The sequence below is a fragment of the Bacteroidota bacterium genome, assembly GCA_036522515.1.
Taxonomy (GTDB): Bacteria; Bacteroidota; Ignavibacteria; order UBA10030; family SZUA-254; genus VBOC01.
This window is the reverse complement of the sequence record DATDFQ010000015.1, coordinates 1-57,671: the sequence shown is the minus strand read 5'-3', so window position 1 is coordinate 57,671 and position 57,671 is coordinate 1. Positions and strand designations below refer to the sequence as shown.

The window sequence follows — 57,671 nt, the reverse complement described above, 5'->3', positions numbered from 1 at the left end:
GAGACATCATCGTCGGCGTGAACGGGGAACATATCGCGAACGAGGAGAATATCGCGTCGCTCGTGGGCGACGCCAAGGCGGGGGACGTTCTCACCATGAGCATCATCAGGGAGCGGAAGACGCTGACGCTCAGCCTGAAGCTGGAACGGCGGCCCTCGTGATCGACCGGTACACGCGCCCGGCGATGGGCGCCGTCTGGGCGGACGAGAACAAATTCGGCATCTGGCTCGAGATCGAGATCCTCGCGTGCGAAGCCCACGCCCGGCTCGGAGTCGTGCCGAAGGAAGCCGCCAGGCGCATCAGGAACAAGGCGGGCTTCCGCGTGGACCGGATCCTGAAGATCGAGCGGGAGGTGAAGCACGACGTCATCGCATTTCTCACAGACGTTTCGACCCGGCTCGGAGCGGATTCCCGCTTCGTCCACCTCGGAATGACCTCCTCCGACGTCCTCGACACCGCGCTTGCGGTTCAGATGAAACAATCGGCCGAATTGCTGCTCAAGGACCTCGGCGCACTCCGGCGCGTCCTCGCGCGGCGGGCGCGGGAATTCAAATACACCGTCATGATCGGCCGTACGCACGGCGTCCACGCCGAACCGACCACCTTCGGCCTCAAGCTCGCCCAGTGGTATGACGAGACCGGAAGGAACATCGAGCGGCTGGAGCGTGCGCTCGCGACGATCTCCGTGGGGCAGATCTCCGGGGCGGTGGGGACCTACGGGCATCTCGATCCCTCCGTGGAGAAGTTCGTGTGCGGCAAGCTGGGCCTGAGGCCCGCGCGGATTTCGACGCAAATTTTGCAGCGCGACCGTCATGCGGAGTTTCTCACGACGATCGCCCTCATCGGGGGCTCGATCGAGAAATTCGCCACCGAGATCCGCCACCTGCAGAGGACCGAGGTGCTGGAGGTGGAGGAGCATTTCTCGAAGGGACAGAAGGGCTCTTCGGCGATGCCCCACAAGAGGAATCCGATCACCTGCGAGCGGCTGGCGGGGCTCGCCAGGGTCCTGAGGGGAAACGCCCACGCCTCGATGGAGAGCATCGCGCTCTGGCACGAGCGGGACATCACTCATTCGTCCGCCGAACGGATCATCATACCCGACAGCTGCATCCTCCTCGATTACATGATCGCGACGATCACGGGACTGGTGGACACGCTCAACGTCTACCCGGAGAACATGAAGAAGAACCTCGGCCTGACGGGGGGCCTGATTTTTTCGGAATCAGTCCTCCTGGCGCTGACGGGAAAGGGAATGAAGCGCGAGGAGGCCTACGCGATCGTGCAGGGGGATGCGATGAAGGTCTGGAACTCCGGCCGGAACTTCAAGGATCTCCTCCGGGCGGATCAGCGCGTCTCGTCGGTCCTGAACAAGGGGGAGCTGGAGAAACTGTTCGACCTGAAAAGGAGCATCAGGCATGTCGATCACATTTTCACTCGGGTGGGGCTAGCATGAAAGAATACAGGAACTATATCGCGGGCAAATGGGCGGATGCCGCCTCACGCAAGACATTCGAGGACAGGAACCCCGCCCGGTGGTCCGATCTCGTGGGGACGTTTCCGGATTCCTCCGCGGAGGATGTGGACCGGGCGGTCCGGGCTGCGAAGGAGGCGTTAGAATCGTGGCGCCTGATGCCCGCACCCGGGCGCGGTGAGATCGTCCGAAAGGCGGGGGATCTGATGACGGCCCGCAAGGAGGCGATCGCGCGGGAAATGACGCGCGAGATGGGAAAGGTCCTCCAAGAGGCCCGGGGCGACGTCCAGGAAGGAATCGACACGGCCTACTACGCGGCGAGCGAAGGCCGCCGGCTGTTCGGAGTCATCGCCCCCTCGGAGTTATCGAACAAATTCAACATGGCCGTGCGGATGCCGGTCGGGGTCTGCGGCCTGATCACGCCGTGGAATTTCCCCATGGCGATTCCGACCTGGAAAATCTTCCCCGCGCTCGTCTCCGGCAACACGATCGTCTTCAAGCCCGCCGAAGACACCCCCGCGACTGCGACGACTCTCGTCGAACTCCTGACGGAAGCCGGGCTCCCGCCGGGCGTCCTGAACCTTGTGCACGGGCATGGGCCCGGCGCGGGAGCGCCTCTGGTCGAGCATCCCGGTGTCGATCTGATCAGTTTTACGGGATCGACCGAGGTGGGGAGGAAAATCGCCGAGACATGCGGCAGGACCGGGAAGCGGGTCGCGCTTGAAATGGGAGGGAAGAACGCCCAGATCGTGATGGATGACGCCGACCTCGACCTTGCCCTGGAGGGGGTCCTCTGGGGCGCCTTCGGCACGACGGGCCAGAGGTGCACCGCGACCTCCCGCCTGATCGTCCACGAGGCGGTCCATGAGAAATTCCTCGGGATGCTGATCGGAAAAGCCGGGAAGCTCCGGGTCGGGGACGGATCGAACGGAAACGCCGATGTGGGCCCGCTGATCAACGAGCAGCAACTCCGCACGGTCGAGAAGTATGTCGGGATCGGAACATCGGAGGGAGCGGAACTGCGGCTGGGCGGCTCGAGGGAGAGCTCGGGCGGCTGCGAAGAAGGCTGGTTCTTCAAGCCGACCATCCTCTCGGGCGTGATGCCCGCGATGCGCGTGGCGAGGGAAGAGATCTTCGGGCCCGTCCTGTCGATCCTGAAGGTGAAATCGCTCGAAGAAGCGATCCGTCTCTCGAACGACATCGACTACGGCCTCTCGTCGTCCATCTACACGCAGAACATCAACAACGCCTACCGCGCGATCCGCGACCTTCGCGCCGGAATCACCTATGTCAATGCTCCCACGATCGGGGCGGAAGCTCACATGCCGTTTGGCGGCGTCAAGGGGACGGGAAACGGACACCGCGAGGGGGGATGGACCGCGTTCGACATCTTTACGGAGTGGAAGGCGGTGTACGTCGACTATAGCGGCAAGCTCCAGCGCGCCCAGATCGACGATGTATGAACGCGGCCTGAAGGTCGCGGCTACCGAGGCCCCGACACCATCGCTATCTCGCTCCCACGGTCTCCGTGGGAGCGTCGTATTTGGGACGCTCCGCGTCCCAGCCTGGATGCGGCGCAGAGCGCCGCAATATGCGTTCCCACGCAGAGCGTGGGAACGAGAATGCCATGTAAACCGCCGCCAAAAACCCGAATTCTGTTATTTCCTGAGCAGTTTGACCGCTCTGTGCCCCAGGGCATTGACCTAAATCGAAAAATTCGGTATATTGCGGCATGAAGAACTTCCGGAGCGACATATTCCCCAGGGCGACGCATTTCTGCTCACCCATCCCCGGAAGACCCTACATCCTATCCCTCTACGAGCACCAGGAATTCTTCTGAGAGCCGGAGAGCCGTAGTTTTCTTACGCTCTTTTTTCTCAGAACTTTAACCTGAAAGGTGCTCTATGATCCAGAAAACCTCCACCAGAAGCGTTACGCCGGCGGCGAGCGCTGGTTTTGCTCCGGCGCGCAGCCTCGAAGCGCAGTTCGTCCATGTCGATCCCTTGGACGTCCGGGAGACCATCGCCCGGCACATGCTCGTCGACGCGCTCGACCTCGTGGTCGACATCGAACAGAGCCAGGGCGCGTACATTTATGATTCCACCCGCCGGGGGCGGTACCTCGATTTTTTTACCTTCGTCGCGTCCGTGCCGATCGGCCTCAACCACCCGAAGATGCAAACCCCGGAATTCCGGGAGAAGCTCGCCGCCGTCGCGTTGAACAAACCGACCTGTTCCGACGTCATGACGGTCGAAATGGCGGAGTTCGTTGAGACGTTCTCGCGCATCGCCATGCCGGAGGGATTGCCCCACCTCTTCCTCATCGAAGGAGGGGCGCTCGCGGTCGAGAACGCGCTGAAGGCCGCCTTCGACTGGAAGATCCGGAAGAATTTCCTGAAGGGCTACAAGGAAGAGCGGGGCACCCAGGTGCTCCACTTCCAGAGGGCGTTCCACGGCCGGTCGGGTTACACGCTCTCCCTCACGAACACCGATCCCGTGAAGACCGATTACTTTCCGAAATTCAAGTGGCCGCGCGTGCTGAACCCCGCCGTCCGGTTCCCCCTCAACGAGGAAAACCTGAAGGCGGTCATGGCGGCGGAAGCGCAGGCCCTCGGTCAGATCAAGGACGCCATACTCAATCATAAAGACGATATCGCGGCGATCATCATCGAGCCGATCCAGGGCGAAGGAGGCGACAATCATTTCCGGAAGGAGTTTCTCGCCGGGCTCCGGGCCGTCGCCGATGAAAACGACATCATGCTCATCTTCGACGAAGTCCAGACAGGGGTCGGCTTAACGGGAAGGATGTGGGCTTCGGAGCACTTCGTCCAGCCGGACATGATCGTGTTCGGGAAGAAGGTCCAGGTCTGCGGCTTCATGTGCGGCAACAGGATCGACGAAGTCCCGGAAAACGTCTTCGCGGTTGCGAGCCGCCTGAACTCCACCTGGGGCGGAAACCTGACCGACATGGTCCGCTCGCAGAGGTATCTCGAGATCATCCAGGAGGATCGTCTGGTAGAGCACGCCGATGTCGCCGGGTCATACCTCCAGGACCGGCTCCGGGAGCTTCAGTCGGAGTTTCCGTCGCTCCTGAGCAACGCGAGGGGACGAGGGCTCTTCTGCGCGATCGACGTCCGGACCGCCGGGGATCGCGCGGCGCTCAGGAACAAGGCGTTCGAAAAAGGGTTGATCATACTCGGAAGCGGGGAGAGGTCGATGCGTTTCCGCCCGCCCCTTACGATTCAATTCCACGAGCTCGACGAGGGGATTGAAATCCTCAGGAAGTCGTTGCACGAGATGAAATGATGCAGAGGAAACGGTATCCGCGACCTTTCGGTCGCGGACCGCAGCCTGAAGGCTGCGGCTACCAAAGCGGCTACCAAAGCGATGACGGCAGAGGCCTCGGTAGCCGCGACCTTTAGGTCGCGGGTTGTTGCTTGCGACGCGGCAGTTCGGAGGATCAATTAAGAGAAAGCCGGCCCGTCATTGTATGGCGGATCGGCTTTGTATTTTTTGGTAGGCGCGACCTTTAGGTCGCGTTACGGTGAACGCAGCCTGAAGGCTGCGGCTACCGACGCCGAGGCGGCGGTGGTTATCGGATCAGCAACATTTTCTTCACCGCCACAAATCCCCCCGCCCGCAAACGGTAGGTATAGACTCCGCTCGGGAACGCGGAGGCGTCCCAATCGACCCGGTAGGAACCCCTCTCCCGGACCTCGTCGACGAGCGTCTGGATTTCTCTCCCGAGCAGGTCGTAGATTTTGAGCGTGACCGGTGAAGATTGGCCGACGTCGAATGAAACCGTCGTCACCGGATTGAACGGATTCGGATAATTCTGGCCGAGTGAAAAGCGTACGGGCAGCTCCGCCTTCGCGGCCGCGCCGAGCCGGAGCCCCACTCTTGAAGGAGGATCCCCGATGCCGATCGATCCGGACCCCCTCATGGGGATCTCCCGTTGATCGACGACCAGGGTCGCGCCAACCGGCTGGTTGTTCAGGTCCCAATCGATCCGGAGGGGATAGGATGCGGAAGAAATCAATATGACAAACTCCCTCGCATAACCGCTCCCGCAACTCGCGAGCTGGCTCCCCGTGGCATAGCGGACGTCGTAGGCGCCATCCGGCGGCACCGGCGGGAGATCGAAGAACCTCGCCTCCGGATCTGACGGCTCTCCGCAATCGACATAGAGGATGCCGGCCCGGCCCTTCGCATCCGTGAACGTGACAATCCCCTTCCGCGGGATGGATGCGGAGGCGGTGTGAATCCCCGTGGCGTCCCGGGAGGCAACCCCGGCCGCGGGTCCTGCGGCAAGGATGAGCTGGCCGCTGGCCTTCGTCCTCACCCAGTACCCGTGGTGCGGAACGAGAGAGTCTGCGATCTGATATCCGAGGCCGCCGTACGAAAAGTAATTCGACGTGACGATCCCGGGAGGATTTTGCCCGATCCCGCTCACCGGCACGGAGTTCGTAAGCGCTCCGACGATATTCCAGCCCGATGCCAGGCCGATCGTGTCTGCCGTTACGGGGGCGCCGTCGATGAAGATATTCTGAATCGTCGGGAATTTCAGCCAGTAACCGGGCCCGGTCGCAAGCGTATCGATCCTCTGGTAGGCCCCCGCATAGGCGAAGGCGTTGGAGATCGCGGAAGGATAGACGGAACGCTTCAGGCGATCCGCGGCCTGACGGGGAAGCGAGAGGAGGTTCCAGCCGTCGAGGACGCCGTAAATCTTGTCGGCGGAAAAATGGTTCCCGAACAGGAAACCCGAGGTATCGAGCCCGCTCCTCAGGGCAACGGCATAGGGAGCGTTCGCCAGGGGGAGAGTCTGAGCCCATCCCACCTCGACCGTCTCGCTCACCGAGTAGGTCCCCGGGGGGAGGCCGGTGAACGTATAATTGCCTGCGCTGTCCGTGGACGCGCTGCGGGAGACCGGACCTGAAAGGTGCATCACCCAGGCCTGAATCCCCGCCTCGCCGCTGTCCTTCACGGCGTTAATATTCAGGTCGTTGAACTTCAATCCGCCGATACTCCCGAACCTGTAATTTCCGAAGTCCTTTCCCGTAAGATTGGATCCCCCGGAAAGCGAGACCGTGTACGAACCGGCGGCAGGTTGTGTCCGGTGCCACCCGGCCTGAAGCGCTTCGCTCACCGTGTAGGAGCCGGGGGCGAGGTTGGAAAACGAGTAGTTTCCTGCAGAGTCTGTAAGAACCGAATCGTTGGCTCCTCCTGAGATTTTCACCCTCCAGTTCGGAAGTCCCTGTTCGGCGCCCCCCTTCGCGCTGTCGCCGTTGAGATCCTCGTACACCGTCCCCGAGACGGAGGCGGGCTGCAGGAAGTTTCCGAAGTCGAACCCCGAAGTGTCGCTCCCCGGATTGAGATTAATCGTGTAGAGGTTGGGGGAAACGGGAAAGGTCTGAGTCCATCCGGCTTGGGCGACTTCCGTCACCGTATAAATGCCCGGGTCAAGGCCCTGAAATGTGTAGATTCCCGCGGGGTCGGTCGTGGTGGTGACCGTGTTCGGGGGAGAAGCGAATGTTATGCTGATCGTCCATCCGGCGAGGCCGGTGTCCGGGAGCTCTTTCACTCCGTTGCCGTTGATGTCCTGAAATTTCATCCCCGAGATCGATCCGACGACCTGGAGGGCGAGAGGCGTTTCCCAGAGTCCGCGCCCGTATGTCGCGGCGCGCAGTTTTTGGGCCGATTGCTGTATCTCGAGTTCATTCACGATCACGTCGGGAAGGCCCGAAGAGAAGGGGTTCCAGGATGAGCCGCCGTTCTCGGAATAGTAGACGCCGGCATCCGTCCCCGCGTAGAGCTGGGAGGGGACCGCTGAGTTGATCGTGATGCAGTTGACCGGAATTGCGGGGAGGCCCGTCGAGCGATTCGTCCAGCTCGATCCGGAATTGGTCGTTCTGTAAACCTTCTGGTTTCCGTATCCGGAGAACGTCGCATAGGCGATCGCAGCGTTTGAGGGATCGGCGGCGAGGTAGGTCACCGCCGCGCTCGCCGTGGGCAGGCCGGAGGTGATCTCGCTCCAGACCGTCCCGCCGTTGCCGGAGACCCACACATGCGATCCCGTCGCGGCATAGAGAGTATTCGTGTCCGACACGCCGATCGTGAGCGACACCAGCGGCGTGCCGCCGAGGGAGCTCTTCAGCGTGGTCCAGGAGGAGCCGCGGTTGGTCGTCTTGTAGACCCCGTCTTCGGCCACATAGAGCGACTTCGGATTCAGGGGATTGATGACGAAGGGCGTCACCCAGCCGCCGGTGTCGGGAATTCCGCCGGCGATCGATGTGAACGAGCTGCCTCCGTTCATCGACTTATAGATGTCCCCGTAATAATATTCGCCATAACCGATATTCTCGTTCGAGTAATCGACGATCGCCTCCATTCCGTCCCCGCCCAGCACCTGCGTCCATGCACCGGTGAGATAGCGGTCGGTTCCGTTATCCTGCGCGCCGGCCAGTATGCGGTTGGGGTTCGTCGCGGACCCGCCCAGCCGGTAGAACTGCGTCGCGGCGATCCCCGCGCTGCGGTCCGTCCAGCTCGCCCCCGAATTCGTGGAGAGAAAGATTCCCCCGTCGTTTCCCGCGAAGAGGGTCGATGGGACGCCTGGAAGAAACGCGAAGGCGTGCTGGTCGGCATGGATGTACGGGCGCGGGGTTCCGGTGTACCAGTTCGTCAGCCAGGTCCAGCTTGTTCCGCCCGAAGTCGATCTCCAGAGGTTGATGCCGCCGACGTACACCGTCGAGGGGTTGTCGGGCGCGACCTGTAGAACAAGGTCGTAAAACCCCTGGCCGTCGTTGGGACCGGATGTATCCCATGACAGAATCTGGGGGGAGTTGGATTGCAGCGACCAGTTCGCGCCCGAATTCGTCGATGCGTAAAGCCCGTAGAATCCGGAATTCGCATTGACGTAGAGGGCATAGAGGGTCGAGCTCTGGGAAGGCGCGAGCGCGACTGCAACGCGGTAGAAGCCGCTTGTCGGCAAACCGCTGGTCAATTGCGTGAAGGAGGCGCCGGTGTTGGTGGACTTGTAGATGCCGTATGAGTATCTCGCCGCGTACCAGACGGCCGGATCGGAAGGGTCTACCTCAAGGTCCTTGAAATTGCCCGAGGCCACGATCGACCAGTTGCTCCCCGCGTCCGAGGTGCGAAAAATTCCCTGACGGCCCGCAGCAAGGAGGATGTTCGGATCGGCGGGATCGGCGATGATGGAATAGATGCTGTATCCCATCGATGTCGTCCAGCTCAGACCGGTCGCGTTCCAGGATGCGCCGCCGTCCGTCGATTTCAGGACTCCCATGCTGTAGGTGTCGAGCCCGTCCGCGTCCCCCGTGGCGACGTACATGGTGCCGGAGTTGGTCGGATCGAAGGCGATCGAAGAAATGCCGAGCGTCCCGAACTGGTCGGTGCCCGTGGACCAGGAAGAGCCGGAGTTCGTCGACTTCCATAACCCTCCCGATGCCGTTCCGGCCCAGATTGTGGCCGGGTTCGAGGGGTCGAACGCGATGACGTTCACCCTTCCCTCGCCCCCGCCGTTCGAAGGAATCACGGCAGGCCCGAGCTGAGTCCAGTTGCCCGCCTGCGGGGCCTGAACGGAGAGGCCCGCCCGGTATCGCTTCATCGTCTTTTGAAGGATGCCCGGAGAGGGCAATTCTCCCGTCGGATAGACCCGGGGTTCCATGAACCACTCCCAGCGCTTGAACGGGATCCATGGTTTTCGTTCCTCGGGTCCGCGGATGTCGAAGTGACCCGCCGACCAGTACTTGTTGAACGCCTCGCGTATCTTGTAAAAATTAGTTTCGTTCTCCGCGATATTCGCTCTCCACGGCTGGGCGGCGGGGGGGGAAAGGAGGAGGAGATGGAGTCCGGCCATGAACCGGAAAAACCGGTAGAGGTCCCTCATCTCATCAGGACGGTTTTCTTCGTGGAGGTGAAGAGCTGTTTACCGCCGGAGCTCACCGTCAACTTGACGAGGTAGATGCCGCCCGCCAGATCGACTCCCTCCGTTGACCGTCCATCCCATTCCGCCGTGTAGGTTCCCGCCCGCTCGGCCCGGTCGAGGAGGAGGCGCACCCGTTGACCGATCAGATTGAAAATCTCGAGCGTCACATTTCCGTCGGCCGGAAGCTGGTACGCGATGAAGGTTGTCGGGTTGAACGGGTTTGGGTAATTCTGGCTCAGTCCGTATTCCTTCGGAAGGGCGCGCGAATTTCCCCCACCCGAGCTTGTGAGCCGGAGAACCTTTGCCTCGGAATTGCTCACCGTGAGGTGTCCGCCGGGCAAAAGATCCACCCTCCGGCGGGATCCACCCTCCGACAGCCCATACCCGCCTTCACCGGCGGCGAGGTGCCACGAGATCTCGAGCGGATACGCGTTGCTCCTGATCTCGATCAGCGTCCCGGCCTGTGGGTCATTCGCGCGCGGTATCCACGCCAGGGTCCCGTCGGAAAATCTCGCGTCGAACGCTTCCTCCGGAGGGATGGGGGGGAGCTCGAACGATCCGCGGTGATCGCTCAGGACCCGGGCAAATCCAAAATAAAGCGCCTGGATGCGTCCCCTGGAATCTTTCAACGTGATGCTGCTCGCTTCCTCCCCGAGGTCGTGCTTCAGCGAGCCGATGTCATGCGCGCCGGCCGCGCCGGCAAATGCAACGGGGGCGGAGTTGAGATAGATTTTGCCCGTCCCGTTCGCCTTCACGAAATATCCTTCGTGCGGACGGAGCGTATCGTCGAGAAAGTAACTCCCCCGATAGGAAAAGAAGGGGGAGGTAAGAAGACCTCCTGGAGCCTCCAGAACCGACGCGGCCGCGATGGGATCCGAGAGTGAGCCGATCAGATTCCACCCGGGGCTGATGGCGACCGAGTCCGAGGTTCTCGCATGCCCCGGAATCGGAACATAACCGGGCCCCGAAAACTTCAGCCAGTAGCCGATGCCGTTCGGAATCGGGTCTGCCACCCAATACCCGTCCGTCGGCGAGTAGGCAAAAGCCCTCGAAATCGCCGTCGGGTAGATCGCCATCTTGGAATGATCGGATACGTCGGTCGGAAGCGAGAGGAGGTTCCAACTGCCGTCCACGGGGTAGCCGTTGGGCGGAGCATAATAGTTTCCAAAATCGAGCATGGAAGTGTCGAGCCCGCTTCGCGTCGTGACGCTGTACGAGCCGTTTCCCCCGGGAAGCGTCTGGAACCAGTCCGTCTTCAGGCTCTCCTGAACCGCGAAGGTCCCCGGCCCCAGTCCCGTGAGAATGTAATTCCCGGAGGAGTCGGTGGTCGCCCGGTGCGGCTCGGGGCCGCTCGCCTTGATCACCCACCCCGCAAGGACGGCCTCTCCGCTGTCGCGCGATCCGTTCTTGTTGACGTCGTTGAATTTTGTCCCGCGGACGATTCCTCCGTGAAAGAGTCCGAAATCTCTCCCGGTGATGGAGTTGTTGACGCTGTCGAGCGTGACGTTGTAGACTCCGGAGGGTGGAAGCATCCCGATCCAGCCCGCCGGCCTCGGTTCGGTGACGGTATAGGGGCCGGAGGGAAGGTCTTCGAAGATATACGCACCGGTGCCGTCGGTGAGAGTGGACTCGACCACCGTGCAGGTCAGCTTGACCTTGAACCCGGCGAGCCCCGGCTCACCGGCATCCCTGAACCCGCTCCCGTTCAAATCTTCGAACACGGATCCGGCGATGCTCCCCTGGTTGAGCCCGCTTGTGAAATTGATCGCCGCGGCCGCGTCGAGCGTACCCCAGCCCACGAGGTTGTTGGGGGAACAGACGTTGCTGGCTGTCTGGCGCATCGCATCGCGGACTTCCATCGGCGTCAGGAGGGGATCGGCGCAGAGGATCAGCGCTGCCACTCCGGCGGTAAGCGGGCAGGCGAACGAGGTTCCGCTCACACTCACATAACCGACGGTATCGGTCGCGCTTGCCGCCTTGACGCCGGAGCCCATCGCCATGACGTCTGGCTTAATCCGGGGGGGGATGTCGGTGGTCGGGCCGACGGAGCTGAAGGAGGCCCTTGCTCCCGTGGAAGTGAGAGCGCCCGCGGCGATCACGCTATCCCCGTCCGCGGGGGTGACCAGCGTGTTTTGCGTCGCATTGAAGCCTGAATTTCCTGCAGAATTCACGACGACGATCCCAAGGCCGACCGCCCGGTCCGCCGCATTGGTGATCAAGGCCGTATGGCCGTTCATATCCTGCCAGGTGAGGTTCGTGTAGGGAGCGTCGAACGTCGTGTAGCCGAGCGAGGTGCTCGTGACGTCCACCCCGATACTGTCGGCCCACTGGATCGCGGCAGCCCAGTTATCCTCCTCGATCGGCGTTTCGCTCGAATCATTTTCGGTTCTCGCCAGAATGAAATCCGCCTTGAATGCCGGACCGATCAGGTTGCCCGGCCTGAACCCGCCGATCGTCGAAAGGGTCCAGACTCCGTGCGATCCGAAGCTGGTGGCCGGGTTATTGGGCACGACGGAGACCTTGTGGTCGACAAAATCGTATGTCGCGATGATATGGATCGAATCGAAGGCCTGGTGCGCCAGGTTGCGGAAGCCGTTATCGAAGACGCCGATGACGACACCCTGCCCGAAGAATCCCATATCATGGGCGGCGGGGATGTTGCTCAGGTTGACTTGAGTGAACGAAGTGCCGTAATCGAACGTGGTTGTTCCCGCGGGGGCGCGTGTCGAGGGGGAGTCCTTGAGGGGTTCCGGCTGCTCATCCCCCGGCCGGGTGCGCCATCTGCCGAGGAGCTCGACTTCCGCGACAAACGGAAGTTTCCGCACTTCGTCGATCTGCGCTTTCGTGGCCATGGCGCTCACGCCGTTAAACCACTTGAGCTGATGGCGGATCGCTGCGACTCTCGCGGTGACCGCGCGGACGTATTGCTGCTCGAGCGGAAGATCCTGCACGTCCACGACATGGGCGGCGTCGCGCACCTTGAGCCTTCTTCTGATCGAGCGCTCCGAAAGAAGCGACTGCGGACCCCGGAAATTCTCCAGCTTCATGTTCCCCTTGTCCCTGAACGTGATCAGGACGAGAGTCTGCTCGGAGCCGGGCAAGGAGGGATATCGTTTGGCGAGGAGGTTCCCGAGTGGAGCCTGTGCTGCGGCGGCCGAAACACCGAACAGAATGCAGAACAGTAGAGATTTCATTGATGCCCCGAATAATGAGAGATGCCTGATCGCGACGTCCCTCCCATAAAAACTTACCAATCTTTACTCCTAAAGTCAAGGGTTTACCGCTCCCCGGGGGGAGGATAATTTGAATTGGTCGCCTGTTTTCACTATCTTTTCAAATGGACACATCGGGTATCGGCGCTCCGGATTTGAAGCTTCCTCCCCGAATCGTGCGGGAAATGCTGGTTCAGTTCATCCGCGACGAGGTCCGGAATGCGGGGTTTTCAAGGGGAATTGTGGGCCTCTCGGGAGGGGTCGATTCGGCTCTTGTCACGCTCCTTGCGGCGGAGGCGCTGGGGAAAGATAACGTGACGGCGCTTCTCCTTCCCTACAGGACAAGCAGTCCGGCGAGCGCGGCGGACGCCGCAAGGGTGGCCCTGCAGGCGGGCGTCCGGACTGAAACCGTCGATATCACCCCCATGGTCGAGCCCTTCTTTCACTCGGGCAACGGGATGGACAACGTGCGAAAAGGAAACGTAATGGCGCGCCAACGGATGATCGTCCTCTACGACCGCTCCGCCCGGGAATCCGCTCTCGTCATCGGAACCAGCAACAAGTCCGAAATCCTGCTCGGCTACGGCACCCAGTTCGGTGACACCGCCTGCGCGCTGAATCCGATCGGCGATCTGTACAAGACCCAGGTATGGCAGCTCGCCGAAGAGGCGGGGGTTCCGGCGGATATCATCGGGAAGAAGCCCACCGCCGACCTCTGGGAAGGCCAGACCGACGAAACCGAGCTCGGGTTTTCGTACAAGCTGGCCGACCGCCTCCTCTACTGCATGGTGGACGAACGGCGGACCGACCCCGAATTGATCGAGCTCGGGTTCGAGAAGAACTTCATTCTAAAGGTCCGGGAGCTCGTCCGCAGGAACCAGTTCAAGCGGAGGCCCCCGGTCATCGCAAAAATCTCCCACCGCACCGTCAACGTCGATTTCCGCTATTCCCGCGATTGGGGGACCTGAACATCCCCCGGACATGAACCCGCCGGTTCAGAAGGGCACCCTCTACATCGTCAGCACCCCGATCGGGAACCTCGAGGATATCTCGATCCGTGCGGTGCGCACCCTCTCGGAAGTGGACCTGATCGCTGCGGAAGACACGCGCACCACGAGAATCCTCCTCGACCATTACGGAATCCGAAAACCTCTCATCAGTTACTACAGTTATAACGAAGCCCGCCGCGCTCCGGAGCTTCTTTCCAAACTCCGGTCCGGGTCGTCGATCGCGCTCGTCTCCGATGCGGGCACGCCCGGGATCTCCGATCCCGCCTTCAGAGTAGTCTCCTCCGCGCTCGAGGCCGGGATCCCGGTGAAAACCGTGCCGGGGGCGTCTGCCCTGCTGCCCGCTCTCATCGTCAGCGGGCTTCCGTCTCCGCGGTTCGCCTTCGAGGGTTTTCTTCCGGTGAAAAAAGGGAGAAAGACCAGGCTCGGACTCCTCCGCGAAGAGGAGGGCACGATCATCCTCTACGAATCCCCCCACCGGCTTTTGAAAACGCTCCGGGAACTCCGGGAGACGCTGGGGGAGCGCGAAATCTCGGTCGCCCGCGAGCTGACCAAGAAATTCGAGGAGGTCGTCCGGGGCAGCGCCGGCGAGGTCCTGGAACACTTCCTCCATCATACGGTCCGCGGCGAGTTCGTGATCGTCGTTGCCGGAGCCCCAGCGAAACCCGGTCCCGGGAGGAATCCCGCCCCCTGACCGGGTTCCGGTTCCACCCTTCGGAACGGGCCAGGCACGCCTTTCCCCCTGCCCGGCGGGAACCCGAAAACTTGATTTCTTTGTTAGAAATGTGTATATTTACCCCGCTACGTCGGTGGAGTGCCATTCTGTTGTTGCGAGGTCTCTCACATCAATGTAAATCCATAAACACCTGATACCTTATTTTAAGGAGATAGAGCAATGAACATCAAGCCATTAGGAGATCGCGTCGTTGTCAAACCCGCCCCTGCGGAAGAGAAGACAAAGGGCGGCATCATTCTTCCCGATACGGCAAAGGAAAAGCCTGTCGTGGGCGAAATCATCGCGATCGGGCCGGGCAGGCGGGCGGATGACGGAAAAGTCGTTCCTGTCGACCTGAAAGTCGGAGACAAGGTTCTGTACGGCAAGTATTCCGGCACCGAAGTCACCCTCAACGACAAGGAATACCTGATCATGAGGGAAGCCGACATTTTCGGCATCGTGTAATCACACCCATCAGAAAACAATAATTCTAAAAAACTAAAGAAAGAAGGGAAGCGCTATGAGTGCGAAGATCATTACATACAGTTCCGATGCCCGGGCTGCGTTAAAACGGGGTGTCGATAAGCTCGCCGATGCGGTGAAGGCGACGCTCGGCCCGAAGGGCCGCAATGTCGTTATCGACAAGAAATTCGGAGCCCCGACGATTACGAAGGACGGCGTCACGGTCGCGAAGGAAATCGAGCTCGAGGATGCGATCGAAAACATGGGCGCCCAGATGGTCAGAGAAGTCGCAAGCAAGACCTCCGACGTCGCGGGAGACGGGACCACCACCGCGACGGTGCTGGCCCAGGCGATTGTCCGCGAGGGAATGAAGAACGTCACGGCCGGCGCGAATCCGATGGACCTGAAGCGCGGAATCGATCTGGCGGTCCAGAAGGTCGTCGAAGAGCTGAAGAAGATCAGCAAGACGGTGGGCGATGACAAGGAGAAGATCGCGCAGGTCGGCGCCATCTCCGCGAACAACGACCGTACGATCGGCGAACTCATCGCAAACGCGATGGAGAAGGTCGGCAAGGACGGCGTGATCACCGTTGAAGAGGCCAAGGGCACCGAAACGAACGTCGAGTGGGTCGAGGGAATGCAGTTCGACCGCGGTTATCTTTCGCCCTACTTCGTCACGGACGCCGACACGATGGAGGCGTCGCTCGAAGACCCCTACATCCTGATCCACGACAAGAAGATCAGCGCCATGAAGGACCTGCTGCCGATTCTTGAAAAGATCGCCCAGGCGGGCCGCTCGATCCTGATCATCGCCGAGGACATCGAGGGCGAGGCGCTTGCGACGATCGTCGTCAACAAGCTCCGCGGAACCCTCCGGGTCGTGGCTGTGAAAGCGCCGGGATTCGGCGACCGCCGGAAAGCGATGCTGGAAGATATCGCGATCCTCACGGGCGGCACGGTGATCTCGGAAGAAAAGGGATTCAAGCTCGAAAACACGCAGCTCTCTTCCATGGGCACCTCAAAGAAGATCACGGTCGATAAGGACAACACGACCATCGTCGAGGGCGCCGGGAAGAAAGACGACATCAAGAAGCGCATCAACGAGATCAAGGCGCAAGTCGACAAGACGACCTCCGACTACGACAAGGAAAAACTGCAGGAGCGGCTCGCGAAGCTCTCCGGCGGCGTGGCGGTCCTGAAGGTGGGCGCCTCGACCGAAGTGGAGATGAAGGAGAAGAAGGCGCGCGTTGAAGACGCGCTCCATGCGACCCGCGCAGCCGTCGAGGAAGGAATCGTTCCGGGCGGCGGTGTCGCGTACCTCCGGATTCAGGACAAGCTGCTCACGCTGAAGGGCGACAACGAGGACCAGAAGATCGGTATCGAGATCATCCGGAAAGCCCTCGAGGAGCCGATCCGGATCATCGTGACGAACGCCGGCCTCGAAGGGGCGGTCATCATGAACAAGGTCAAGGAGGGCAAGGACGACTACGGATTCAATGCCCAGACCGAGAAGTACGAAAACCTGATCGCGACCGGTGTGATCGATCCGACGAAGGTCTCCCGCATCGCGCTCGAGAATGCCGCGAGCGTCGCGGCGCTGCTTCTGACCACCGAAGCGACGATCGTCGAGAAGCCCGAGAAGGAAAAGGCTCCGATGATGCCTCCTCACGGCGGCGGCGGAATGGGAGACATGTACTAAGCTCCTCGAAGAGCCCGCTCTTCGAACAGTACCGAAACCCCCGGCCTCAACCGATGCCGGGGGTTTTTTATTGATTTTACGCCGGGCCGTGCGTATATTGACCGGACCCGACAACCACGATCAACCCGCATGACACCGATGCCTGCTCCGCAAGAAAGCGTCACACCTGCCGCGGCAGAAAAGATCCGCGCCATCCAATCAGCTCTCCGCGAGCAGAAGATCGACGGCTGGCTGTTTTATGATTTCTGGAAACGGAACGAGTTCGCCCAGCGGATTCTCGGGATTCCGGCGCACATCCTGACGACCCGGAGGTTCTTCTACCTGATTCCGGCAAACGGCGAACCGAAGAAGCTCGTCCACAGCATCGAGCGCTGGAACCTGGACCACCTGCCGGGGGAGAAGGTGATTTTCCTGAGCTGGCAATCCCTGGAGGAAGGCCTGAAGAAGATTCTTTCGGGCCTGAAAACGGTGGCGATGGAGTACTCTCCCGGAAACGCGATTCCCTACATCTCGAAAGTCGACGCCGGCACCGTCGAAATGGTCAGGAAAACGGGTGTGGAAGTGGTGTCATCGATGAATCTCACCCAGTACTTCGAATCGAGGTGGTCTGAAGAGGCCTATTACGACACGCTCGACACGGCGGCGTCGATGCACTCGATCGCGTTGAAAGCGTTCATGTTCATCGCGGATACGGTCAAGAGGGGGGAACGCCTGACGGAGTACGACGTCCAGCAGTTCATGCTCGGACGGTTCCGCGAGAGCGGCCTCGTCAGCACGGAGGCCCCGAACTGTTCCGTGAACGCGAACAGCGGAAATCCCCATTACGAGCCGACCCGCGAACTCCACTCCGAGATCCGCGAGGGGGATTTCGTCCTCCTCGACCTGTGGGCCAAGAAGAACAAGCCGGGCGCCACCTACAACGACATCTGCTGGGTCGGATACCTTGGGCGTACCGTGCCCGAGAAGTATGCTTCGATTTTCAAGATCGTGAAGGAGGCCCGGGACGCGGCGGTGGACTTTTTGAAGCGGTCGTTCGCCGAGGGGAAGCAGGTGAGGGGGTGCGACGTCGACGACGTGGCGCGGGGGGTCATCGTCCGGGCCGGACACGGCGACCGGTTCATTCACCGGACCGGACACTCGATCACGGAGGACCTGCACGGGAGCGGAGCGAACCTGGACAACCTTGAAACGAGGGACGAGAGGGTCATTATTCCCGGAACCGCCTTCTCCGTCGAGCCCGGAATCTATTTCCTGGACGAGTTCGGCATCCGGAGCGAGATCAATGTCTATATTTCAAACGGGCGCGAAGTGATCGTGCCGGGGGAGCCGCGCCAGCAGGAGGTCCTGGCCCTCCTCAAGTAGGCCTCCCGTCAGGCGTGCATCAGCTCGCCCTGCTTTTCCAGAAGCGTCCGGGAAAGATCGTCGAACGATTTCTCGAACGCCGCGACGCCCTCATCTTCGAGCCTCTGCATCACCCATCCGAGGTCGATTCCCGCCGCGGAGAGACCCCGCAACGAAGCCGCCGCGTCGTCGAGCCCCTGCTCGATCGTCAGGGCGGGTTTCAAATGGTCGAGGATCGCTTCGTAGGTCTTCGGGGGAACGGTGTTGACGGTATCCGGACCGACGAGATCCTCCACGTACTTCAGGTCCCCGTAGGCCGGGTTCTTCGTCCCGGTGCTTCCCCAGAGGGGCCGTTGAACGCGGGCGCCGTTGCGCCTGAGCGTCTCGAAAGCCCCGCCCCGGAATATCTCCTTGAACGCCTGATAGACAAACTTCGAGTTGGCGACGGCGGTCTTGCCGAGCAGAGCGCGCAACCCGGCGACATCGTTCGCGTTCCCCGGCGCCGCGATCTTCTTCGCGAGCAGGTCGTCCACGAGCGTGTCGACGCGGCTGACGAACACGCTGGCGACGGAGACGACGTTCGCGATGCTCCCGCCCCCTGCGACCCGCCGCTCCAGGCCCTTGAGATAGGCCTCCGCCACTTCACGGTACCGCCCCTCCGAGAAAATCAGCGTGACGTTGATGTTGATCCCCTCGGAAGTCGCCTGCTCGATCGCCGGCAGCCCTTCCTTCGTCGCGGGGATTTTCACCATCAGGTTGGCGCGCGCGATCCTGGTCCAGAAGAAGCGGACCTCCTCGATGGTCGCACCCGTGGAGTGCGCGGAGTGGGGGTTGACCTCCACGCTGACGTAACCGTCCCGGCCCCCGGTCCGCGCGAAGACGGGCTTCAGCACGTCCGCCGCCATCTGGATATCCCTGATCATCAATTCCTGCTCGATTTCCACCGGCCCGATTCCCGGATTTTTTTCGACGAGCTCACGGATTTGATCGTCGTAGTCGTGCCCGCCGGAGATCGCCTTGTCGAAGATCGTGGGATTCGAGGTGACTCCCTGCAGCCCCTCCCCGACAAGTTTCGAGAGCGTTCCTCCGGTGATGATGCTGCGGCTGATGTTGTCGAACCAGATGCTCTGCCCGAGCCGGTCGAGCTGCTGAAGTGCGTTCATGTCGTTTGCTCCGGTGAGATTCTCTTTTGAAATACGTTTTCCCCTGATGAAACATACGGATATTATCAGACATTTTCACTTATTTTTTGTTAAATTCACCTCGTGCGGGGCTCGACGGTCCGGGGAAAATCCTGTCATCCTGAGCGAAGCGAAGGATCTTGCTAGTCGATGTGGAAGATCCTTCGTTCGCTGCGCTCTCTCAGGATGACAGACGAGGTGTGAATCTGCCGTCGATGTTAGGATGGTAAGCACCGAAAATCTCTGGCAATGCTCACTTTCTGAGGTGTTCATGAAACAGATGATCCCCATCCTTTTCTCACTCGTCCTGGCAGGTTGTTCCGGGAACGGCGGCACGGAGATCTCCTCCTCCGGGACGATCGAGGGGACCGACGTCAACATCGGAACGGAGGTCGCCGGGAGGGTCAGAGAGGTGCGGGTCGAAGAAGGCTCGCGCGTGTCCGCCGGCGATACGCTTGTCGTCCTCGACGATACCGAATACCGGATCCAGCTCCGCCAGGCCGCTGCAAACCTGGCCTCCTTCGAGGCAGCCTACCGGCTTGCCGAAGCAGGTTCGCGGAAGGAGGATATCGTTCAGTCGGAGGAGGCGTTTAAAGTCGCCGAGGCGGACTTTAAACGGATGAAGACGCTTCTCGACTCCCAGTCGGTCACCCGGAAGCAGTACGACGAGTCCTACGCGCGCTACACCGCGGCCCAGCAGACGTACGAGAAGCTCCGGCACGGGTCACGCCCCGAGGAGATCGAAGGGGCGCGCGAGAAACGCGATCTGGCCGCGGCGCAGGCGGACCTCTGGAAGAAACGGATCCGGGATTGCTCCGTCGTGGCCCCGGCGGGGGGGACCGTCTCGCTCCGGTCCGTCGAGCCGGGAGAGCTCGTGACCGTCGGCATGAATGTCCTTCGCATCACCTATCTCGACAAGGTGAAGCTCACCATCTACGTCAACGAGCAGGACCTTGGCAGGGTCCGGCTCGGACAGAAAGCCGCCGTGAAGACCGACTCCGACCCCCGGAAATCGTTCGAGGGGAGCGTGGTCTTCATTTCGCCCACCGCCGAGTTTACGCCGAAAAACGTCCAGACGAAAGAGGAGCGCACCAAGCTCGTCTTCGGCGTGAAGATCGAGATCCCCAACCCGGACGGCGAGCTCAAGCCGGGCTTGCCGGCCGATGCGACCCTCCGGGAAACCGGGGCGAAGTAGGGGGCGGCATGGAGCTTGCGGTCGAAACAGCCGGCCTGTCGAAGTCCTTCGGCGAGTACAAAGCGGTCGACCGTCTCACCCTGGAGGTCCGGGCCGGCGAGATGTTTGGTCTTGTCGGGCCCGACGGTTCCGGAAAGACCACCACGATCCGCATGCTCTGCGGCATCCTCGCGCCGGGTTCCGGGACCGCCACGGTTCTCGGCCATGACATCGTGCGCGAGGCCGACCTCCTGAAGAGGGAGATCGGCTACCTCTCCCAGCGCTTTTCGCTCTACGGCGATCTTACCGTGGATGAAAACATACAGTTCTTCGCGGAGATCAACGGCGTTTACGATTTCCGGAGGCAGCGCGAGGAACTGCTCGAGTTCACGCGCCTCGAGCCGTTCCGGAAGCGGCTCGCGGATAAACTCTCCGGCGGCATGAAGCAAAAGCTCGCGCTCGCCTGCACGCTCGTCCATACCCCGAAACTCCTCCTCCTGGACGAGCCCACCACCGGAGTCGACCCCGTCTCCCGGCGGGATTTCTGGAGAATCCTGCAGAGCCTGCTCTCGAGCGGCATCACGATTCTCATGAGCACCCCGTACCTCGACGAGGCGGAGCGTTGTTCGCGCGTCGCACTGATGAACGGCGGGACGATTTTGAAAAGCGACACCCCTGCCGCGATCAAGGAATCGATGCAGGGCTTCGTGGTGGAGATCGTCTGCGACCGGGTGAGGGAGGCGTTCGCCCTGCTGAAACGGCGCTCCGGCGTCAGGGAGGTCCAGGCGTTCGGAGACCGGTTGAACGTGATCGTCGACCTGGCGGAGCGCGATATCCCTCCGGTCGAATCGCTCCTCCGCGCCGGAGGAATCCGGATCGCGAGTTCGAGGGTGATCACGCCCTCCCTCGAGAACGTCTTCATCTCTCTCATGACGCACACGCCCGCGTCCGGGGCGCCCCCATGAAGCGACCACCGGAGACCCCGAACCGGTCCGGGGGAGCAGACGCGATCGGGCCGGCAATCGAAGTAGAGCATCTCACCAAGAAATTCGGCGACTTCGCCGCCGTCGATGACGTGAGTTTCACCGTGAAGCGCGGTGAAATTTTCGGCTTCCTCGGGGCGAACGGGGCGGGGAAGTCGACCACGATCAGGATGCTTTGCGGGCTTCTTCAACCGAGCTCCGGAACGGCGCGCGTGGGGGGCTATGACATCAACACGCAGACCGAGCTGGTGAAGCTTTCCATCGGCTACATGTCCCAGAGGTTTTCCCTGTACGACGACCTGACCGTCGAACAGAACATCAGGTTCTACGGGGGCGTCTACGGGCTGCGCAACGACCGCCTCAACGACCGGATGGAGTGGGTGCTCAGGATGGCGGAACTTCGCGGCCGGGAAAAAAGCCTCACCAGGACCCTTTCCGGCGGGTGGAAGCAGCGGCTCGCGCTCGGGTGCGCGATCCTGCACGAGCCCGAGATCGTCTTCCTGGACGAACCGACCGGGGGAGTCGACCCGGTGTCGCGCAGAAATTTCTGGGAATTGATCAACGAGCTCTCCTCGCACGGGACCACGGTGCTTGTGACGACGCATTTTCTCGACGAGGCGGAATACTGCAACGACATCCTGCTCATCAACGCGGGAAAGCTCATTGCCGGCGGAAGCCCGGTCGAATTGAAGACGGAACGCATCACCCGGCCCATCCTCGAGGTGTCTCCGGCGGGGAATACGGTCGATGCCCTGGAAACCATCAGGGAGAAGCCCTGGGCGATCGAGACCTCGGTCTTCGGCACCTCTCTTCACGTGATGGTGGACGACGAGATAGAGGGGGCCCGGCTGATCGAGCAGGCGCTCTCCGGCAAGGGAATCGGCATTCAACATATCGAGCGTATCGTTCCTTCCCTGGAGGACGTCTTTTTGTTCCTGCTGGATCAGGACGTGGCTACTCGCCGCGACCCGGGATAGTCGATTCATGTCATCCTGAGCGAAGCGAAGGATCTCGTCTTGCAAGGAACGAGATCCTTCGGTCGCTCCGCTCCCTCAGGATGACAATCAAAAGTGGGAGCCGGAAGTCAAGGAGAAAGCCTAACGCGTATGTTCAAAGCTCTTAAACCGATCATCGTCAAGGAGTTTCGCCAGGTCAGGCGCGATCCGACTTCTCTCGGGATGCTGCTCGTCCTCCCGGCGGCGCTCATCATCCTCGTCGGCTACGCCCTCAACTTCGACGTGAAGCACATTCCGCTTGCGATCTACGATCAGGACAAGAGCTCCGGGAGCCGGGCGTATCTCGAGATGTTCAAGCATACCGAGTACTTCGACGATCTCTACGACGTTTCGGGATATCCCGAGATCGAGGAGCACTTCCTGCACGGAAGGGCGAAGATCGCGATCGTGGTGCCGCCCCGGTTCTCAAGCGACCTCCTCGCCGGCCGGGACGCCAGGGTCCAGATCCTTGTCGACGGCGCCGACGCGAATACCTCGGGCCAGGCGGTCGCGAACGCGACGAGGATGACGCTCGATTACTCCACCCGCCTCGTCGCCGCCGCCTTCAGCCGGACCGGGAAGCAGCAGTACCTCCCGATCGATTTTCAGCCCCGGATCTGGTACAACCCTGACCTCCGGACGACGGAGTTTCTCCTCCCGGGACTGATCGGCTTCATTCTCGTGCTGACCGCCGTCGTTTCCACCTCGATGACGGTCGTGCGGGAAAAGGAGCGGGGCACGATGGAGCAGATCATGGTCTCGCCGCTCACGCCGATGCAGGTCATTCTCGGGAAGACCGTTCCCTACCTTCTGATGAGTATGGCGGGAGCCGCGGCGATCCTCGTCTTCGGTTATGTGCTGTTCGGCGTCCAGGTGAAGGGGGATCTGCTTCTCCTCTTCGCGGCGATCTTCACGATCGTCCTGGGGGCGCTCGGCCAGGGGCTCCTGATTTCGACGATCACGGATTCGCAACAGGTCGCGTTCATGCTCTCCGTCTTCAGCTCGCTGCTCCCCTCGTTCCTCCTCTCGGGGTTCGTGTTTCCGGTCTCCAACATGCCCGTCGTCCTCCAGGTGCTCTCCAACCTTGCGGTGAACAAGTTCTTCCTGGTCGCCGTTCGCGGCATCATGCTGAAGGGCGCGGGCTTCGGGTCGCTCTGGGAGCAGTTCGCGTGCATGGGGGCGTTTGCGGCGGTGATGATCGGGCTCGCGGTCACGAGAATGCACAAGAGGGTCTCATGAGCGGCGCGGGGATGCGGGCGAGCCTCCGGGTGATCCTCGAGATCGTCAGGAAGGAATTTTACCAGGTCCGGCAGGATAAGAGGATGCTGAGCGTCTCGACGATCGCGCCGATCCTGCAGGTGCTCCTCCTGGGATACGCGGCCACGACCGACATCAAGTATAGCAACCTCGCGGTGTGCGATATGGACAGGACGGCCGGGAGCCGCGCCCTGATCCAGGAGTTCACGAACACGCCATACTTCATCGAGCGGCGGGCGGTCGATACGCCCGGCGGCCTCGACCGCCTCATCGAAGACGGGGAGGCGTCGATCGGGCTGGTCATTCCTTCGGGGTTTGGGTCGAAGCTCTCGGGCCGCGAGACGGCGCAGGTGCAGGTGGTCCTCGACGGCGCCGATGCCAACACGGCGAGCGTCCTTCTGGAGTACGCGAACCAGATCGTCCAGTCGTACTCGCAGGCCATCTTTCTGAGCCAGGCGAGGACCCCGGCCGGGGCCCGTATCGGAAGGGTGCTGCCGGAGCCGCGCATCTGGTTCAATCCCGACCTGCGGAGCACTAACTATATGGTGCCCGGAGTGATGGGAACGGTGTTGATGATCATTACGATGACGCTGACGTCACTCGGCATCGTCAAGGAAAAAGAGATCGGCACGCTGGAACAGCTCCTCGTCACGCCGATTAAGCCGTACGAGCTGATCCTCGGAAAACTGATTCCGTTCATCCTGATCGGCTTCCTGGACGTGATCGTCGTGCTGGCGATCGCGCACTTCTGGTTCGGCGTGCCGCTGGTGGGGAGCCTGGCGCTGCTCTTCGGCCTGAGTGTGCTTTTCATCCTCACGACGCTGGGCCTGGGGTTGTTCATTTCGACGATCGCAAAGTCGCAGCATCAGGCGATGCTGATCGCGCAGTTTTTCTTCTTCATGCCGTCCACCTTTCTCTCCGGCTTCACCTTCCCGATCGCGAACATGCCGGCGGTCATCCGGTGGATCACCTACCTGATCCCGCTCCGCTACTTCCTCGAGATCGTGCGCGGGATCTTCCTGAAGGGCGCGTCGCTCGCAGAGCTCTGGCCCCAGGCGCTTGCGCTCGTCGTCTTCGGCGTCGCCATCCTGACCCTGAGCGTTCTCAGGTTCCGGAAGAGGCTCGGCTAGGACCCCGGCGGGCGCCGCGTCAGCGGATCACCAGCTCCTTCATGATGTTCTGCGCGTTCGAGAACTTGTCCAGGACAAAGAGAATGTACCGGGCGTCGACGCTGATCGTGCGGTTGAGGTCGTCCTGGAAGAGGTAGTCTCCCACCACCGCTTCCCAGTTTCCGTCGAACGCGATCCCGATCAGGTCCCCCGTGCCGTTAATCACCGGGCTCCCCGAGTTTCCGCCCGTGATGTCGAGGTCCGCGATGAACGCGACGGGGATGTCGTGCGTGCGGGCATCGGCATACGGCCCGAAATCCTTCTTTTCCCAGAGCTCCCGAAGGCGGGGCGGGACGACGAACGGATCCTCTCCGGTTTCCTTTTCCATGACGCCGTGCAGGGTGGTGACGAAATCATAATGGACGGCGTCGCGCGGGACGTACGGCTTCACCTGCCCGTAGGTAAAGCGGAGCGTGCGGTTCGCGTCCGGGTAGAGATCGGGGCCTTTCCATGCCATCCACGCCTCCAGGAGCTTCGCCCGCTGAGCGCCGATTTTGGCGTTGTAGGAGGCGGTCGACGCCTGGAGAGGCATGTTGTCCTTGTCGAGCTCCATCGCGAATTTTACCAGCTCGTCCTCGCGCAGTTCGCCGGCCGGTTTATCGGCCAGCTTCATGCATCCTTCCAGCGTCGTCAATTTGGAATGTTCGAAGAGGTCTTTGACGTATTCCCTGACCGCTTTCTCGCGGTCCGCGCCGGTCCGCGATCCCGCGACGTGGGAAACGATCTGGAGGCGCTGGGAGGAGGGGAGCTCCGCGTTCATCAGGAGCAGCCCGGTCAGGAGTTCCCTGTCGACGTTCACATTGATGTCCTTGAGCGCCCGGGGGAGAAAATCCTTGAGCGATTGAAGCTCGCTTTCCGGCGGTCTGTTCGTTCCGGCCGAGTCCTTCGCGAAATGATTCGCAAGCGTGTTGAACCGGAGGGCGATCGCAAGCAGGTCGGAGCCGCCGGCAAGGTTGTTGTACCCGATCTGTTTCTGATTGAAGATCTTCAACTCTTCCTGCGTCTTGGCGATCCCGGGAAGGACGTCCCCGTACCGGGCTTCCAGGTCGGGTTTCGAGCGCAAAAATTCGAGAAACTTCCGTTCTTCCTCATGCCGCTCCCCGAGGACGCCGGAGCGGCGCATTCCCTCGAGCGTGCCCTCGTAGTTTTTAAACGTGTTCGCAAGGCCCCGCCATTTTGAAGCGTACTGGATGGCCACGCCGCGGTCGGTCTTTCCGGCCCCCTCGATGATATCCATCCGCTTCTTGAAAAACTGCATCGTGAGGGGGAGCGTCTCCTCTTTTGCGAGCTGGATCTCGGCGGCGGTCCGGTACCGGAACGTCCTGCCCGGAAATCCCATGATCATCGCGAAGGAATTCTCATCGTACCCTTTTGCGGAAATCGGAAGGAACGCCTTCGGCTTGAACGGGACGTTTTCTTTGGCGTATTTCGCGGGCTTGCCGTCCGGGGCCGCGTAAGCGCGCATCAGTGAGAAATCGCCGGTGTGCCGCGGCCAGTACCAGTTATCGACTTCCCCTCCGTAGTTTCCGATCGCCTCGGGGGGCGCGTAGACCAGCCGCACATCGCGGAGCACCTGGTAGGCGAACATGAAATATTTCACGCCGTTATAGAATTCCGACGCGCGGCAATCGTACCCGGTTTTCCGCGAGGCGGCCTGCGAGATCCGAAGCAACCGCACCCGGACCGAGTCGGCCCGCTGTGGGGGAGGCATGTCGCTCCCGATTCCGTCGAGAACCTGGGAGGTGATGTCCTCCTGGCTCATGACGATTTGCGCCTGGTAGGTGGGGATCGAAAGCTCTTCTTCCCGGGTCTTTGCGTAAAACCCGTTCTTCAGAAAATCGTCCTGCGTCGAGCTGACCGACTGGATCGCGCCGAAGGCGACGTGGTGGTTGGTCAGGATCAGCCCCTCGGCCGAGATGAACGAGCTGGTCCCGCCGCCGAGCAGGACGATCGCGTCCTTCAGGCTCGTTCCGTCCGGGTTGTAGATTTGAGCGGGGGTGAGGTGGAGCCCGTGCTTCTGCATCTCGGGCCACGGCAGCTTGTCGAGCTGGTTCATCATCCACATCCCTTCATCCGGCGCGGTCCATGCCGCGAAGAGGAGAAGGCTGGCGCAAGTCAAAAGGACAGTGAGTACCGTTTTCTTCATGGAAGACTCCTATTGGGTTTGGGGACGTGGTTGGGGCGCATGAACATACTCAACTCGGCGCTCAAAATCAAATTGCAACTCAACCCCATTCGGCGTATATTCGGTCACCCCTGTCAGGAAGTCACGCATGACCCGAAGGAACCCGTTCATGGCCAAGCAATCGACCCCCCGGCGCGGAAGCAATAATTCCCCTTCCGTCGCCCCGCCGGATGTCGCCACGACCGACGCGCTCATCCGGGCGATGTACGAGTCGGTTTCGTTCCCGCCCGGCAGCCAGCCCGATTTCGACCGGCTCCGCGCGCTCTTCCACCCGGATGGGAGGATCATTCCTCCCCGGGCGGAACGCGGGGCGGAGCTGGAGGTGCTCGACGTGGAGGAGTTTATTTCCCGCTCCCGCGTGGACGTCGTCTCGACCGGATTGGAACGGCGGGGTTTTCAGGAACAGGAGATCGCCCGCCGCTCGGCGGTTTTCGGATCGATGGTCCACATCCTGAGCACCTATGAATCCCGCTACACCCTCGCCGATCCGGCGCCGTTCCAGCGCGGGATCAACAGCATCCAGCTCGTGCAGGACTCTTACCGGTTCTGGATCCTCTCCATCCTGTGGGAGGCGGAGCGGCCCGGCAACCCCATCCCCAAAGCGTTCCTCTCCTGACCGGCCGGCGCCTCGCCGGAATCTTTTCCCGGAATCTTTTGAGGGTGCGGACTGTTCACAATGACAGCCCCGCCGCCCGCAGTTGACAACGAAATGTGCATTTTGTATACTTGGGCCATTAGAGTCACATAGTCGATTATCCCCTCCACCGCGTGCGGAAGGCGATGGTTCGCCGCCCGCTCTCATTCATTCAAGATCCCGGTCAGTGCGCATGAAGAAAAAGCAGTGGCTTCTCCTCTCCGCCGGTGTGGCGGCCGCCGCCGTTGCGGTCGTGGTGATCGTGAAGGTCGCCGGAGGAAGTTCGGCGGATCCGTCCCGCCGGTCCGCCGCCCCGCTCGTGCGGGCGGAAACCCCCCGGCGGGAGAGCGTGACCTACCAGCTCAAGTTCACGGGAGACGTGGTTTCGGTGAGCCAGGCCACGATTATTTCCAAAGTCGGCGGAAGCATCGAGCGGGTCTATGTCGATATCGGTACGCCGGTGAGGGAGAACCAGCCGCTCGCTCTGATCGATACGGCGGAGCTCGCGCAGCAACATATGCAGATGAAGGCGGCGTATGAGAATGCCGAAATCAATTACAAGCGGACGAAGGAGCTCGCCGAGCAAAACCTCCTCGCGAAACAGGATCTGGATAACGCCGGAACAGCTTTGAAAATCGCCTCGGCGAACTACGAGACGGCGAGGACCCGGCTCGCCTACGCCCACATCACGGCGCCCTTCGCGGGCTACATCACCAAGAAGTACCTCGACCCCGGAGCAGTGGTCACCGCCAGCAGCACCCCCCTGTTTTCTCTCATGGGACTCGAAGCGATGAAAATCTCGATCAACGTCCTGGAAAAGGACATCCCGCTGATCGCAATCGGAAAGAAAGCGGTCATCACCGTCGATGCGTTCCCGGGGAAGGAGTTTCAGGGCTCGATCGCCCGGTACAGCCAGGCGGTGGACCTCTCGACGCGGACCATGGCGGTCGAGATCGATATCCCGAACCCGGAGCACCTGTTGAAACCGGGAATGTTCGCCAATGTCACGCTGGTTGTGAACGTCCACCAGAATGCGGTGACAGTCCCGACACAGGCTCTTCTGAAGGACGACCGGGGATCGTTCGTGTTTCTCTTCAACGGCGATGCGGCGCACCGTAAGGATGTCAAGCCCGGCATCGAGCAGGACACGCGGACGGAGATCCTCTCCGGGCTGGACGGTTCCGAGCGCGTCATTACGACCGGACAGCAATTTGTGAAGGACGGCTCTCCCGTGATTCTACAACATTGAGAGAGTGATCCCATGTGGCTGACGCGGCTCGCCCTCCGGTACCCGATTTCGACATTTCTCTTCGCGATGACGATCCTCATCCTGGGATTCGTCTCGTTCCAGCAGCTTCCGGTTGACCTCCTTCCGAATATCACCGTTCCCGTTGTCAGCACGGTGACGTTTTATTCCGGTGCGGGCCCGCTGGACATGGAACAATCGGTCACCGTCTTCATCGAACGCGGCGTCAGCTCGGTCAACGACGTCAGTTATGTGCAGTCCTCCACGAGGGAGGGGGTCTCCCAGGTCCGCATCAATTTCAACTGGGATGCGAATCTCGACGTCGGGCTCGTGGACGTCGTCCAGCGGGTCAACCGGATCCTGAGCCAGCTTCCCACCGGCGTTTCGCAGCCGATCGTGCTGCGGTTCGACCTGACGAACATCCCCGTCTGCAGGGTTGCGGTATCGAGCAACATGGACGAGCGCGACCTTTACGACCTGGGCCTGAATGTCATCGAGCCCCAGATCGAGCATTTGCCGGGCGTGGCTTCCGCGCAGGTCCTCGGCGGCCGGATCCGCGAGATCCATGTGACCATCGACCGGAACCGCGTTTCCGCGCTCCAGATCCCCGTCCAATCCGTCCTGAACGCCGTCGCCAACTCGAACCTGATCCTCCCCTCCGGCGACCTGAGGACCGGGCGTTTCGACTACTCGCTCAAGACCGAGAGCCGCTTCAATGTCGTGAAACCGATGGAAGACGTCATTGTGAAGGTGGTGAACAGCGTCCCGATCCGGTTGAAGGACATCGGGTCGGTGGACGACAGCTATCAGGAACAGACAGAATTGATCCGGATCGACGGGAAACCGGGCCTGATCCTCAGCGTGCAGAAGCTCGCCAGCGCGAACACGGTGGAGGTCGTGGATAATGTTCTTCGTTCCCTTCCCAAGCTGACCGGGATCCCGGAGAACGTGAAGATGTCGCTCTCATTCGACCAGTCGATGTACATCCGGCAGACCATCTCCGGCCTCCAGCGGGAGGCGTTCCTCGGGGCGGTCCTCGCGATGCTCATCATCCTCTTCTTTCTGCGGAATCTGCGGGGAACCCTCATCATTATTGTCGCGATCCCCCTCTCGATTCTGCTCGCCTTCATTTTTTTCCGTTTCGGAAATGTCACGCTCAATATCATGACCTTCGGCGGGCTCGCACTTGCGGTCGGGAGGCTCGTCGACGACTCGATTGTCGAGCTGGAGGCGATCTCGCGCCACTACAACGAGCGGAAGGAAGGGCAGTCGAAGATGGCGGCGACGCTGGAGGCGGCGAAGGAAGTCGCTTCCCCGATCTTCGTATCGACGCTCACCACCGTGATCGTCTTTCTTCCGATCGTCTTTCTCGCGGGGATCGCAAAGATGCTCTTCATACCGCTCACGGTGACCATCACCGTTGCGCTCTTCGGATCCTTCTTCGTCTCGCGGACGGTCACGCCGCTGATGTGCCTGAAGTCGCTTCCCCCGGAAAAACTCCTCGACCGGACATCGCAAAAGCTCTCCGACCGGTTCCGGGTCGCGTCGTACGATTTCATCGAAGGGCTCGACCGGTGGTATGAAAAGAGGCTGAAGTGGACGCTGTCCCACCGGCGGACGGTCATCTGGACGATTGTCGGCCTCGCGGTCGCCTCGGTGGGGCTGGTGAAATTCGTCGGAACCGAATTCTTCCCCGATCAGGATGAAGGCCAGTTCCAGATCACCGTCAAGCTCCCCGTGGGGAGCCGGTCCGACGTCACCGATCAGTTCGTGCGGCAGGTCGAAGACACGCTCAGGAGAAATGTTCCCGAGATCCAGGCGATGATCACCGACATCGGCGTCCCGGCGGCGAGGAGCGGAAACTTTTTCGGAAGGAACTCCGGAAGCCACGCGGCGAACATCCAGGTCGCTCTCGTCGAGCCGGGCCTGCGCAACCGGTCGGTGTTCGAGATCATCAAGGCCGTCCGTCCCAAGCTCGCGAAGATCCCCGGTGCCACCCTGTTCATCTCACCCGGCGGAATTCTCCGGTTCCTTCTCAACTTCGGTTCGAATGCACCCATCGACGTGGAGATCCGCGGGTTTGATATCGACGCGGGAGCCGCGCTCGCGAAACAGGTCACCGCGATTGTCCAGTCGACACCCGGCACCACGGATGTCCAATCGAGCCGGGAGGACAACCTCCCGGAGCTGCGCGTGAGGATCGACCGCGACAAGGCGGGCATCCTCGGGATCAACGCCGCGGACGTATCGAACACGATCAACACCTGCATCAACGGGACGGTCGCCTCGCTCTATACCGACCCGGTGAACGGGAACCAGTACAACATCCTCGTCCGGTTGAGCGAGAGCTACCGCTCGAACATCGACGATCTCAAGAACATCGTTCTGACCACGGGGAGCGGGCAGCAGGTGGAGCTCGGGAATGTCGCCGTCATCGAGCGGGCGAACTCGCCGGTCCAGATCGACCGCAAGTACCAGCAGCGTCTCATCGACGTCACCGCCAACGTCTCGGGCCGCGACCTCGGAAGCGTCGCCGCCGACATCCAGGCGAAAGTCGACGCCCTCGAGCTTCCGCCCGGGTTCGAGGTCCGGCTCACCGGAAACGTCGAGCAGCAGCAAAAGACGTTCCGGGATCTGGCTCTTGCCTTCGCGCTTGCGATCCTGCTCGTCTACGTGGTTATGGCGTCTCAATTTCAATCGCTGATCGATCCCTTCATCATCATGTTCACGGTTCCCCTCGGAATCATCGGAGTCTTCTGGATGCTGTTTCTCACGGGCACGACGCTCTCGGTGACCTCGTTTCAGGGGGTGATCGTCATGGTCGGGATCGTGGTGAGCAACGGCATCCTCCTCGTCGATTACACGAACCACCTTCGACAGAGGGGAGTCGAGCTGGCCGACGCCGTCCTCAGGGCGGGCATCACGCGCCTGAAGCCCATTTTGATGACCTCCCTGGCCACCGTGCTCGGTCTGATCCCGATGGCGATCGGCCTGGGGGGTGAATCGACGCAGGCTCCGCTCGCGATCGCCGTGATCGGCGGGTTGACGGTCTCGACGACCCTCACGCTCTTCTTCGTCCCGGTCCTTTATACGATTTTTGAAGAACGGTTCAAGCGGGAGATGAAAGCGGCGGAGGAGCAATCGGAATGACCCGATCGGCTGCCTCGCGCCTCGCGCTCTCCTCGCTGCTGGCGCTCATGGGCGTTTCCATGCTGAGGGGCCAGTCGAGTCAGGCTGGCATCGATTCCCTCACGATGGACCAGGCGGTGAAACTTGCGCTTGAACATCACCCGTCGCTGCTGGCCGCCGCCGCCGGAGTCGAGATCGCCGGCGCGGGATTGACGCAAGCCCGGGCGGCGTATTATCCGTCGTTGACGGGGTCTGCGAGCCTCGTCCGGACCGACGGCGCGTTCGTCCTCAACCCCACGTTTCCGCCGCGCAACCAATCGTACAACACCTACTCCGCCGGGCTCCAGGTCCAGCAGACCATTTTCGACTTCGGGAGGACCATCGGGAGAGTTTCGGCGGGGGGCGGGTTCGTCGATGCGGCCAACTCGGACCGGGAAGGCACCCTGCAGAGTGTCGTGATGAACGTCGAGCTCGCCTATTTTGACCTCATGCAGGCGACGGAGGTCGTCGGCGTCGATCAGGAGGCGGTCTCGCAGGCGAACGAGCACCTGAGGCAGGCGAAGGCCTTTTATTCGGTCGGCCGGCGGCCGCAATCGGACGTAACCAAGGCCGAGGTCGATGTGGCGAACGCCGAGGTCAACCTGATCCGGGCCCGCAACCAGATGCGTCTTGCAAAGGTCGCCCTCGAGAATTCCATGGGGGTCCACCCCGCAGGCGTCTATAAAATTCGGGAGGCGTTCGAAGTCCCGCCGTTCAACTTGACGCTCGATTCGGCCCAAACGTATGCCGCGCTCTCGAGGCCCGAGCTTCTCGCCTCGCAGGCGCGCGTGGGCGCGGACCGGTCGCTCGCCACGGCGGCGTGGGACCAGCATCTTCCCGTGATTTCGGCCTCCGGCAACTGGACCTGGAGCAATTTCGATTTCCCGCTCTTCAGCCGCTGGACCGCGGGGGTGACCCTCTCGGTGCCGATCTTTCAGGGATTCGCCATCACCGGGCAGGTCGAGCAGGCCCGCGCGACCGCGGACGCCGAGGAGGCGAATTTCGCGCTCCTCAGGGAATCGGTGAGGGAGGAGGTCGAGCTGAACTACCTGAGTCTCAGAGAGGCGGAGGAACGGATCGCCGCCGCGACGAAACTGGTGGATCTGGCGGAGGAAAACTTCCGGCTCGCCGACCGCCAGTATGCCGCGGGCGTGGGCACCGCGATCGACGCGGCCGACGCGCAGCTCTCCCTTTCCAATGCAAGGATCACGAAGATCCAGGCGCTCTCCGATTACAACGGGTTTCTCATCCGGCTCCGGCGCTCGATCGGCACGGTTGGGCATTGATTTCCTCGCTCCCGCGGTCCCCGCGGGAGCGAGACGCAACCTGAAGGTTGCGCCTACCGAGGCCTCTGGCTCCTCGTTGCGGCGCAGAGCGTGGGAACGAGACGGGGAGGCCCTCCTTTCCGTTGCAATTCACTCCCATTCGGCGTATATTGAAGGAACGAACTGGGGCTCCGAACGATTGGATCAGAATTTTCGCCGCATTTTGATCGTCCGCACCGATAGAATCGGGGACGTGATTCTCACGCTCCCGATGGCGCGAGTCCTCAAGAAAAACTCCCCCTCCGTTCGAATCGCATTCCTGATTCAGCGTTATACATCCGAGATCGTCGAGAGCGATCCGGGCGTCGACCAGGTGATGTATTACGACGACGGCCGGCACTCTCTTCCCTTTTTCCGGCTGGTCGCGGCCATCCGCCGCGAGGAATTCGACGTCGTGTTCCACACCCATCCGATGTTCCGGCTGGCCCTGATCACGAGGCTGGCCCGGATCCCCGTTCGCGTCGGCACCGGCTACCGTTGGTATTCGTTTCTGTTCAACAGGAAGGTGTTCGAGCACCGCAAAGACGCCCGGAAGCACGAACTGGAGTATAATCTCAACCTTCTCGAGGCCGTCGACTGCCCCGTAGGGTCTGACGACATCGTCCCGACCCTTCGGGTTGCGCCGGAATCCCTGAAAAAGGCCGGAGAAGTTCTTGCAGGGCTCGGGATAGAGAGGGGACGGCGGTTCGTTCTGATCCATCCCGGGAGCGGAGGATCGGCGAGGGATTGGAGCGCGGACAATTTCGGCCTGCTCGCAAGGCGGCTGGCGGAGCTTCAGGATGTCAGGGTGGTGATTGCGGGGAGCGAAGCGGAAGAGCGGCTCGTCCGGCGGGTCTGGGAACTCTCCGCGAAACGGGCTCTTGTGCTTGCGGAACGGCTGAACCTGAGGGAATATGCCGCGCTCGCGAAGCTCGCATCTCTTTTTATCGCGAATTCGACCGGACCGCTTCATATTGCCGCGGCGGTCGGCACCCCGGTGATCGGATTGTACCCGCAGGTGACTCCTCTTAACGCAACGAGATGGGGCCCCTACACGCAGAAGAAAACCATCTTCTCGCCTGCGGGCAAACCCTCGGACTGCTCGAAGTGTGTCGGATCAGGAGACGGGCGCTGTGAATGCATGGATTCAATCGGGGTGGAAGAAGTCTTTCGGGCGGCTCTCGCATTCCTGCCGAATGACTGAGGGCCGACGGCTCCCGGCCGGACTTCTTATTCTGGCGGGCCTGGCATGCTTCATCGGCGCCGCGGGTCCGGGCGTGCCGCAGCCGGTGAACGTAGAGCCGGATCCCGCAGCCGACACGCTGCGCCGCATCCATAACCGGGCCTTCGCGGCCGGCGAGGAGCTGCACTTCGACGTGAACTATCTCGGCGTGACGGCGGGGGAGGCATCCCTTACGGTCTCCGACACGGTCTATCAGGGAAAGAAGTGCTACAGCGTGGTGTTCAGGCTCAAGTCAAAACCGTTCTTCGACATGTTTTACCAGGTGGAGGACAGGTACAATTCGGTCATCGACGCGGAAGGGCTCTTTCCCTGGCGGTTCGAACAACATCTCCGCGAGGGGGGGTACCGGAAGGATTTCAAGGCCGAGTTCGATCAGGTTCGCCACGTCGCAAAGACGACCGAAGGAACGCGTGCGATCCCTCCGTACGTCCAGGACATGATGTCGGCCTTATACTTTTCGCGCTCCGTCGATTACAGCCGCTTCAAAGCGGGGGAGAAGATCCACCTGCAGAATTTCTACAAGGATTCCACCTACGAGCTCGACGTCAGGTTCCGGGGCCGGCAGGAAATCGAGGTGGAAGCGGGAAAGTTCAAGTGCATCGTGATCGAGCCGATGGCCCACGAAGGGGGATTGTTCCGGAGCGAAGGGAGGCTCTATGTATGGCTTACGGACGACGAGCGGAAAATGCCAGTGAGGGTGAGCACCAAGATCGCAATCGGCTCCGTCGATTCGGAGCTTCTCAGGTACAGGGGGATCAACGGTCGGATCGATTCAAAAATTGAGGACGATTAGGGATGGCCGCCTATAAACAGATCGACCTGCGCCGGGTCAGGACAATCCCACTCCGGAAGAGAAAGAGCAAAGTACGCCTCGAGGACCTCGCCGGGCTCTACCGTCCCGGCAGCCAACCCTTTTCATCGTTCGTCCGGTCGCTCCCCCGCGTGCTTGCGGCGGAGGATCTTCGCCTCTTTGTCGGCGACATCGCCGCGTCGCACCGCCGGCGGAAGCCCGTGATCGCGCTGATCGGAGCTCACGTCATCAAGGTCGGCCTTTCTCCGCTCCTGATCGACCTCCTCAAACGCGGCATCGTGACGTGCCTCTCGATGAACAGCGCCGCCGCGATCCACGACGTCGAACTCGCACTCTGGGGTAAGACCTCCGAGGACGTGGAATCGAACCTCCTCAACGGCACGTTCGGCATGGTCCGGGAGACGGGTGAATTTATTAACAGCGCGCTCGCGCGCGGTTTCCGTTCGGGAGAAGCCGGATACGGAGAGGTCCTGGGAACCGCGCTCCGGAAAGCTCCCAACAGGGGTTTGAGCCTTCTCGCGACCTGCTCGAGGCTGCGGATACCCGTGACCGTCCATGCGGCGATCGGGACGGATATCGTCCATCAGCAGCCCTCGATGGACGGCGCGGCCGCGGGCGAGCTCTCCTTCAGGGATTTCAAAGTGCTCTGCAATGTGGTGAAGGACCTTCAGGGCGGCGGGGTCGTCATGAATATCGGATCCGCGGTCCTTCTCCCCGAAGTGTTCCTGAAGGCGCTCACCGTGGCGCGAAATCTCCGCTACCCCGCAAAGGGCTTCACGACAGCCAACTTCGACATGATTCAGCACTACAGGCCGCGGATGAACGTCGTCCAGCGGCCCACGAAGGGCGCCGGGAGAGGATTTATGTTTACCGGGCATCACGAGATCATGATCCCTCTCCTCTGCGCCATGATCAACGAGCGGATTCGCGTCCGCTGATGGAGTTCCCCCCGACGCAGCCCGGTTCACCAGAGTCGCGGCCGGAGTCTCAATCCGAGCCTCAGGCCGAGCCTCAGGCCGAGTCTCAGGCCGAGCCTCAGGCCGAGTCTCAGGGCGAGGTTCAGGCAGAGGTTCAGAGAGCCGCTCCTCCTCTCCGGATTCCCTTCACCGAGAGGCACGGCATCTCTCCGATCGTGTTCGCCGTCGTCTCGCTGGGGATCATTTTTTTCACCTACCAAATCATCGGCGGGGCGCTCACGCTCCTGATCTTCGGCGCCGAACCGGGCGCCGGAAATATCGCGGGTTACAGGCTGGCCACTGCGCTCGGAGAACTCCTGCTGGTGCTCGGCCCGACGCTCCTCCTGGTCCGGTTTGCGACACTTTCGCCCCGGTGGTTCCTCCGTCTCAACGTGCCGGACGTGCGCACGATCCTGGTGCCCATCATCGGCATCTTCTCCCTCCAGGAGATGCTCCAGATCTATCTCGTCGTGCAGGAGAAGATCCCGCTCCCCGAAGAGCTTCAGAAGATCGTCCGGGAATTGTCCCAGCTGATGGAGAAGCTCCTGAACCTGCTCGTCGGCTCGAATTCGGTGCCGGAACTCCTCTGGGTGGTCGTCGTCCTCGCGCTTGTGCCCGCGCTGGTCGAAGAGCTTCTCTTCCGGGGCCTGATCCAGCGATCGTTCGAACGTCATATGGGGCCCGTTCGGGCAATCGTCCTCACGGGCATTCTCTTCGGCGCGTTTCACCTGAACCCGTTCAATTTCGTTCCCCTTGCGGCCCTCGGCATGTACCTGGGCTTCGTCGCCTACCGGGCGAACAGCATCTGGTCCTCCGTCTCGGCCCATTTTTTCAACAACGCGATCGCGTGCGTTGCGAGTTATCTCCACATGGACCAGGATTCCGTTGTGGTGGGAGACCCCGAACGGCTCTCCCCCGGGATCCTTCTTGCGACCTTCTGGTTTTTTGGCGTGATCTTTCTCCTGACCACCTTTTACCTGATCCGCATCACCGCCCCCCGCGCGGGCGATCACCTTGAAGAAGAAAGGGAACCGGCAGAGTGACCAACCTGAAACTTCGCGTGCTGACGGCGATCGTGGCCATTCCCGTCATCGTCCTCCTCTGCATGGCGGGAGGGCTCTGGTTCTTCCTGTTTGTCGCGCTCATTTCCACGCTCGCGCTTTCCGAATTCTATGCGATCGCCGCGGCGAAGGGGGCGAAGCCGATCGCCGCGACCGGCATCGTCCTGGGGTTTCTCATCAATCTCTCGTTCTATCATGCGAAGCTCCGGACCGGCCTCGCAGGGCTCGCCGAGTCGGCGGGGTTCTCGTTCCCGTTCCCGTCGCAGGCCCAGTTGCTCCTCATTATCCTGCTGCTCGCAGTTGCCGGGCTGAGCCTCATCGAGCTCTTCCGGAACCAGGGGTCTCCGGTGCTCAACCTTTCGGTGACGCTCTTCGGGCTCCTCTATATTTCCCTCTTTTTCGGCACATTGATCGGCATCCGGGAGGTCTTCGTGCCGCTCGATTTCCCGATGCTCCGGTTTTTTGCGAGCGAATCGAGCTTCACCGATCCGGAGACGATCGAGAGGGTCTACCGCTGGGGAGGCTCCACCGTGCTCTCGGTGCTGGCGACCATCTGGATCTGCGACAGCGCGGCGTTCCACGTCGGCTCCGCGTTCGGGCGCCACAAGCTCTATCCCCGCGTCAGCCCGAACAAGAGCTGGGAGGGGGCGGCAGCCGGTTTCGTTGCGGCCGTCGGGGCCTCGCTCGCCGCGAAGTATCTCGTCCTCGGCTATCTGACGGCGGGCAGCGCGGTCGTCATCGGAGCTCTCGTGGGCGTCTTCGGGCAGCTCGGCGACCTGATCGAATCCCTCTTTAAACGGGACGCGGGGGTCAAGGATTCCTCGGCACTCATCCCCGGGCACGGCGGCGTGTTCGACCGGTTCGACAGTTTGCTTTTGGTAGCCCCCCTTGTGTATCTTTATCTGGACTTCATCCTTTTTAGTTGATCATGGACGGAAAGAAGCGGAAAATCAATATCGTCACCCTCGGGTGCTCCAAGAACGTCGTCGACTCCGAAGAGCTGATGAGCCAGCTCAGGCACAACGGGCTGGAGTTGACCTCGGAGACCGGGGAGACCGACACCGCCATCATCAACACCTGCGGGTTCATCGAGGCGGCCAAACAGGAATCGATCGACTCGATCCTCGAGGCCGTCGAACTCAAGAAGTCCGGAGTCATCCGGAAGGTGGTCGTCATGGGCTGCCTCTCGGAGCGGTACGCGGACGAACTCCGGAGGGAAATCCCGGAGGTGGACGTCTTTGTCGGCGCGAACAAGATCGACCAGGCCGTCCGGGCGGCCGGGGGGGACTACAAGCACGAGCTGCTCGGGGAACGGATGCTCACGACTCCGAGGCATTTTGCCTACCTGAAAATCTCCGAGGGATGCGACCGGCCCTGTTCTTTTTGCGCGATCCCGCTGATGCGGGGGGCCCACAAGAGCAAGCCCCGGGAGCGCGTCCTGCTCGAAGCTCAGCGCCTCGCCGCTCTCGGCGTGAAGGAAATCGTCCTCATCGCCCAGGACAGCACGTACTATGGGCTCGATCTCTACGGCAAACGAACTCTTGCCGGCCTCCTCGACAGCATCGCGGGGGTAAAAGGGATAGAATGGATCCGGCTTCTCTATGCGTTCCCGGCAGGTTTCCCGGCCGACGTGCTCGAGTGCTTCAACGCGCATCCGAACATTTGCCGCTCTCTCGACATCCCCATCCAGCACATCTCCGATCCGGTCCTCAGTTCCATGAGGCGGGGGATCTCCACCCTGAAGCTGCGGGAACTGCTCGCCGGGATCCGCTCCGCGGTCCCCGGCATCGCGCTCCGCACCACCCTCATCGTCGGGTATCCGGCGGAAGGGGAGAGGGAGTTTGAAGAGCTTCTGGAGTTTGTGCGCGAAGGGCATTTCGACAGGATGGGAGTTTTCACCTATTCACAGGAGGAAGGGACCACCGCCCACCCGCTGGGCGATCCGGTTCCGCAGAGCGTGAAGGAAGCGCGGCGCGATGCGGTCATGGAAGCCCAGCGCGAAATATCCCGCGAGCGAAACGAACGTCTCGTCGGACGGACATTGAAAGTGCTCATCGACTCGGCAGAGGGAGGCACGGCGGCCGGACGGACCGAGTGGGACGCGCCGGAGGTCGACAATGAGGTGATCGTGGAGGATGCGGCCGGGTTCTCCGCGGGAGAATTCTACGACGTCACGATTGTCGGCTCGGAGGCCTATGACCTGTTTGCTGTGCCCGGCGGCAAGGCGTGAAGCGTAGGAACGCTCAGCTCGGCGCCGCGCTCCGGCTGGCGCTCCGCGTCGCGCTTCCGTCGGCTGCGCTCCTGCTGGGGCGGTGCCCGGTCCGGGCGCAGGACGATGCGGCCGCCTTTCAGCTTCCCGATCTCCCCCTGCTCTATTTCGATCTCCTCTGCTTCGCCGGGGACCAGACGAAACAGAGCCGTCTCGACGCCTACGTGGAAGTGCCGTACGAGGACCTTCACTTCTCGCGCGACAACGACGTCTTTTACAGCTCGTACGACGTGACGGTCGACGTGACCGACTCGCTCAACAAGCTGGTCACCGAAAAGATCTGGACCGAAAAGGTCGAGACAAAAGAATATGAAGAGACGATCTCCCCCCATGCGGGCAACCTGAGCCAGAAGTCGTTCCTCCTCCCGCCCGGGACGTACAACGTGACGATCCAGGTGAGCGATAACGACACGAAGAAGACTACGCGGGGGCAGCGAAAGGTGACGGTCCGGGATTTCGCGAATCCGCCATTCTGCATGAGCGACATCATGCTGGTCAACCGGCTCGGCACGGACAAGGACAAAAAAGTCGTCTATCCCAATATCTCCGGGAACGTCGCCAACCTGAGCGACGGGTTCTACCTCTTCTTTGAACTGTATGACCGCGTCGGGGCGGACTCCGCGCGGATCGTCGTCAACATCGGAAACGCCCGGGGCGATACCGTCCAGCGGGACACGTCGGCCCAGCACGTCGGGGGAGAGCGGAAACCGCTGTTCGTGAAGGTCGACGGTTCCCGGTTGGGCGCGGGTGAGTACACGGTCGAATCCGTGGTCACGCCTCTCGGTGGAACGGGGGGCGGACGAACGCCTCTTCCCCGCGCCGCCGCCCTTCGCGCCTTCACGATCCACTGGAGGGGAGTCCCCGTTTCGATCACCGACCTCGATCTGGCGATCGACGAGCTCCAGTACATCACCGACAAGGACAAGATCGACGAGATGAAGAAATCGACCCCCGCGGAGAAGAGGGAGATGTTCCGCGAGTTTTGGAAGAAAAAGGATCCGACTCCGGGGACCGAGCGGAACGAACTGATGGAAGAGTATTACAACCGGGTCGCGTATGCCAACAAGCACTTCAGCCATTACGTCGACGGCTGGAAGACGGACATGGGGATGGTGTACATCATCTTCGGCCCGGCGAGCAACATCGAGAGGCATCCGTTCGACATCGACGCGAAGCCGTACGAGGTCTGGACCTACTACGAACTGAATCGTGAGTTCATATTCATCGACGCAACAGGGTTCGGCGACTACCGGCTCCAGACGCCGATCTGGGATGTGTGGCGGACGCGGCCGCGCTAAGACGGGAATCTCCCTCCCCAGAGGCTCCATGCGCTGGCTTCTCGCTCTCGGCTGTCTGCTGATCCACCCCCCGGCCCGTGCCGGCAATCCCGCCGGGGATTCGGCCAGGGATTCCGCCAGGGAGTCCGGTAGCGAACAGATCCGGATTGCGAGCCTGAGCTGCTCGGGCAATGCCCTGATTTCCACCCCCCAGATACTGAAGGGATTCTCCACGCACGCAGGCGGCATCCTCGATCCTGGACTCCTCGAGCGCGATATCGACGCCCTTCTTTCCATGTATGACCGGAACGGCCGCCCCTTCGCAAAAGTCGAAATCGGGGAGATCTCCCTCGCGTCCGACAGCGCTAACGGCGGGATGGACGTAAGCCTCCTCATCGACGAAGGACCCCCGGTGACGATCGATGAGATTACCGTGACCGGCAACCGCGAAACGAAGGACCGGGTCATCGTCCGGGAGACCGGCGTCCGGTTGCATGAGCCGTACGATGAAGAAAAAGTGAACCGGATCCGGACGCGCCTGAACCGCCTCGGAATTTTTTCGAGCGTCAGCAGCCCCGAGCTCTATGTGCTTCAGGCACCGGGGCACGCCCCCGGAGGCTCCACCGCCCCATCCCCGGCCGGGGCCGGACTTCTGATCAAGGTGGAAGAGGGAAACGCCAATACGTTCGACGGGATTCTCGGGTATGCGCCGGGCGCGAAGCAGGGGGAGGCAGGAGCTTTCTCAGGGCTTGTCACCGTCTCCATGCACAACCTCTTCGGCACGGCCCGGAAGCTCGACGTCCACTGGCAGAGGGATAACTCGGAGAGCCAGGAGATCGCGCTCCAGTATGTCGAGCCCTGGATTCTCGATCAGCCCGTCAGCCTCGCCGCGGGGTTCAGACAGCGGCAGCAGGATAGCTCCTACGTCGCGCGGGGCGTGGAGTTCAAAGCCGATTTGCTGCTGACAGGGTCGCTCTCGGTCGGGGGCGTGTTCAGTCATTCCGCCGTCATCCCGTCGAGCACCGCGGCGCTCCAGAGCGTTTCGGACAGCCGCACCGTCACCGCGGGCCTCGACGTCCGGTTCGATTCGCGTGACGATCCGGCAAGCCCGTCCTCCGGCGCCCTCTATCGCACCGGTTACCGGATCGGGAACAAGAGAGTGTTCAGCCTGCCCGCGCTGTCGGCGCCCCCTCCCAGGGGCGGCACCGTGCAGACGGTGAGCGTGGACGCCGACCTCTACGCGGAGACGGCTTCGAGGCAGGTAGCGGCGATCGGACTGCACGGCCGCCAGATCACGGCCGACCGGGTGGAGCTGAGCGATCTCTACCGGTTCGGCGGAACGAACACCCTGCGCGGATACCGTGAGAATGAGTTTCTGGGATCGCGGATCGCCTGGATGAACGCGGAGTACCGGTTCATTCTCGCCCGGAGGACGTTTGTCTACGGCTTTCTGGATGCGGGGTACTATTACCTCCCCGCCGACGTCTCCGCTCCCGGCCCCGCGATTACCCCCGAAGAACGCCCCGCGTCTCAAAAACTCAAGTACGGTTACGGCGTCGGAGTACGCCTTGCCACGGCGCTCGGATCGATCGGGGTGAGCATCGCGTTCGGCGAGGGAGATTCGTTCGGCGAAGGGAAGCTCCATTTCGGATTGGCAAACGAATTCTGACATGGCCGGGCTCGATTTCAAGACGGAACGCATTTATTGGGACCGGGGAGCCCGTTTCCTGGCGGGAGTCGACGAGGCGGGGCGCGGCCCGCTCGCGGGACCTGTCGTCGCCGCCGCCGTCATCGCAAATCCCGGCGCCTGGATCGAGGGCATCGACGATTCGAAGAAGCTGTCGCCGTCGCGCCGCGAGGAGCTCTTTGAACTGATCACCCACGGAGCGATCAGCGTGGGCGTCGGGGTCGTCCCCCACACGGAGATCGATCGTGTGAATATTCTAAAGGCGACGATGCAAGCGATGGCGGGAGCGGTTTCACAGCTCGACCCGGCTCCGGACCACCTCCTGGTCGACGGCCCCAGGTATGACGGAGGCCGGGTGCCCTTCACGCCGCTCATCGGAGGCGATGCGATGTGCTATTCCATCGCCGCAGCCTCGATCGTCGCCAAGGTGACGCGCGACAGGATCATGACGGAGTGCGACCGCGCCTACCCCGGCTATGGATTCGCGAAACACAAAGGATACGGGACGCCGGAGCACCTCGACGCGATCCGGACGCTCGGCCCGTGCGAGATCCACCGCCGGAGTTTCCGGATGCCCGCGTTCGGCGCCCCCGGTGAATGGAGGGAGAGGTGATCGGCTCGAAGGCGAGGGGAACAGAAGGAGAGGACCTGGCGGCGGTCTACCTCGAGCGTCAAGGCTACAGGATCCGCAACCGGAATTACAGATTCGGCAGGGGAGAAATCGATATTGTCGCCGAGGATGGCGAAACGCTCGTCTTCGTCGAGGTGAAGGCCCGCCGGTCGGACTCGTACGGCGCTCCGGAGGAGGCGGTGACGGTTCATAAGCGCCGCCAGATCAGGAAGATCGCCGGGGGGTACCTCTTCGAGAAGAGAATCAGCGACCGTGAGTGCAGGTTCGACGTCATCGCCGTCGAGTATGTGGGCGGCAAGCCCGTTCTCCGTCACATTCAGCACGCATTCTGATGAACGCGCTTCCGTTGATTCTCGCTGCGCTCTGCATCATGGCGATCGCCTACAGGTATTACAGCGCCTTCATCGCGGCGAGGATCCTCTCGCTCGACGACAAGCGCGTTACTCCCGCCCACACGCTCAACGACGGACAGAACTATCATCCCACGAACAGGTGGGTCCTGTTCGGCCACCATTTCGCCGCCATCTCCGGGGCCGGCCCTCTCATCGGCCCCGTGCTTGCCGCGCAGTTCGGCTACCTGCCCGGATTCCTCTGGCTCGTGATCGGAGTCTGCCTCGGGGGCGCCGTCCACGATTTCGTAATCCTTGCGGCCTCCATCCGGCGGAGGGGGAGATCGCTCGCCGACATCGCCCGCCATGAGATCAGCCCGCTCGCCGGGACGATCGGTTCGATCGCGATCCTGATCATTGTGGTGATCGCCCTGGCGGGCCTCGGGCTCGCGGTCGTCAATGCGCTGATGGAAAGCTCCTGGGGGACCTTCACGATTTCGCTGACGATTCCGGTCGCGCTCCTCACAGGCCTCTGGATGTACCGCATCCGGCCGGGGAAAATCGCGGAGGCGAGCGTCGCCGGCGCGATCGGCATGATCGCCGCGGTCCTCCTCGGGAGCCTGATTCCGGGCTCGGCTCTCGCGCCCTACTTCACGCTCTCCCGCGGGGGCATCATCGCGGCGATCGCCGCCTACGGTTTTGTCGCGTCGATCCTCCCGGTCTGGCTGCTCCTCTGCCCGCGCGACTACCTCAGTTCGTACATGAAAGTCGGCACGATCGCGGCGCTCGTCATCGGGGTCGTCATCGTGCATCCGGATCTCAAGATGCCCGCGATATCGGAGTTCGCTCACGGAGGCGGCCCGATCATTCCGGGAAAGCTCTTTCCCTTCGTCTTCATCACGATCGCCTGCGGCGCGATTTCGGGGTTCCATGCGCTCGTCTCCTCGGGAACGACGCCCAAGATGCTCGACAAGGAAACCGACAGCAGGATGATCGGGTACGGGGCGATGCTCACCGAGGGGCTGGTGGGGGTGGTGGCGCTGATCGCGGCAAGCTCCCTCTACCCGGGCGACTATTTTGCGATCAATCTTTCGCCGGCGAAATTCTCCGCTCTCGGAATTCCGGCGCAAAACCTCGCGGAACTATCCGCGCAGGTCGGGGAGACGATCGCCGGGAGGCCGGGCGGCGCCGTCTCGCTTGCGGTGGGGTTCGCCCAGATCTTCACCGGGATTCCCGGGATGCGCGGGCTGATGTCGTACTGGTATCACTTCGCGATCATGTTCGAGGCCCTCTTTATCCTCACGACGATCGACACCGGCACGCGGGTCGCGAGGTTCCTCGTTCAGGAGTTTGCCGGACGCATCTGGAAGCCTCTCGAGAAGTCGGATTGGATGCCCGGGACGATTCTCTCTTCGGGCCTCGTGGTGGCGGGCTGGGCGTACTTTATACAGACCGGGAGCATCAGCACGATCTGGCCGATGTTTGGAATCGCCAACCAGCTCCTCGCAGGGGTCGCCCTCGCCGTCGCCTCGAGCGCCATTATCAACGCGGGAAAGGTCCGGTACGTCTGGGTGACGCTCGTGCCGATGCTCTTTGTCACGACGACGACGCTGGTGGCGGGCTGGGAGAGCATCACCGACAATTTCCTGCCGATGGTTTCCGTCGGGTCTACCGCCGCGCAGGGGGAGGTCGACCTGGTCCTCACAGCGGTGATGATGGCTTGCGCGTGCGTGATTCTCGTGGAGGCGTTCCGGCGCTGGTACCGGGTCCTGGCCAAAGGAGAGTACATCGTGGAGGGGATGCCGGTGAGGGCGGGAGATCCGGCCCATCCGCCGCCGGACTACGGTTGCTGCTGACCCGTTGTCATCCTAAGGGCTCGGTTGTCATCCTGAGCGCAGCGAAGGATCTGAAACGTCGTTCTAACCTGAAGGGGGGGATTCTTCGTCGCTTCGCGACTCAGAATGACAATTAAGAGGTTCCTTCCACGACGACCGCTATACCCTGGCCCACGCCGATGCACATCGTGGCGATGCCGTAGCGGGCCTTCCGTCTCTTCATCTCGTGCAGTAGCGTGGTCAGGATCCTCGCGCCGCTGCATCCGAGCGGGTGCCCCAGGGCGATCGCTCCCCCGTTGACGTTCAGCTTTTCGGGATCGATATGAAGTTCACGGGCGACTGCGATCGATTGCGACGCGAACGCTTCGTTGAGTTCTATCAGGTCGATCTGGCTTATCGTGAGCCCCGCTTTCCCGAGCGCGGCTTCGACCGCGGGCACGGGGCCCATCCCCATGAAGCGGGGATCGACTCCGGCGACGCCGGTTGAAACGACGCGTGCCAGAGGTTTCCATCCCATCTTCTTAGCGATAGCTGCTGAGGCGACGAGGAGGGCTGCGGCTCCGTCGTTCAGGGAGGAAGAATTTCCCGCCGTCACCGTTCCGTTTTTCCGGAACGCCGGCACCAGCGCGGCGAGTTTCTCGAGCGACGTGTCGGGCCGGGGGCCCTCGTCTTCGCGGACAGTCTTTGGACCGCTCTTCGAAGGAATATCGACCGGGATCAACTCATCCTTGAACGTTCCCTCCTTCTGCGCGCGCAGAGCCTTGCGATGGCTTTCGAGGGCGAACGCATCCTGCTCCTGCCTCGGGATCGCATATTTCTCCGCGACATTCTCCGCGGTTTCGCCCATCGACTCGAGGGGAAAGAGGGCGGCCAACCGGGGATTGGGATAACGCCATCCGAGCGCCGTATCGTAAGCGGTCGTGTTGCCGAAACTGCCCGATTGATTTTTCGGCAGGGAGTAGGGGGCGCGGCTCATGCTCTCCACACCGCCGGCGACGAGCATCTCCGCGTCTCCGGACCAGATGGCGCGCGTTGCGTGGATGACGGCGTCAAGACTCGATCCGCAGAGGCGGTTGACGGTGGTGCCCGGGACAGAAGAGGGGAAGCCTGCGAGGAGGGCGCTCATCCGGGCGACATTCCGGTTGTCTTCGCCCGCCTGGTTGGCGCAACCCCAGAGGACGTCCTGCACGAGGGCAGGTTCAAGGCGCATGCGGTCCGCCAACGCCCGGAGGACGAGAGCGCCGAGGTCGTCGGGCCTCACATCGCGCAAGGCACCGCCGTACCTGCCGATGGGCGTACGGACAGCGTCAACGAGGAGCGCTTCTTCGCGGGCCATGCCGTGGGGAGCGCAGGTTAGTTTTCGTTCGGGACGCGGGGGTGAGTCCCCTTTGCGCCCACGAGAGCGAAGAAACGGACGGTGATGACGGGGATTTTCTCGCGGTCCGTCTTGATCGTGATCGTGCCGTTGAGGACTCCCTGATCCGAGGGGGCGAGCGTGCACTTGAGGACCGAGCCGTCGCCCGGATCGATTCTGTCCGACGTCAATTTGAGGGTGAGCCGGTCGGAGGAGGAGGTCGCGGAGAGTATCCTCACCCGGGAAGCGCCCGAATTCACGATGGAGAGATCCTGGGTGACGGAGGAATCGACGCTCGTGTGAAACACGAGGTACTCCGGATCGAGCGAGAGGGACTTGATGACATTCGCGGTGAAGGTGATCCGGACGTGCCCGTGGGACGTGTCGTTGGTGTTGAGTGTGACGACCTTCGACACCTTCCCGGCGTATTTCGCGGAGTTAAAGCTGATGGAGAGCGTGCCGTTTCCGTTCGGCGGGACGTGATCGCTCGACATGAGCGTCCCGGTGCAACCGCACGAGGTGCTGACGTCGGAAATGACCATCGTGTCGGTGCCGGAGTTTTTCAGGGTGAGGTCGCGGTGGACCGTCGTCCCCGCGTAGACGTCGCCGAAATCAAATGTCGTCCCCCCGACGAGATCGAGCCTGGGTTGACTCAGTGTAATCGCGGGACCAAGGCAGAGGAGGAGCCAGGGGAGAACGGGACTCTTGAGTCTTCCCATCATTCCGAAATTACTTCTTATTGACCCACGCGTAATAGGTGAGGAACATCAGGGGCTGAACGTTAAAATCGGTCTTGAGCTCGATCGAACCCTGGAACGTCCCCGTCTTCGTCGGATGGAAGACGGCCTGGAGCTGCGTCTTTTCGCCCGGCATGAGCTCGTTTTTCATGAGGTTCACCTTGAGATTCTCGAGTTTCGAATCCACGGAGATGATTTTGAGCCGGTTCTTCGGGGAGGGGTTTGTGATCGTGACCGTTCTGGTGTACGACGTATCGAGCTTCATGTTGTCGAACGAAAGGATCTTCGGGTCCATCTCCATGACGTTCACGACGTTTGCGCTGAAGGTGACGGTGACCTTCGGGGATCCCGTGTCGTTGGACGAGATGTAGACCTGTTTCGAGACCTTGCTCCCGCCGTAGTTATGCGTGTCGAACGAGATCGACACCTTTCCGACGGACTCCGGAGCCAGGTTCTTGTCGTGCTCGGACATCATCGTGGCGGTGCATCCGCACTGGGCCCTCACCTCGGAGATGCGCAGGGTATCGGTCCCCGTGTTCTTGACGGTGATCACTTTCTCGATTTTTTGTCCGGTAAAGGCGTCCCCAAAATCGAGCGTGGTTCCCCCCACGATGCTGATTTTCGGTTGAGCAAGAAGGCCGGAAAAGGCGAACAGTGTAGAGAGAAAAATCGGGAAAATCACGCGTTTCATAGCATCTCCAGGTTTTAATGATATATCTAACATACAAAAGTGAGCGTTGAAATTCAAGTAGGTTTGAGCCGGGCGGCGGACATCATCTGTAACAACGGAGCGATGCGGTAGCGTTCCTCGCCCAGATCTGAATGCAGGGCCCGGAGCACGCTCACGACCTGTCCGATTCCGATCTTCCCGGCCCATTCGACGGGCCCGCGGGGATAACTCGTGCCGAGCTTCATGGCGAGATCCATGTCGGCGGGAGACGCGATTTCTTCCATCAGCGCGAACGCCGCCTCGTTCACGAGCATGCAGAGAATCCGGGGCATCACCATGCCGGCGCGGTCCTGAACGACCGCAACCTCCTTTCCCAGTTCCGCGAAGAACTCGCCCGCTCTCGAGATCGCCGCGCGGGCCGTCTGGAGGCCCGGCGCGAGTTCGACGAGCCGGTTGGAGAGGAGCGTCGGGAGGGCGCCGATGCCCACCATCCGTTCCGGGTGCCGGATCCAGCCCGCCTGTTCTCCCGCGGCGACGGTGACCGAAGAGGTGAGCAGGGTGGCCGAGCGGTCGAGCTTCCGGTCGAGCGCAATCAGGTTTCTTTTCTTCAGTACGGGATCGGTATTCGTGAGCTCCGCCGCGAACGATACTCCCCGGGGGATGGCGGCTGATTTGCGGAATCCCGCTCTTGACGGGATCGCCTCTTCGCCGGAGTTTGTCTGGAATGCGACCCGGAACCCGGAGGCGACGCACGCCTCGCCAAGTTCGCGGACCAACGCCGTCTCGCCCGTCAGATAGACCACTCTCGCCCGGGATCTGGCGCGACCGCGGCGGGGCGCCGGACTAGTCGTAAAATCCCCCCTTCGTCTTGCGGCCAAGCCGTCCGGCGTCGACCATCCGTTGTTGGATGACGTGCGGACGATAGCGCGGCTCGCCGAACGTCTGCTCGTACATCGATTTGGTGACGGCGAGATTCACGTCGATTCCGATCAGGTCCATCAACTCGAACGGCCCCATCCTGAATCCGCCCGAAAGCCGGACGATCCTGTCGATTTCTCCGACCGAAGCGATCCCTTCTCCCAGGATCCGGAGCGCCTCGCCGTAGAACGGGCGGGCGAGCCGGTTCACGATGAACCCGGGCGTGTCCTTCGCGACGATGGCGCGCTTCCCGAGACGCTCGACGAGCCGAAGGCCCGACTGGACGGTCTCCTTCGAGGTGCGGCTCCCGGGGACCACTTCCACGAGCGGGATCAGATGCGGTGGATTGAAAAAATGGAGGCCGATCACACGCTCCGGCGACGGGATGGCCGCCGCGATCGCGGTGACGGAGAGGGAAGAGGTGTTCGTGGCGAGCAACACGCCGGCTCCGGTGAGGGGCGCCAGGTCGCCGAAGATCTTCTTTTTCGCGCCGAGATCCTCGATCGCCGCCTCGATGACGGCTTCGCAGGTCGAAAAGACGCTGAGAGTGGTGGAGAGGATGATGCGGCGGGCGGCGCCTTCCGCGAGCTCGGCCGTCAGCTTTCCTTTTTCGACCCCCTTCTGCAAATCCGCGGAGATCAGGCGTGAGGATTCTTTGAGGATTTCCCCGGAGACGTCGTAGAGCAGCGTGTTAAATCCGGCGAGCGCGGCGACGTGGGCGATGCCGCGGCCCATCGTCCCGGCTCCGACGATTCCGATTGTCGCCATTACTGCGGGCTGGACCGGGGGGGGATCATCCGGGAATGACGGAGTCTTCCGGCACCTTTTGCCAATCGGGTATCCACTCGGGCACCTTCAAACCCCACGCGTCCGCGTTTTCCTGCACCTCCTGGGCGAAGGTCCCGCGCACCTCGTGGTTGTCCCGTTTTTTCAGCCCGAGCTCCCTGTAACTCTTGTTCTTTCGGGATCCCGGCCTGCCGAAAATCGACATCACCCGCGGCCACCAGCGGTCGAGCGCCTCCTGAATCTCGCCTTTCGTGCCCGCATCCAGAGCAAGGCGTTTCACCCAGTAGTCTCCGTGCGCGATGTGCGTTTTCTCCTCCTTGAAGATCCGGTCGATCTCGCGCCGCCACGGGCCGTAGCTGCAGACCTTGACGTCTTCGAGCTGATGGCCCGCTCCGCGGTCCATCAGGAAGTTGAACATCACGAAATCCGCCCACGAATCGATCGGGTAGTAGAAGATATTGACGCGCTTGTCGCTTGATGCCCGCTTGTCGCCGAGGACCTGGCTGTCGTCGACGCGAAAGGTGAAGTCCATTTTGTCGACCCAGTCGTCCACTCCGAAGCGCGCGTCTTCGAGGAGACGGTACATCGCCCGGGCATGGCGCACTTCGTCCCGGACGATGTTCGAGACGACGAGCATCTCTTCGGTCGTCGGGGCCTTCATGATCCAGGGGACGTATCCGAAACCGCCCGCCAGCTCCGAATCGGCTTGCTGGAGCATCAGGTTCATGAGGTGATCGTAATACTCGTCGCTCATGTCGTCGAGGGTCTCGATCGGTTCGTTCTTCGAGAGCTTCAGCATCATTTTCTCCGAGCGTTCGGAGTTCGGGATCTTCGAGGGATTGCCTGCCATAGTCTATCTCTCCATGTTGGATCGGTTTGAATTCGCCAGTAACTTAGTCAAAAACGCTTCAAAAATCAACCTGTTTGCGGAGGAGCGAGGCATGCGTTTCCACACCCTCGTTCCCACGCTCCGCGTGGGAACGGGATCCGCGGCGCTCTGCGCCGCAACCAGGTTGGGACGCTGAGCGTCCCGGTATGCGTTCCGCCGCAGAGCGACGGAACGGGAATCAGCGCCCCCGGAACACCGGCGGGCGCTTCTCGAGGAACGCGCGGAGGCCCTCCCGGTGGTCTTCCGTCTCCGATGCGATCTGCTGAATCAGCGCTTCGTATTCCAGGATCGTCTCGAGATCTCCGGAGAGGCTCTTGTTCAGGGTTCGTTTGATCAATCCGATCGCCTTCGTCGGCGCCTGTGCGAGCGTGCGGGCGAGGGATGCGGTCTCCGCCTCGAGTTCCTCCGGCGGAAGGACCCGGTTCACGAGGCCGACCCGCTCCGCCTCCTCGGCCGGGATGTCGCGTCCCGTGGCGGCATACTCGAATGCCCGGGCCATTCCGACCAGCCGGCTGAGGAACCAGTGGGAACCGGAATCGGGGACCAGGCCGATCCGGATGAAGACTTCGATCAGCTTCGCCGAGCTCGACATCAGGCGCATATCGCACGCCAGCGCCAGGCTGCAGCCCGCGCCGGCCGCGACGCCGTTAATCATGCCGATGACCGGCTTTTCCATGTTCCGGATTCTCCGGATCATCGGGTTGTAACTCTTGTCGAGCGACTCCTTCAGCGACCGCTTCGCGCCAGAATGTTCCTTCAGATCCTGACCCGAACAGAACGCCTTGGTCCCACTCCCCCGGATCACCAGGGCGCGGACGGCGGCGTCCCGTTCCGCCTCTTTCAGCGCTTCGTTCAACTCCTTTTTCATCTGCTCGTTAAAGGCGTTATAGACGTCGGGCCGGTTGAGCGTAATCGTGCAGACCCCGTCGGTGTCGCCGTAGAGTATTGTCTGGTAGTCAGCCATGCTTTGTCTCAGGTGATGAGGAGGATCGACCGCTTCATCGTCAGCGCACCAACGCCATCGAGCGGGTTTGATGAAACGCCCCTGCATTCAGGGTATAATAATAGATTCCCGTGGGCATCGCGCCCGCATCCCAGCGCACGGCGTATTCTCCGGGGGCCTTTCGCTCGTCGACCAGTGTGGCGACTGCTCTGCCGAGGAGGTCGTATACCCGGAGGACGACGCGACCATCGACCGGAACCCGGTAACGGATCTCCGTCGAAGGGTTGAAAGGGTTTGGATAATTCTGAAGGAGTGCGAAGCTCTCCGGCAAGGCGAGGGGTGGGACCGATTGCATTTCGAGCGTGAGGTGCGCCGTGGGATGTCCGATTGTCACCGATTGCCCGTCAGAAAGAGCCTGCCCGCCGCCATCGAAGAGTATCGAGGCGGACCCCTCGCGCAAGTGAGAGCGAATGCTAAGGGGATAGACTGCCCCACCGAGGGATACTCCGATGGAGGTTCGGGTCCCTGGGCTGGAGAGAGCGATCATCGATTGCGAGGCGAACCGGGCGTCGAGGCCGCCGGGAGGGGAAGGCGGCATGACATATTTGCCCGCGTCGATCCTGCCGTCTCGGCTTCCGAAATAAAGCGTCTGTTCAGATCCCGCGGCGTCGTTGATCGTGATCCGGTTGAGACGCTCGAGTTCGGCATGGGCTGATTCCCCGAACGATCCTTTCGCGAGCTGGGGCCCGAGGAAGAGGCTTCCGGCGCCGGAGGTCTTGATCCAATGCCCCTGTCCGGGGTGGATCGTATCGGCGACCTGGTAACCGGACGAATACCAGAAGGTGTGGGAGATGACCAGACCCGGCGGGCTGGATGTGATGGCAGAGACTCGGAGTGGAACCGAGATGGAACCGATGAGATTCCACCCGGGATCGACGGCAATCGTATCGGCGAGGATCGAGTCGCCCGTGACGGGCACCTGATGGGCCGAGGGGTACCGGAGCCAGTATCCCGGGCCGTTCGCCAGTGTGTCTTTGATCTGATAGGCCCCGACGTAAGCAAAGGCCGGAGAGGATGCGGCCGGGAAGAGGATTCCCGTACGCGCGTCGGAGGATTTAACCGGCAGCGAAACCATGTTCCAGCCGGTTCCAAGGGAGACGACCGAACCCTGGAACGTGATCGCAAAGGCGGCGTCGCTCGTATCCTTGAGTAACGGGCCGCCGAGGGAGGTGATCCGTAGCCGCGCCAGTTGGGTGGGAGGGAAGGGGACGAGCCAGGAGTACGTTCCCCCCGAGGCCGCGAGAGAGTCGGCAACCGGAAGCCAGCTCCCGCCGCCATTCGTGGAATAATCGAGACGGACGGAGCCGATGAATGAAGACGACCATGTGATCGCGTGCAGGCTGTTCACGGCCCAACTTTCGCCTCCGTTGGGGGAGGTCAGCGCGAGGGAGGCGCCCGTCCCGGGCATCCTGCGCTGGTAGACACCATTGCCGTGCGTCGTCGCCCGGAGCATTCTGTTGGAGGGCGAGAGGGAGAGGTCGGCGATGAGGACCGCGTCGGGCAACCCGTCCGAGAACTGGTTCCAGCTCGCACCCGCGTCGGTCGAGACATAGACGCCGATGTCGTTCCCCGCGAAAACGACGCCTGGATTGAGAGGATCTACGAAGACGGCGGTCGTCGGAATATCGGGCAGCGTCCCGGTAATGTCCGTCCAGTTCTGACCGGCGTCGCTCGAACGGAAGACGTGGCCCGAATTTGCCCCCCCGAATGCGGCGTACACTTTGCGGGAATCATGCGGGTCGACGGCCAGATCCAATGGATACCTGTCCGGCAGCGAGCCGGTGATGTCGGTCCAGGTTCCCCCTCCGTTCGGAGTCATGTAGAGATGGGAACGGGCGCCGAACGGCGCCTTTCCGACGTAGAGCGTGTCGGGGCTTGTGGAGGAGATCGCCATCGAAAGCGCGAGGTTGCCGTCGAGAAACCCCGTGGTATTGGTCGAGGCCCAGGTCGTGCCGCGGTTCGTACTCTTGTAGATCCGGTCCAATCCCATGTAAAGGACATTCGTGTCGGAAGGGGAGAGCACCAGGGGCGAATTCCAGCTTCCGTTCCCTGCGAATGAAGCCACCGTGGAGAATGAGGCGCCGCGGTTGGTCGATCTTCCGACACTCCCTCCGTTACGGTTGACTGCGAACATCGTGTTGTCGTTGAGCGGGTTGATGGCAGTCCAGCCGCACTCGTCGAGTGCAGTCCGGGTCCATGTGAGGCTGCCGCCATACTTGTATCCGGGGATGTGGTCCTGAACCTGTCCGATCGCAAGAAGAGAATCGGATCCCGAATTCGAGAAGCCGTTATAAAACTGGCCCGTTTGCATGCCGGCTCCCACGCTCGTGAAGCTGACACCGAAGTTCGTCGAACGGTAGACGCCGTCGTCATTCACGGCGTAGAGGATGTTCGGATCGGCCGGGTGGTGGGCGAACGAGTGATGGTCCGAATACGAGCCGGAGCTCTGGGTTATAGTCGTGCCGCCGTCTGTCGAATAATAAATGGCTACCCCGGCGCGGACGACGCGCGAGGAATCGTCGGGCTTGATCGCCACGAAATGAGAATACCACCCCTGAACGCCCGCGACGTCCTGCGCGCTGATCGAACTCCAGTTTGAGCCGAAATCTCCGGACCTCCAGAGGGAGCTCACGCCTGTGGTGCTGTCGGCGACGCTTGCGTAAACGGTGTTCGGATTCGGAGGGTATGATTCCAGAAGGGCCTTTCCGCTGAAATCGGGGAAGGTCGGGATTGAATTCCAGTTCTCTCCTCCGTCAGTGGACCGGAACAGGCCTTCACCGGAGCTGTTGAAATTGCCCAGCGTGGCGAGGACCCGCGAAGTATCCGACACATTGTAAAGAAGATCCTCCGCCATCGGGAGCGGAAGGGTTTGAGTCCATGTCTGACCGCGGTCGGAACTCCTGTAGAGCCCCTCGGTCGTGGCGGCAAGGACTGTGTTGCCGTTCAACCGGTTGATCCGTATCGCCTCGACTCCGCGTTCCTGGTTGAACGTCCAGTCAAGGCTCTTCGCCCATGTCGATCCTCCATTCGTCGTCTTGAGGATGCCTATCCCGTAACTTCCGCGCGTGGTTCGGAGGACGAGGCCGCCGAGAGCCGCTTCGTACCGGTAGACCTCCCCCGTGCCGATAAAGATGGTATTCGTGTCTTGAGGGTCGATCGCAATGGCTCCCACCCCCAGGACCGGATATCCGGTTACGACCCGGGTCCAATCGCCTCCCAGTCCTCCGGTGTGAGACCGCCAGAGGCCGCCGCTCGCAGAGCCGAGGTACACGGTGTTCCCGTTGAGCGGGTTGATCGCGATGCTGATCGTCCTTCCGGGGAGGTTGGTCGGTCCAATCGATTGCCACGACTGGGCCGACTCGGGGGAGCGGCCCGATTCCTTGGCCAGTTGTCTTGAGCGAAGATAAGCCTTATAGAATTTTGAAGGAGAAATGTCCGGGTCGGGGTATGCCCGCGCGCGAGTCCAGAAATCCAACGCTTCAAGTGCGCCCGACCTCCCGGTTTCGGATTCGGGTTTCAGCCGGCCGGGGTATCCGCCGGACCGGACTCCGTCTCCCGGATGAAACGTAACGTACCATCCGGCCAGGAGCGCAAGGAAGAAGGCTGCCCATCTCGAATTCATTCTCATGGTGGTCACCGTATCAGGGCTGTTGTTTTCGACTGCGTGTAGCCCCCCGCAGTGAGTCTATAATAATAGAGACCGCTCGGTGATCCGGCGGCGTTCCATTCCACGGAGTATCTGCCCGGTTGCTTCATCTCATGGACGAGCGTCGAAATCTCCCTGCCGAGAACATCGTACACCTTCAGGGTTACGAACGACGATTGATTGATGACGAAGGGGATCGTCGTGGCGGGATTGAACGGATTCGGATAGTTCTGCCCGAGCCGGGTTTCTTCGGGAGTTTCAGAGAGCGCAGGGGGCGCGAGTCCCAGCTCGAGCCGTTCGGGGGGATGGAGGAGTCGCGCGGAGCCCTTCCCGTTCATTGGAACCGCCTTGCCGTCGACGAGCAGCGACGCAGACGCGTCCGGCGTCTTCCAGCTGAGCGCCAGGGGGTAGGCCGCCCCCGTGAGGATGATCGGAACGATTCTCGATTCCCCCGGACTCGAGAGCTCGACCATTCGCCCTGATGCGAAACGCGCACCGAACACCTCACCGGGAGCTCCGGGAGGCATCTGATACTTTCCGGTGTCGGTCACGCCGCCCGTCACGCCAAAATAAAGTGTCTGGCCGTAACCGGAGGCGTCCGACAGGGTCAGCTGGCCGAGTGGATCGAGCTCGCGGGCCGTCGCGATCGATTGTTTTGCAAGCGATTGTGAGAGGACCAGTTGGCCCGGTCCCGAAGTCTTGACCCAGCAGCCCGTGCCCGGCAGGAGGCTGTCGATCACATGGTATCCGGATGAGAACCCGAAATACCGTGATACGACGAGGCCGGGCGGAACGGAGGTGATCGTAGAAACCGGAACGGGCGCGGAGATTGAGCCGAGCAAATTCCACTGGCCGAAGGCCGATGTGGAAAGATAGGTAAGGGAATCGCCGGAGAGCTTGAGCATCTGAGAACCACCGAACTTCATCCAGTATCCACGGCCGTTTTCCAGCGTGTCGTTGATCAGATAACTTCCCTCGTATGAAAATGCGGGAGAACCTGCTAACGGAAAGTTATGCGCTGTTGTGGCGTTGTCCGTGAGGACGGGCAGGGAGACAATGTTCCAGCCCGAGGCGAGCGACACCGGGACCGAGGCAGGTTGCGGCAAACTTATGACCGCCGTGTAGATGTCCATGTTAAAGCCGCCCGCGCGTTCGTCGGTCCAGACGGGGACGATGTGCGAGTTCCAGAAGTCGATCCCGATATAATCTCCGAACCGGACGTCGGAGTTCGGCGTGTTCGCGGGCGAAGGCGCCGAGCTCAGGAGTTGGTTCGAAAATGATTGCCCCCCGTCGGAGGATCTGGCGAGATACGCTTCAAAGACGGTGTTGTCGACGGTGTTCCGCGTGTCGTAATAGACAATCGCCATCTCCCCCTGCTCATCGACGGCGATCCAGGGCCAGTATTGAAGTTTCCCGTTATGGAGCGGGTCGTTGTTGACTCTCACGGGTGCCGACCAGTTTTTTCCACCGTTCGTGGACGAACTGAGGAAGACATCGTCGTCTCCGTTCCGCGAGTCGCTCCATGTCACGTAGATGGCGCCGTTCCGGACCCCGCCGCTCAAGTCCACGGCGATCGACGGAAAACCATGGAGGCTCGACACCGGGCTGATGACGCTGTCGACGCCGAAACTCGCTCCCCCGTTTGTCGATTTGTCGAACATGACCCCCGGTCCCGCCCAGACCACATACACCTCCCCGTTCGGTCCGATGGCGGGGTCGGATCCCTGAACGCCGGTCCCGTCGCTGACCTGAACCATGGGCGACCAGGTGTGCCCCGCATCGGCCGATCTGGTGAGCTGGATCCCTCCCGGCGTGCCGAACCGGGTCCAGCTGATATAGAGCGCGTTTGCGAAGGGGCTCGCCGGGTTGAGATCGGATGCGATATACTCTTTGTCGTCGAATGCGGTCCCCGGGATGCTCGGCGCCAGGTTGGCCGTATCGAACGTCACCCCCTCGTTCGTCGAACGGAAGACAAGGATCTTGCCGTCGTTGTTCGTGTTGTTGATGGAAATCGTGGCGATATAAAAATTGCCCGCGGTGTCGACGCCGACCGCCGGGTCGCTCGCGCGGAGGTGGACCGGATCGACGATGGGGAGGAGGGCGCCCGCCGACCAGTTCGCGCCGCCGTCCGTCGAAAGGCTGTACCCCACCCTCCGTATCGCGGGGCTGACTCCCGTGCTGAAATCTCTCCAGGCGGCAACGACGCGGTTGGGGTGCTTGCGGCTGATCTTCACCGACGGCTCATTCTGCGGAAAGGTATCGACTGAAACATTGACGTTCTGATAGAGGGATTGGGTCGCGGCGCCCGTGGAGAGGGGCGTGCTCCTGGGGGTTGAGCGGGGCATCTGCCTCATCAGCTCCTCGGGGAAGATATCGTGCGGCCGGGAGTAAAGGGTGTCGCCCGTTTGGGGAGACGTTCCGG

General features: G+C 61.7%; 43 protein-coding genes (1 of these 43 running past the window's edge). 29 read left to right on the top strand and 14 right to left on the bottom strand.

Annotated elements, in window-relative coordinates; genetic code table 11:
• From VI215_01790 to lat, 4 genes are all read left to right on the top strand, one after another.
• Window positions 1-161, top strand: the end of a protein-coding gene (locus VI215_01790) for a trypsin-like peptidase domain-containing protein (GenBank protein HEY6191038.1). Its footprint begins 1,036 nt before the window's first position; the window shows 161 of its 1,197 coding nt (coding positions 1,037-1,197); its start codon lies off the left edge, out of view; it ends in the stop codon at window positions 159-161.
• Window positions 158-1,453 (top strand): adenylosuccinate lyase, encoded by a 1,296-nt coding sequence (gene purB / locus VI215_01785; protein HEY6191037.1) that lies wholly within the window; start codon window positions 158-160, stop codon window positions 1,451-1,453. Before VI215_01790 ends, purB begins: the two co-directional genes overlap by 4 nt.
• Entirely contained in the window at window positions 1,450-2,934 is a 1,485-nt protein-coding gene (locus VI215_01780; GenBank protein ID HEY6191036.1) for an aldehyde dehydrogenase family protein, read from the top strand. The genes purB and VI215_01780 overlap by 4 nt, the downstream gene beginning before the upstream one ends.
• Before the next feature lie 441 nt (window positions 2,935-3,375).
• Complete coding sequence (gene lat / locus VI215_01775; protein HEY6191035.1) at window positions 3,376-4,776, top strand: L-lysine 6-transaminase; 1,401 nt, start codon at window positions 3,376-3,378, stop codon at window positions 4,774-4,776.
• 286 nt (window positions 4,777-5,062) lie between these two features.
• Here the strand turns inward: lat and VI215_01770 are convergent, their stop codons facing one another.
• Both VI215_01770 and VI215_01765 read right to left on the bottom strand, forming a co-directional pair.
• On the bottom strand, window positions 5,063-9,376 hold the full coding sequence (locus VI215_01770; protein ID HEY6191034.1) for an SdrD B-like domain-containing protein: 4,314 nt from the start codon (window positions 9,374-9,376) through the stop codon (window positions 5,063-5,065).
• Window positions 9,373-12,609 (bottom strand): S8 family serine peptidase, encoded by a 3,237-nt coding sequence (locus VI215_01765; protein HEY6191033.1) that lies wholly within the window; start codon window positions 12,607-12,609, stop codon window positions 9,373-9,375. Before VI215_01765 ends, VI215_01770 begins: the two co-directional genes overlap by 4 nt.
• 143 nt (window positions 12,610-12,752) lie before the next feature.
• On the opposite strand from VI215_01765, the gene VI215_01760 reads away from it, so the two are divergent.
• The 5 genes from VI215_01760 to VI215_01740 all read left to right on the top strand — a co-directional run bounded on the left by VI215_01760 (window position 12,753) and on the right by VI215_01740 (window position 17,872).
• Window positions 12,753-13,595, top strand: coding sequence for an NAD+ synthase (locus tag VI215_01760; protein ID HEY6191032.1), 843 nt, complete (start codon window positions 12,753-12,755; stop codon window positions 13,593-13,595).
• 13 nt (window positions 13,596-13,608) lie between these two features.
• Window positions 13,609-14,328: a 16S rRNA (cytidine(1402)-2'-O)-methyltransferase gene (gene rsmI / locus VI215_01755; GenBank protein HEY6191031.1), complete on the top strand. Its 720-nt coding sequence runs from the start codon at window positions 13,609-13,611 to the stop codon at window positions 14,326-14,328.
• Window positions 14,329-14,529: 201 nt separating this feature from the next.
• Entirely contained in the window at window positions 14,530-14,814 is a 285-nt protein-coding gene (gene groES, locus VI215_01750) for a co-chaperone GroES (GenBank protein ID HEY6191030.1), read from the top strand.
• Between the two features lie 55 nt (window positions 14,815-14,869).
• Window positions 14,870-16,510 carry a chaperonin GroEL gene (groL, locus tag VI215_01745; GenBank protein HEY6191029.1) on the top strand — a complete coding sequence of 547 codons (1,641 nt, stop codon included), beginning with the start codon at window positions 14,870-14,872 and terminating at the stop codon, window positions 16,508-16,510.
• A 138-nt stretch (window positions 16,511-16,648) separates the two neighbouring features.
• On the top strand, window positions 16,649-17,872 hold the full coding sequence (locus VI215_01740) for a M24 family metallopeptidase (protein HEY6191028.1): 1,224 nt from the start codon (window positions 16,649-16,651) through the stop codon (window positions 17,870-17,872).
• Window positions 17,873-17,880: 8 nt separating this feature from the next.
• Here the strand turns inward: VI215_01740 and tal are convergent, their stop codons facing one another.
• The gene (gene tal, locus VI215_01735; GenBank protein ID HEY6191027.1) at window positions 17,881-19,014 is read right to left on the bottom strand and encodes a transaldolase; all 1,134 of its coding nucleotides are present in this window, start codon (window positions 19,012-19,014) and stop codon (window positions 17,881-17,883) included.
• A 289-nt stretch (window positions 19,015-19,303) separates the two neighbouring features.
• Here tal and VI215_01730 point away from each other — a divergent pair, with 289 nt between their 5' ends.
• The 5 genes from VI215_01730 (at window position 19,304) to VI215_01710 (ending at window position 24,571) form a co-directional block, all read left to right on the top strand.
• Window positions 19,304-20,227 (top strand): efflux RND transporter periplasmic adaptor subunit, encoded by a 924-nt coding sequence (locus VI215_01730; protein ID HEY6191026.1) that lies wholly within the window; start codon window positions 19,304-19,306, stop codon window positions 20,225-20,227.
• Window positions 20,228-20,235: 8 nt separating this feature from the next.
• Window positions 20,236-21,171: an ABC transporter ATP-binding protein gene (locus VI215_01725; GenBank protein HEY6191025.1), complete on the top strand. Its 936-nt coding sequence runs from the start codon at window positions 20,236-20,238 to the stop codon at window positions 21,169-21,171.
• Window positions 21,168-22,166, top strand: a complete 999-nt coding sequence (locus VI215_01720) for an ABC transporter ATP-binding protein (GenBank protein ID HEY6191024.1) — start codon at window positions 21,168-21,170, stop codon at window positions 22,164-22,166. The genes VI215_01725 and VI215_01720 overlap by 4 nt, the downstream gene beginning before the upstream one ends.
• Window positions 22,167-22,295: 129 nt before the next feature.
• Window positions 22,296-23,423 (top strand): ABC transporter permease, encoded by a 1,128-nt coding sequence (locus tag VI215_01715; GenBank protein HEY6191023.1) that lies wholly within the window; start codon window positions 22,296-22,298, stop codon window positions 23,421-23,423.
• A complete protein-coding gene (locus tag VI215_01710) occupies window positions 23,420-24,571 on the top strand; it encodes an ABC transporter permease (protein ID HEY6191022.1) in 1,152 nt (383 codons plus the stop codon). Before VI215_01715 ends, VI215_01710 begins: the two co-directional genes overlap by 4 nt.
• A gap of 19 nt (window positions 24,572-24,590) precedes the next feature.
• Here the strand turns inward: VI215_01710 and VI215_01705 are convergent, their stop codons facing one another.
• Window positions 24,591-26,756 carry a S46 family peptidase gene (locus tag VI215_01705; protein HEY6191021.1) on the bottom strand — a complete coding sequence of 722 codons (2,166 nt, stop codon included), beginning with the start codon at window positions 26,754-26,756 and terminating at the stop codon, window positions 24,591-24,593.
• A gap of 127 nt (window positions 26,757-26,883) precedes the next feature.
• Here VI215_01705 and VI215_01700 point away from each other — a divergent pair, with 127 nt between their 5' ends.
• The 7 genes from VI215_01700 to VI215_01670 all read left to right on the top strand — a co-directional run bounded on the left by VI215_01700 (window position 26,884) and on the right by VI215_01670 (window position 36,139).
• Window positions 26,884-27,411: a hypothetical protein gene (locus VI215_01700; protein ID HEY6191020.1), complete on the top strand. Its 528-nt coding sequence runs from the start codon at window positions 26,884-26,886 to the stop codon at window positions 27,409-27,411.
• 211 nt (window positions 27,412-27,622) lie between these two features.
• The gene (locus tag VI215_01695) at window positions 27,623-28,678 is read left to right on the top strand and encodes an efflux RND transporter periplasmic adaptor subunit (protein HEY6191019.1); all 1,056 of its coding nucleotides are present in this window, start codon (window positions 27,623-27,625) and stop codon (window positions 28,676-28,678) included.
• A gap of 12 nt (window positions 28,679-28,690) precedes the next feature.
• Entirely contained in the window at window positions 28,691-31,825 is a 3,135-nt protein-coding gene (locus VI215_01690) for an efflux RND transporter permease subunit (GenBank protein ID HEY6191018.1), read from the top strand.
• A complete protein-coding gene (locus tag VI215_01685; GenBank protein ID HEY6191017.1) occupies window positions 31,822-33,129 on the top strand; it encodes a TolC family protein in 1,308 nt (435 codons plus the stop codon). The genes VI215_01690 and VI215_01685 overlap by 4 nt, the downstream gene beginning before the upstream one ends.
• 76 nt (window positions 33,130-33,205) lie before the next feature.
• Window positions 33,206-34,351, top strand: coding sequence for a glycosyltransferase family 9 protein (locus tag VI215_01680; protein HEY6191016.1), 1,146 nt, complete (start codon window positions 33,206-33,208; stop codon window positions 34,349-34,351).
• Window positions 34,344-35,183 carry a DUF3108 domain-containing protein gene (locus VI215_01675; GenBank protein HEY6191015.1) on the top strand — a complete coding sequence of 280 codons (840 nt, stop codon included), beginning with the start codon at window positions 34,344-34,346 and terminating at the stop codon, window positions 35,181-35,183. Before VI215_01680 ends, VI215_01675 begins: the two co-directional genes overlap by 8 nt.
• A 2-nt stretch (window positions 35,184-35,185) precedes the next feature.
• On the top strand, window positions 35,186-36,139 hold the full coding sequence (locus VI215_01670; GenBank protein ID HEY6191014.1) for a hypothetical protein: 954 nt from the start codon (window positions 35,186-35,188) through the stop codon (window positions 36,137-36,139).
• Window positions 36,140-36,165: 26 nt separating this feature from the next.
• Here the strand turns inward: VI215_01670 and VI215_01665 are convergent, their stop codons facing one another.
• Complete coding sequence (locus VI215_01665; GenBank protein HEY6191013.1) at window positions 36,166-36,318, bottom strand: hypothetical protein; 153 nt, start codon at window positions 36,316-36,318, stop codon at window positions 36,166-36,168.
• A 15-nt stretch (window positions 36,319-36,333) separates the two neighbouring features.
• Here VI215_01665 and VI215_01660 point away from each other — a divergent pair, with 15 nt between their 5' ends.
• The 8 genes from VI215_01660 to VI215_01625 are packed head-to-tail and all read left to right on the top strand — an operon-like array spanning window position 36,334 to window position 45,267.
• Window positions 36,334-37,200, top strand: a complete 867-nt coding sequence (locus tag VI215_01660; protein HEY6191012.1) for a CPBP family intramembrane glutamic endopeptidase — start codon at window positions 36,334-36,336, stop codon at window positions 37,198-37,200.
• The gene (locus VI215_01655) at window positions 37,197-38,144 is read left to right on the top strand and encodes a phosphatidate cytidylyltransferase (GenBank protein ID HEY6191011.1); all 948 of its coding nucleotides are present in this window, start codon (window positions 37,197-37,199) and stop codon (window positions 38,142-38,144) included. The genes VI215_01660 and VI215_01655 overlap by 4 nt, the downstream gene beginning before the upstream one ends.
• Window positions 38,145-38,146: 2 nt before the next feature.
• Window positions 38,147-39,448, top strand: coding sequence for a 30S ribosomal protein S12 methylthiotransferase RimO (gene rimO, locus VI215_01650; GenBank protein HEY6191010.1), 1,302 nt, complete (start codon window positions 38,147-38,149; stop codon window positions 39,446-39,448).
• Window positions 39,445-40,785 carry a GWxTD domain-containing protein gene (locus VI215_01645; GenBank protein ID HEY6191009.1) on the top strand — a complete coding sequence of 447 codons (1,341 nt, stop codon included), beginning with the start codon at window positions 39,445-39,447 and terminating at the stop codon, window positions 40,783-40,785. Before rimO ends, VI215_01645 begins: the two co-directional genes overlap by 4 nt.
• 28 nt (window positions 40,786-40,813) lie before the next feature.
• Window positions 40,814-42,433, top strand: a complete 1,620-nt coding sequence (locus VI215_01640; protein HEY6191008.1) for a BamA/TamA family outer membrane protein — start codon at window positions 40,814-40,816, stop codon at window positions 42,431-42,433.
• A gap of 1 nt (window position 42,434) precedes the next feature.
• Window positions 42,435-43,064, top strand: coding sequence for a ribonuclease HII (locus VI215_01635; protein HEY6191007.1), 630 nt, complete (start codon window positions 42,435-42,437; stop codon window positions 43,062-43,064).
• Window positions 43,061-43,414 (top strand): YraN family protein, encoded by a 354-nt coding sequence (locus VI215_01630; GenBank protein HEY6191006.1) that lies wholly within the window; start codon window positions 43,061-43,063, stop codon window positions 43,412-43,414. Before VI215_01635 ends, VI215_01630 begins: the two co-directional genes overlap by 4 nt.
• Window positions 43,414-45,267 carry a carbon starvation protein A gene (locus VI215_01625; GenBank protein ID HEY6191005.1) on the top strand — a complete coding sequence of 618 codons (1,854 nt, stop codon included), beginning with the start codon at window positions 43,414-43,416 and terminating at the stop codon, window positions 45,265-45,267. Before VI215_01630 ends, VI215_01625 begins: the two co-directional genes overlap by 1 nt.
• 112 nt (window positions 45,268-45,379) lie before the next feature.
• Here VI215_01625 and VI215_01620 read toward each other — a convergent pair whose 3' ends face one another.
• The 9 genes from VI215_01620 to VI215_01580 all read right to left on the bottom strand — a co-directional run.
• Entirely contained in the window at window positions 45,380-46,582 is a 1,203-nt protein-coding gene (locus tag VI215_01620; GenBank protein HEY6191004.1) for a thiolase family protein, read from the bottom strand.
• A 17-nt stretch (window positions 46,583-46,599) separates the two neighbouring features.
• A complete protein-coding gene (locus tag VI215_01615) occupies window positions 46,600-47,322 on the bottom strand; it encodes a DUF1573 domain-containing protein (protein HEY6191003.1) in 723 nt (240 codons plus the stop codon).
• 7 nt (window positions 47,323-47,329) lie between these two features.
• Window positions 47,330-48,028 (bottom strand): DUF1573 domain-containing protein, encoded by a 699-nt coding sequence (locus VI215_01610; GenBank protein HEY6191002.1) that lies wholly within the window; start codon window positions 48,026-48,028, stop codon window positions 47,330-47,332.
• A 53-nt stretch (window positions 48,029-48,081) separates the two neighbouring features.
• The gene (locus VI215_01605) at window positions 48,082-48,810 is read right to left on the bottom strand and encodes a 3-hydroxyacyl-CoA dehydrogenase family protein (GenBank protein HEY6191001.1); all 729 of its coding nucleotides are present in this window, start codon (window positions 48,808-48,810) and stop codon (window positions 48,082-48,084) included.
• A 40-nt stretch (window positions 48,811-48,850) separates the two neighbouring features.
• Entirely contained in the window at window positions 48,851-49,693 is an 843-nt protein-coding gene (locus VI215_01600; protein ID HEY6191000.1) for a 3-hydroxyacyl-CoA dehydrogenase NAD-binding domain-containing protein, read from the bottom strand.
• A 25-nt stretch (window positions 49,694-49,718) separates the two neighbouring features.
• Window positions 49,719-50,561 carry a Phenylacetic acid catabolic protein gene (locus VI215_01595; GenBank protein HEY6190999.1) on the bottom strand — a complete coding sequence of 281 codons (843 nt, stop codon included), beginning with the start codon at window positions 50,559-50,561 and terminating at the stop codon, window positions 49,719-49,721.
• Between the two features lie 217 nt (window positions 50,562-50,778).
• Window positions 50,779-51,564 (bottom strand): enoyl-CoA hydratase-related protein, encoded by a 786-nt coding sequence (locus VI215_01590; GenBank protein HEY6190998.1) that lies wholly within the window; start codon window positions 51,562-51,564, stop codon window positions 50,779-50,781.
• A gap of 40 nt (window positions 51,565-51,604) precedes the next feature.
• Window positions 51,605-55,231 (bottom strand): T9SS type A sorting domain-containing protein, encoded by a 3,627-nt coding sequence (locus VI215_01585; protein ID HEY6190997.1) that lies wholly within the window; start codon window positions 55,229-55,231, stop codon window positions 51,605-51,607.
• Window positions 55,232-55,236: 5 nt separating this feature from the next.
• On the bottom strand, window positions 55,237-57,671 hold a 2,435-nt coding region (locus tag VI215_01580; protein HEY6190996.1), incomplete at its 5' end, for a T9SS type A sorting domain-containing protein.

Excerpts from the sequence above, each read along its gene's own strand:
- VI215_01780 (HEY6191036.1), top strand. The coding sequence starts at position 1,450 with ATGAAAGAATACAGGAACTATATCGCGGGCAAATGGGCGGATGCCGCC.
- lat (HEY6191035.1), top strand. The coding sequence starts at position 3,376 with ATGATCCAGAAAACCTCCACCAGAAGCGTTACGCCGGCGGCGAGCGCT.
- VI215_01770 (HEY6191034.1), bottom strand. The coding sequence starts at position 9,376 with ATGAGGGACCTCTACCGGTTTTTCCGGTTCATGGCCGGACTCCATCTC.
- VI215_01765 (HEY6191033.1), bottom strand. The coding sequence starts at position 12,609 with ATGAAATCTCTACTGTTCTGCATTCTGTTCGGTGTTTCGGCCGCCGCA.
- VI215_01760 (HEY6191032.1), top strand. The coding sequence starts at position 12,753 with ATGGACACATCGGGTATCGGCGCTCCGGATTTGAAGCTTCCTCCCCGA.
- rsmI (HEY6191031.1), top strand. The coding sequence starts at position 13,609 with ATGAACCCGCCGGTTCAGAAGGGCACCCTCTACATCGTCAGCACCCCG.
- groES (HEY6191030.1), top strand. The coding sequence starts at position 14,530 with ATGAACATCAAGCCATTAGGAGATCGCGTCGTTGTCAAACCCGCCCCT.
- groL (HEY6191029.1), top strand. The coding sequence starts at position 14,870 with ATGAGTGCGAAGATCATTACATACAGTTCCGATGCCCGGGCTGCGTTA.
- VI215_01740 (HEY6191028.1), top strand. The coding sequence starts at position 16,649 with ATGCCTGCTCCGCAAGAAAGCGTCACACCTGCCGCGGCAGAAAAGATC.
- tal (HEY6191027.1), bottom strand. The coding sequence starts at position 19,014 with ATGAACGCACTTCAGCAGCTCGACCGGCTCGGGCAGAGCATCTGGTTC.
- VI215_01730 (HEY6191026.1), top strand. The coding sequence starts at position 19,304 with ATGAAACAGATGATCCCCATCCTTTTCTCACTCGTCCTGGCAGGTTGT.
- VI215_01725 (HEY6191025.1), top strand. The coding sequence starts at position 20,236 with ATGGAGCTTGCGGTCGAAACAGCCGGCCTGTCGAAGTCCTTCGGCGAG.
- VI215_01720 (HEY6191024.1), top strand. The coding sequence starts at position 21,168 with ATGAAGCGACCACCGGAGACCCCGAACCGGTCCGGGGGAGCAGACGCG.
- VI215_01715 (HEY6191023.1), top strand. The coding sequence starts at position 22,296 with ATGTTCAAAGCTCTTAAACCGATCATCGTCAAGGAGTTTCGCCAGGTC.
- VI215_01710 (HEY6191022.1), top strand. The coding sequence starts at position 23,420 with ATGAGCGGCGCGGGGATGCGGGCGAGCCTCCGGGTGATCCTCGAGATC.
- VI215_01705 (HEY6191021.1), bottom strand. The coding sequence starts at position 26,756 with ATGAAGAAAACGGTACTCACTGTCCTTTTGACTTGCGCCAGCCTTCTC.
- VI215_01700 (HEY6191020.1), top strand. The coding sequence starts at position 26,884 with ATGACCCGAAGGAACCCGTTCATGGCCAAGCAATCGACCCCCCGGCGC.
- VI215_01695 (HEY6191019.1), top strand. The coding sequence starts at position 27,623 with ATGAAGAAAAAGCAGTGGCTTCTCCTCTCCGCCGGTGTGGCGGCCGCC.
- VI215_01690 (HEY6191018.1), top strand. The coding sequence starts at position 28,691 with ATGTGGCTGACGCGGCTCGCCCTCCGGTACCCGATTTCGACATTTCTC.
- VI215_01685 (HEY6191017.1), top strand. The coding sequence starts at position 31,822 with ATGACCCGATCGGCTGCCTCGCGCCTCGCGCTCTCCTCGCTGCTGGCG.
- VI215_01675 (HEY6191015.1), top strand. The coding sequence starts at position 34,344 with ATGACTGAGGGCCGACGGCTCCCGGCCGGACTTCTTATTCTGGCGGGC.
- VI215_01670 (HEY6191014.1), top strand. The coding sequence starts at position 35,186 with ATGGCCGCCTATAAACAGATCGACCTGCGCCGGGTCAGGACAATCCCA.
- rimO (HEY6191010.1), top strand. The coding sequence starts at position 38,147 with ATGGACGGAAAGAAGCGGAAAATCAATATCGTCACCCTCGGGTGCTCC.
- VI215_01640 (HEY6191008.1), top strand. The coding sequence starts at position 40,814 with ATGCGCTGGCTTCTCGCTCTCGGCTGTCTGCTGATCCACCCCCCGGCC.
- VI215_01635 (HEY6191007.1), top strand. The coding sequence starts at position 42,435 with ATGGCCGGGCTCGATTTCAAGACGGAACGCATTTATTGGGACCGGGGA.
- VI215_01625 (HEY6191005.1), top strand. The coding sequence starts at position 43,414 with ATGAACGCGCTTCCGTTGATTCTCGCTGCGCTCTGCATCATGGCGATC.
- VI215_01620 (HEY6191004.1), bottom strand. The coding sequence starts at position 46,582 with ATGGCCCGCGAAGAAGCGCTCCTCGTTGACGCTGTCCGTACGCCCATC.
- VI215_01615 (HEY6191003.1), bottom strand. The coding sequence starts at position 47,322 with ATGATGGGAAGACTCAAGAGTCCCGTTCTCCCCTGGCTCCTCCTCTGC.
- VI215_01610 (HEY6191002.1), bottom strand. The coding sequence starts at position 48,028 with ATGAAACGCGTGATTTTCCCGATTTTTCTCTCTACACTGTTCGCCTTT.
- VI215_01600 (HEY6191000.1), bottom strand. The coding sequence starts at position 49,693 with ATGGCGACAATCGGAATCGTCGGAGCCGGGACGATGGGCCGCGGCATC.
- VI215_01595 (HEY6190999.1), bottom strand. The coding sequence starts at position 50,561 with ATGGCAGGCAATCCCTCGAAGATCCCGAACTCCGAACGCTCGGAGAAA.
- VI215_01590 (HEY6190998.1), bottom strand. The coding sequence starts at position 51,564 with ATGGCTGACTACCAGACAATACTCTACGGCGACACCGACGGGGTCTGC.
- VI215_01585 (HEY6190997.1), bottom strand. The coding sequence starts at position 55,231 with ATGAGAATGAATTCGAGATGGGCAGCCTTCTTCCTTGCGCTCCTGGCC.